The organism is Pseudomonas sp. TE6288, from assembly GCF_054062095.1.
On sequence record NZ_JBSSEW010000011.1, the window covers coordinates 170799 to 228075 of the forward strand.

Genomic DNA, 57277 nt, shown 5'->3' on the forward strand with positions numbered 1-57277 from the left:
TCGTCATTGTCTTCGCCCCTGCGCCCGAACCGCATCCCAACCTGATCGACCGTTACCTGGTCGCCGCCGAGCATGCCGGCATCCGCCCGCTGCTGCTGCTGAACAAGGCCGATCTGATCAACGACGAGAACGCCCCGACTCTCAACGCCATGCTCGAGGTCTACCGCGGCCTGGGTTACCCGCTGCTGGAGGTTTCCGCGCACCAGGGCGATGGCATGCAGCGCCTGCAGCAGACACTAGACGGCCATATCAGCGTGTTCGTCGGCCAGTCGGGCGTGGGCAAGTCCTCGCTGGTCAACAGCCTGCTGCCTGATGCAGGCACCCGTGTCGGCGACCTGTCGGAATGGTCCGGCCAGGGCACTCACACCACCACCACCGCGCGCCTCTATCACTTCCCCAATGGCGGCGACCTGATCGACTCGCCGGGCATCCGCGAATTCGGTCTGGGCCATGTCAGCCGTGATGATGTCGAAGATGGCTTCATCGAATTCCGCGAACTGATCGGCAACTGCCGCTTCCGCGACTGCAAGCATGACCGCGAACCTGGCTGTGCGCTGCTCAAGGCCCTGGAGGACGGCAGCGTTACTCAACAACGAATGAACAGCTACCGTTCGATCATCGCCAGCTTGCCGGAAGACACCTATTGAGGTGGCGGCAAACACGCCAGCATCGTAGGAAATTTTACCGGAGTAGGTAGGACCGCTCCGGTATTGCGGTCGCCTATTGTCCCTCCAGCTGCTTTCCCTGATGGTCATGGCCTTGTCATCGGTATTGATCAGGGAGGGCAGCACAGATGCCGGTATTCATCAGTTACCACCAGAACGAACGGCTCGATGCCTTCATCCTGAACGAGTGGCTGCTACTAGAAGGCATTCCCACCCAACTCGTCCCCTTCGACAGTGAAGGGCAGACCCACGACGACCTGCATGGCAGCTTTTGCCAACACATGGCCGATGCCACTCACTGGATCGGAGTGCTCTGCGAGGCCCATGCCGAAGGCTGGTGGACGGCCTGGCTACTGGGCGCTGCGGCCATGGCGCATCGGCGGGTGACTTTCTACCATGCTGGCTCGACTGACCTGCCGCAGCGCTTGGGCAAGTGGCCAGTAATGCGGGAGCGAGAGCATATCGACCTGTTCGTGCGCGCCTATCATGACGAACAGACCTTTGGCCGGGCCATGGCTTCGCCGGCCGGGGGCGGCGCAGTGTCGGACAGGGACAATGCGGATTTCTTCCATGCCGATCTCAAGGCCAAGATCAGGCGGGGGTTCTGAATGCATCGGGGCCGCAAAGCGGCCCCTGTTACTTACTGGTCTTTGGCCTCGTCCATCTTCAATACGCCATCTTCGAAGATGTTCAGCTTCTGGCGCAGCTCACGCGGCTGCATCGGCGTATCGCCCGGTGTCGCGGCCGCACCTGGCGCTGCGCTCGCAGGCGGTGTGTCAGCGGCAGGCGGCGCAGCCTCCGGCTTGCCCTGTTCACCCTCGATATCGCGCTGCGCCTTTTTGGTGAGGACGATGATGTCGATACGGCGGTTGACCGGGTTGAACGGGTTGGCACGGTCGAACAGCGACGACGAAGCATAACCGACCACGCGGGCCACCTGCTCATCCGGATAGCCCCCAGCGACCAATGCACGACGCGCCGCATTCGCGCGGTTGGCCGACAGCTCCCAGTTACCGAAATCGCCGGTACCGGAGTACGGCTTGGCATCGGTATGGCCACTGATGCTGATCTTGTTCGGCACCGCCTTGATGGTGTCGGCCATGGCCAGCAGGATGTCTTCGAAGTACGGCTGCAGGCGTGCGCTGCCCAGGTCGAACATCGGCCGGTTCTCGGCATCCATGATCTGGATGCGCAGGCCGTCCTGGGTGATCTCGAACAGGATCTGGTCCTTGAACTTCTGCAGCTGCGGGTTTTCCTCGACCTTGTTCTGCAGCTCCTGCAGCAGCAGCTCGAGGCGCTCGCGCTCGACCTGCTCGGCCATGGTCTCGACCTGATCCTTGTCCAGTTGCAGGCTGGTATCCGGCGTCGGCTCGGACTTCACTTCCGGGTTGATGGTCTTTTCCGGTGCCAGTTCTGGCGAGCCACCCAGATCGATGATGTAGGGCGTACCGCTTTCGGAGAAACCGATCGGGTCCTTGAAGTAACCGGCGATTGCGATCTTCTGCTCAGGCGTGGCGGTCGACAGCAACCACAGCACCAGGAAGAACGCCATCATCGCCGTGGCGAAGTCGGCGAAGGCGATTTTCCAGGCGCCGCCGTGATGGCCGTCGCCAAAGCGCTTGACGCGCTTGACGATGATGGGCTGATTGTTCTCCATGGCTTAGCGACCGCGTACTGCTTGTTCCAGCTCGGCGAAGCTCGGGCGGTGCGCCGGGTACAGCACCTTGCGACCGAACTCGACCGCCAGCGACGGCGGCATGCCGGAAGCCGAGGCCACCAGCGAGGCCTTGATCGCCTCGTAGACGTTCAACTCTTCCTTGGCATCATGGCGCAGGGCATTGGCCAACGGGCCGAAGAAGCCGTAGGCAGCAAGAATACCGAAGAAGGTACCGACCAACGCCGCACCGACGTGCAGGCCGATGGACTTCTGGTCACCGTCACCCAGCGAGGCCATGGTCACCACGATACCCAGTACCGCCGCGACGATACCGAAGCCGGGCATGCCGTCGGCGATCCCGGTCACTGCGTGGGACGGGTGCTCGAGCTCTTCCTTCATGCTCAGCAGCTCCATGTCGAACAGGCCTTCGAGCTCGTGGGGCGCCATGTTGCCGGTGGACATGATCCGCAGGTAATCGCAGATGAACGCGGTCATGCGCTCATCACCCAGCACCGCCGGGTACTTGGCGAAGATCGGGCTGGCCGCGGCGTCCTCGATGTCGCCTTCGATCGCCATCATGCCTTCACGACGGCTCTTGTTGAGGATCTCGTACACCAGGCCCAGCACTTCCAGGTAGAAGGTGTGGGTGAAACGGGTGCCGAACATCTTCAGCGACTTCTTGATCACATGCATGGTCATGTAACCAGGGTTGGCCTGGAGGAACGCACCAAAGGCCGCGCCGCCGATGATCAGCACTTCAAACGGCTGGATCAGTGCCGCGATCTTGCCGTGGGAAAGCACGTAGCCGCCGAGCACGCTCGCGAATACGACGATGATGCCGATAATTTTAGCCATAAGTTGGAAGCACTTGCTGTCGTGGTCAGGATAGGGAACGGAAGCTTGAAAACTCTTCTTCTACTTATCGGCAGAACTGCGCCAGACTATAGCCACTCATTGCGAAAAGCCAGTTCGGACTGATGTCAATATGCCAATTGAAACCAAGGTGCCAAGTCAGGCTCCGTCGAGTCTAGAGGCCTGGATCAAGCTGCTCGACGGGGTCCGCGTACCGGTGCCGAAAGAGAGCCATGATCGGGTGCTGCAGGCTATCAACGACAGCCGTCGCTCCCTGCGCGATATCGCCGAACTGATGCAGGATAGCCCCGCGCTGGTGCTCTGCGTGTTGCGCGAGGCCAACCACCCGGCCAACGCCAGCCAGGCCGAACCGGCCGAGAGCCTGGAAATAGCCCTGAACCGCCTTGGCCTGGCCCGCGTCAGCCAACTGCTGGCACGCCTGCCATCGCTGCCGGCCGACGAGATCCCGCCGGTCCTGCGCCAGTTCCTGCTGATCAGCCAGCATGCCACCCAGCAAGCCAACGGCCTGTTCGCCAGCCGCCTGGCGCGCCTGTGGCAGGAGATCCACTGGGGCAGCCTGCTGTTCCTCTCGCCCCTGTGGCCGCTGGCCCTGGTCTATCCCAAGCTGCTGGATACCTGGGAGCTGCGAGTTATCCACAAGGGCGAGGAAGCCGCTGAAGTCGAACAGCAACTGTTCGGCGTGCGCATCATGCTACTGTGCCAGGCCATGGCCGAGCACTGGCGCCTGCCCGAGTGGGTGACCCAGGGTTACCGCCTGCTGATGGACGAGCGCGAACAGCTGGCGCAGGTGCTAAGCATCGCCCGCGAGCAGGACCCGCTTGTCCAGCAGCAGCGCCTGGACGAAGAGCCGGCCCTGCGCCGCTGGTTCAACCAGCCCCCGAATACCGTGCTGCTGGCCAACGGCCTTGCCCTGGCCGCCCAGGTCGGCTGGGACAATCCGCATTTGCTGCGCTGGCAGCTGCTTACAGCCCTCTATCTGCAGACCACGCTGGACGATGTCCAGCAGCAGGTTCACCAGCAGGCCGCGGCCAGTGCCCGCCATCACGCCCGGCATGCCCTGTTCCACCCGGCCGAGGCGCTGATCTGGCCTTGGCACCAGCGCCGTCCACACCCGGACATGCTCACGCCGCCACCGCCCAGCACCGAGGACCTTGGTCGCTGGCGCAGGTTGTGCCAGGAGTTGCTCGCCCAGCCGAGCCCGTTCAGCAATACCGTGCACCTGGCCACCCAGGCCCGCGAAGCGCTGCTGGCGTGCGGCATGCAGCGTCTGATGCTGCTGAGCCTGGACAAGGCTACCGACTACCTGCGGGTGCAGCAGACTGCGGGCCTGCCCAAGGAAGCCGGCGTCATTGCGTTGCCGATCGCGCAGAACAAACTCCTGCAGAAACTGATGAGCAAGGCCGGGCAATTGCGCCTGACGCCCGAAAATCACGCCCAGTTCACCGCACTGCTGCCGGCGCCACTGCGCGCATTCTTCCGCAGCGAACACCTGCTGCTGCGCTCGCTGGCGGTCGGCGACCAGGTGCTGATGCTGGCGGTGGCGGACCTGGACGGCAAACCGCTGGCCGATGTCAGCGTGCAGGCATTCGGTAAAACCGTGCAATGCATCGAGCGCGCCCTGGCCCTCTTCGGCAACCGCCATTCATGATTGCCTTGCGCTACAATCGCCCCCTTTGCACCCTGGAGACCGTGGATGACTGACTTTTCCGGCTTGCCCCTGGTGATCGAAGCCGAGGACCTGCTGCCGCGCCTGGAATCGCCGCAACTGATCCTGGTCGACCTGACCAGCGCCAACCGCTATGGCAGCGGCCACATCCCCGGGGCGCGCTTCGTCGATCCCAAGCGCACCCAGCTGGGACAGCCGCCTGCACCTGGCCTGCTGCCGGCACGCGCCGACCTGGAAAAGCTGTTCGCCGAACTCGGTCATCGCGACGATGCGGTCTATGTGGTCTACGACGACGAAGGCGGCGGCTGGGCCGGCCGTTTCATCTGGCTGCTCGACGTGATTGGCCACCAGCGCTATCACTACCTGAACGGCGGCATACAGGCCTGGCCGGCGGACAAACTGTCCACCGAGGTGCCCGCCAGCATGGGCGGCGCGGTGAACCTGCGCCTGCACCCGGAGCCCACCGCCACCCGCGAGTACCTGCAAAGCCGCCTGGGCGCCGCCGACCTGGTCATCTGGGACGCGCGCGGACCACTGGAATACAGCGGCGAGAAAGTGCTGGCTGCCAAAGGCGGGCATATTCCCGGCGCGATCAACTTCGAGTGGACCGCCGGCATGGACCTCAACGACCACCTGCGCATCCGCGAGGATATCGCCGAAGTCCTGCAAAACCTGGGCATCACCCCCGACAAGGAAGTGATCACCCATTGCCAGACCCACCACCGCTCCGGCTTCACCTACCTCGTGGCCAAGGCCCTCGGCTATCCACGGGTGAAGGGCTATGCCGGTTCCTGGGGCGAATGGGGCAACCACCCCGACACGCCCGTCGAAGTTTAAGGACGCTCAATGAAATCCCGCTTGTTCATCATCAGCCAGTACCTGCTGCCGCACCACCTGCTGTCGCGGCTGGCCGGCTGCGTCGCCGAGTGCCGCGCACGCTGGTTCAAGAACGCCTTCACCGCCTGGTTCGCCAAGCGCTACCAGGTGAACATGTCCGAGGCACTGGTCGAAGACCTCAGCGCCTACGAGCACTTCAACGCCTTCTTCACCCGCGCCCTCAAGCCCGGCGCCCGCCCGCTGGACGAGACCCCCGGCGCGATCCTCTGCCCGGCCGACGGCGCGGTCAGCCAGCTCGGCCCGATCGAGCACGGCCGCATCTTCCAGGCCAAGGGCCACGGCTACAGCGCCCTGGAGCTGCTCGGCGGCGACCCGGCCCTGGCCGCGCCGTTCATGGGCGGCGAGTTCGCCACTATCTACCTTTCGCCCAAGGACTACCACCGCGTGCACATGCCGCTGGCCGGCACCCTACGCGAAATGGTCTATGTGCCGGGCCGGCTGTTCTCGGTCAACCAGACCACCGCAGAGAACGTACCGGAGCTGTTCGCACGTAACGAGCGCGTGGTCTGCCTGTTCGACACCGAGCGCGGCCCGATGGCCGTGGTACTGGTCGGCGCGATGATCGTCGCCTCGATCGAGACTGTCTGGGCCGGCCTGGTCACGCCGCCGAAGCGCGAGCTGAAGACCTTCCGCTATGACGACGCCAGCCGTGCGCCGATCCATCTGGAGAAAGGCGCCGAACTGGGCCGTTTCAAGCTGGGCTCCACCGCCATCGTGCTGTTCGGGCCAGAGCAGGTGAAGTGGGCCGAGAGCCTCGGTGCCGGCTCCGCCGTGCGCATGGGTGAGCTACTGGCGCAGCCGGCCCAGGCCTGATTGACTGCTGCAACAAGAAAGGCCCTGCTCAGCAGGGCCTTTTTCATTGGGACCGCTACGCGGTCCATCGCCGGCAAGCCGGCTCCCACAGTAACAACGCAAACCTCTGTGGGAGCCGGCTTTCCGGCGAAAGGGCTGCAGCGCAGCCCCAGGGCTCAAGATCAACCGCGTGCTTCGCGATCGCGTACGCCGAGCAGGTACAGCACACCATCCAGACCCAGGGTCGAGATCGCCTGCTTGGCCGACTGACGCACCAGCGGCTTGGCGCGGAACGCCACACCCAGGCCGGCCAGGGACAGCATCGGCAGGTCGTTGGCGCCATCGCCGACGGCAATGGTCTGCTCGAGCTGCAGACCTTCTTCACCGGCCAGTTGTTGCAGCAGATCGGCCTTGCGCTGGGCATCGACGATCGGCTCGACGGCCACGCCGGTGACCTTGCCATCCACCACTTCAAGCTCGTTGGCGAACACGTAGTCGATACCAAGGCGCGCCTGCACCTGCTTGGCGAAGTAGGAGAAGCCGCCGGAAAGGATCGCAGTCTTGTAGCCCAGGCGCTTGAGCTCGGCGAACAGGTGCTCGGCGCCCTCGGTCAGGCGCAGCGAGGCGCCAATCTGGTCCAGTACGCCCACGTCCAGGCCCTTGAGCAGCGCCATGCGCTCTTTGAAGCTGGCCCGGAAATCCAGCTCGCCACGCATCGCGCGCTCGGTGATCGCCGCCACCTGCTCACCGACACCGGCAGCCTTGGCCAGCTCGTCGATGACTTCGGCCTCGATCAGCGTCGAATCCATGTCGAACACCGCCAGACGGCGGTTGCGGCGGAACAGGTCGTCGCGCTGGAAGGCGATGTCGATGTTCAGCTCTTCGGACAGGGCGAAGAAGTCGGCGCGCAAGGCCTGGGCATCGCTGGCTTCGCCACGCACGGAGATTTCCAGCGCGGATTTGCCCTTCTCGGTCTGGACATCCAGCGCCACGCGGGCCGACAGGCGCTCGATGCGCTCGATGGTCAGGCCGTACTGGCTGATGATGGCGCTGACCCGCTGCAACTGCTGGGGAGTGACCCGGCGGCTGAGCAGGGTGACGATGTGGCGGGGCTCGCCCTGGCTGTCAGCCCAGTGCTGGTAGTCGGCCTCGGAGATCGGCGTGTAGCGCGCCTGCAGGTTCAGCTCATGGGCCTTGGCCTGTACGCTCTGCAGCAGCGCGGTGGCCACCTCATTGTCGGGAATGTCGACCAGGATGCCGAACGACAGCGTGCCGTGCATGACCGCAAGACCGATGTCGAGAATGTTCACACCGCCCTGGAGCAGGACGCCGGTGATGGCCGCGGTAAGACCTGGACGGTCTTCACCAGTGATGTTGATCAGGACGATTTCGCGCAAGACCGGGCTCCAACTCGATGAAAAATGCGCATTCTACCGATTTTCCATGACCATCGGGCGCCAACGCTACTTTGCCGACAAAACACGTATCGCTATACTGCCCAGCAACTTTCTCGCCATGAAGAGCCGCGCTCTGTGAACCGGCCCACGCCCGTAAAACCCGATAACTTCTTCCTGATGATCTACCGAGCCCTCAGCCAGCGCCGAATCCCCCTGGCCCTGCGCATTGCCAGCCATAACATCTTCCTGGTGGCCCTGGCCCTGGTGATCTATGCCTGCGTGATGGGTTTGCAGTTCAAGCAGGCCATGCACGAGCAGGCCGATGCCGTTGGCCAGAGCCTGACCACGCAAACGGCCACATCGGCCACCGAGCTGCTGGTGTCCAACGACATCCTCAGCCTCAACGTGCTGCTCGGCAACCTGGTGAAGAACCCGCTGGTGGCCCATGCCGCCATCTACAGCGTGGACAACCGCATCCTCGCCGAGGCCGGCCAGCGCCCACGCAATAGTTTGCTGGGCGAAACCGAAGGGGTCTACCAGACCAAGATCACCTTCCAGGACGTGACCGCCGGCCAGTTGCGCATCAGCCTGGACATGAGCCAGTTCCAGCAACCGATGCTGATCAGCCTGCAGAGCATGGGCATCCTTGCCGCGATCCTGTTGGCCCTGGCACTGACCCTCAGCCTGCGTCTGGGCCGTTTCATCTCCACCCCGCTGCTGCAACTGCGCGTCTGGTTGCGTGATCCGCACCCCTACACGCCGGGCATCGACCGCCAGGACGAGATCGGCGACCTGGCCCGCCAGCTGCACGCCCGCCTTGCCCCGCCGCCGCCAGCGGAGCCGGAAGCAGAGGACGAGGAAGACGATTTCGATGACACGCCCGCTGCCAAGGTCGCCCCATGGGCGAACGTGGCGGCGCAGTCAGTCGATCACGAGGATGACGACGACGCCTTCGCCGACCTGATGGATGAACAAAGCACTCCGGCCAAGCCTGCCATCGTCGAGTCCGACGAACCGCAGTCCAGCGCCGTGCTGGCCGTGCAACTGGGCTCCCAGGAGCAACTGCGCCGCCTGCCACGCACTCGCCTGACCGAACTGCTGGAGCGCTACCGCGACTGCCTGGACCAGGCCGCCTCGCTGTACGAAGGTGAGGTCCATACCCTGAACGACGGCAGTACCCTGCTGCTGTTCCACAGCCGCGACAGCGGCGAGGACTACCTCACCAACGCAATCTGCTGTGGCGAGCTGCTGCGCGCCCTGGGCCACGCCCTGCAGATCGAGGTAGCCGACAGCGGCATCACCCTGCAACTGCAGCTGGGCCTAGTGCTGGCCGACGACCTGCAAGGCATGGATCAAGTCGACTTGCTGATGACCGAACAAGCCCAGGACGCGCTGGCCCTGTCGCAGCACAGCCGCAACCTGCTGCTGGTGGAACGCCGCATCAGCGATGACTCCTTGGTGCGCCAGCGGGCGCGTATTCGGCCGATTGCCAGTCCTGAGGGCGCGTGCTGCGTCGAGCGCCTGATGGAGCCTTACCCGTCCATGCTGGAGCGCCAACTGGCGCGGATGCACGAGCGCCGCGCCTGACCTGAGACACGCCTGGGGCTGCGGCGCAGCCCTTTCGCCGGCAAGCCGGCTCCCACAGGTACATGGTCTGCTCTTTTTGGGAGGTGGCTTGTCATAGCGACGAACCGCGGCGAAAGGGGCGCAAAGCGCCCCCAGCATTCTCGAAAGGCCACAAAAAAGCCCGCATCGCTGCGGGCTTTTTCATGTCTGCCAATATCAGAAGCGGAACACTTCCATATCGGTACGAATCGGCGATGCCATCGGAATCTTCGGCTTCTCCGGCTCTTTCTTCACCTGCACCGGCGCGGCCGGCTTGCGAGGCGCTTCCTCGGCGATGGCCGGCTGGTTGGCCAGCGGCTTGACCGTGGTGCTCAGCTGTTCGACCAGCTTCTGCAGCAATTGCCCCTGGGCTTGAACCTGCGCCGACTCGCTGCCCGCATGGGGCTGTTCGAGGTGGACGATACGGTTGTCACGCACCTGGCCACGGCGATCCAGCACGCGCCACTGCGCATCGAGGATCGCCGGCTGGTTCTTGCCCGAGTCCAGGCGGGTGATTGATAGCAACACCTGCACGTCCGGCGTGAAGCCGGCACTTGCCGGCGCCAGCACCACGCGTTGGCTGTCCAGGCGCCAGGCCAGCTGGCGTACCAGCAACTGGTCGATATCCGACGAAAGGCTGCCAGCCCAGCGACCGTCGGTCGCGGCGGTCAGGCTGCCATCGGTCTGACGCTGCAAAAAGGTTTCGCGTTGCAGGTAGTCGGCCACCGATACCGGGCCAAGCACCACCGCCATGCCCGCAGCCTGGGTCGGCTGGCCGGGATCACCGCTGTCGAGCTGATACAGGGCAACCGGCTGGTGCATGCTGCACCCGCTCAGGCCCAACAGGCCAGTCATCAGCAGCGCAAATGGAAGGCGCAGAAATTTCATTCATCCCATCCAGGCGGTCGTCACCAGACTGACCGCAGTGATACTCATGTAGATTCATCCGGGCACTCGGCCACGCCGGCGCCAACGAGGGCACTATCATCCGCGAAATAGCCGCCCGACTCCAGCATTTCCGCCCGAAGCGGCGTTGAAAACGCCGCAACAGACAGCCCATCCATTCACGCGGGGGTTTCTACCAGCAGCCCGTCGACGCGCTGGAAACCACGTGGCAATTTGCTACCACGGCGCCCCCGCTCGCCTTTGTAGTGCTCGAGATCATCGGGCTTGAGCGAAAGGGTACGCTTGCCAGCTTGCAATACAAGGGTGGAGCCCTCGCTGATCACCGCAAGATCGGTCACGTATTCCTCGCGGCTGGCCACCCGGTCACCCGGCACGCCGATGATCTTGTTGCCCTTGCCTTTACCCAGCTGCGGCAGGTCGGCCACCTTGAACACCAGCAGACGGCCCTCGGTGGTCACCGCGGCGAGCCAGTCCTGCTCACGATCGGTCACCGGGCGCGGGGTCATCACCTTGGCGCCGTTGGGCAGGCTGAGCAGGCCCTTGCCGGCCTTGTTCTTGGCCTGCAGGTCCTCGCCCTTGACCACGAAGCCGTAGCCGGCGTCGGAAGCCACGACGTACAAGGCATCGTCTTCCGGCAGCAGCACGCATTCGAAGGTGGCGCCCGGTGGCGGGGTCAGGCGGCCGGTCAACGGCTCGCCCTGGCCACGGGCCGACGGCAGACTATGGGCGGCCAACGAGTAGCTGCGACCGGTGGAGTCGATGAGCACGGCAAACTGATTGGAACGTCCGGCGGCGGCGGCCTTGAAGCCGTCGCCAGCCTTGTACGAAAGCCCCGTGGCATCGATATCGTGGCCCTTGGCGCAGCGCACCCAGCCCTTCTCCGACAGCACCACGGTAACCGGCTCGGTCGGCATCAGTTCGTTTTCCGACAGGGCCTTGGCCTCGGCGCGCTCGACGATCGGCGAGCGGCGGTCGTCGCCGTAGGTCTCGGCGTCCTTGATCAGCTCGCTGCGCACCAGCTTGCGCAGCTTGGTGTCGCTGCCCAGCAGCGCTTGCAGTTGCTTCTGTTCCTTGAGCAGCTCGTCCTGCTCGCCGCGGATCTTCATCTCTTCCAGACGCGCCAGTTGACGCAGGCGGGTCTCGAGGATGTAGTCGGCCTGGATCTCGGTCAGGTCGAAGCGGGCGATCAGGGCCTGCTTGGGATGCTCCTCGGTGCGGATGATGTGGATCACTTCATCCAGGTTGAGGAACGCGGTGAGCAAGCCTTCCAACAGGTGCAAGCGCTTCTCGACCTTGTCCAGGCGATGCTGTAGGCGACGCCGCACGGTACCGATGCGGTACTCCAGCCACTCCAGCAGCAACGCCCGCAGGTTCTTCAGCTGCGGGCGGCCGTCGAGGCCAATGATATTGACGTTGACCCGGTAGGTGCTTTCCAGATCGGTGGTGGCGAACAGGTGCTGCATGAGTTCGGCGGCATCCACGCGGTTCGAGCGCGGGATGATCACGATGCGGCACGGGTTCTCGTGATCCGACTCGTCGCGCAGGTCGGCGACCATCGGCAGCTTCTTGGCCTGCATCTGCGCGGCGATCTGCTCGAGCACCTTGGCCCCGGAAACCTGGTGCGGCAGCGCGGTGACGACGATGTCGCCATCCTCGATGCGGTACACCGCGCGCATGCGGATCGAGCCTTTGCCGCTCTCGTAGATCTTCTGGATGTCGGCGCGCGGGGTGACGATCTCGGCTTCAGTCGGGTAGTCCGGGCCCTGGATATGCTCGCAAAGCTGCTCGATAGTGGCCTTGGGCTCGTCGAGCAGTCGCACGCAGGCGCTGGCCACTTCGCGCAGGTTGTGCGGCGGCACGTCGGTGGCCATGCCCACGGCGATGCCGGTGGTGCCGTTGAGCAGGATGTTCGGCAGACGCGCGGGCAGCACGGCCGGCTCCTGCAAGGTGCCGTCGAAGTTCGGTACCCAGTCGACGGTGCCCTGGCCCAATTCGGTGAGCAGCACCTCGGAGTAGCGCGACAGGCGCGCCTCGGTGTAACGCATGGCGGCGAACGACTTCGGATCGTCCGGCGCACCCCAGTTGCCCTGGCCGTCGACCAGGGTGTAGCGGTAGCTGAACGGCTGGGCCATCAGCACCATGGCCTCGTAGCACGCCGAGTCGCCGTGGGGGTGGAACTTGCCGAGCACGTCACCGACGGTACGCGCCGATTTCTTGTGCTTGGAGTCGGCATCGAGCCCCAACTCGCTCATGGCATAGACGATGCGTCGCTGGACCGGCTTGAGGCCGTCGCCGATGTGCGGCAGGGCGCGGTCCATGATCACGTACATGGAGTAGTTGAGGTAGGCCTGTTCGGTGAAGTCAGCCAGGGAACGGCGTTCGACGCCGTCGAGACTGAGTTCGAGTGAGTCGCTCATGCGGGCCTCGTCATTTCAGGTTCTGGCGCAGCAGCATGGTGCCGCCGCGCTGGGTAAATTCAAGTTGTTTCAGGGCACTCATGCCCAGCAGCACACCCTGGCCATCCAGGCCGGGCACCACCAGCGCGCGTACGTCGCGCAGGTGGATATCGCCCAGTTGCAGGCTGTCGAGCCGCGTGCGGTAGCCTTGGGTACGGCCATTGGCGGTGCTCAACTGCACCGCGGCGCCACGCGCCAGGTCCAGATCGCGGGCCAGTGCCTCGGGGATCGCCACGTCAGTGGCGCCGGTGTCGAGCATGAAATGCACCGGTCGCCCATTGATCGCGCCATCGGCGACGAAATGGCCCTGGCCGTTGCTCAGCAGGCGCACCTCGACGAAGCCATCGCCCTGCTCGCTCTGCACCACGCTGTTGGGATTCTGCTGACGTTCTTCCCACTGGCCGAAAAAACGCGTGGCGAGGAACATCGCCGCCGCCCAGGCGACAATCATCAACACCCTGCCCGCGCGCTTGCCCGGTGGCTGGCTCATGGCTTGGCGCTCCAGCCGCCCTGCGGCGCGTCAAAGCGCCAGACGATCGGCCGTGTTTCACCATCCACCCGCGGGCGGTCATTGTTGTCCACGCCGATCCAGGCACCGCCCTTGTCGATCACCAGCGCCTCAGCCAGGCCGTAAGGCTGCGAGTAGCGCCGCGACTCCATCAGGGCCTCGGCGGCGAACGACCAGCAGCGCTCCACGGCGCCCGTGTCGGCATCCCGTCGGCAAATGCGGTAGGCATTGCGCTCGAGGGTGAACAGCTTGCCTTCGAACCAGGCCAGGTCGGCAAAGTCACGTGATACCGGGCGTGCCTCGGGGAATTGCGGCGGCTGCATCTCGACACCCGCCTCGCTGAGCAGTACGCAGCCGCGCCCGCAGGTCCACACCGATTGCTGGCGCTGCACCGCGAGCAGGCCACGGCGCTCGCGCTCGGCGGCCAGCCACAGGCGATCGCCCGCCGGGTTGATCGCCAGCCCCTCGAACAGTGCGTTGAAATGCAGCAACATGCCGCTGGCCCGCGCTTGGCGCACCATGGCCTGGTCGATTTTCAGCCAGTCCGGCTCACCGTCCACGGGCAACTGCAGCACGGCGGCGTGGGCCTCGCTGACGATGTAGAGGTTGCCGGCCTGATCGCAGGTGATGCCCTCGAAATCCAGCTCGCCGCCGCGGATGTAGGACGCCGCCCAGTTGCGCGACTTGAGCCCCCAGGGCAGGCCGGTATCGGGCGCGGGGGGCGGGGTGAAAGTCTGCGGCAGGGCCTGCCAGGTCGCCTCATCCTGGTCCAGGCGGTAGATACGGTCGTCATCGCGGTCGGACACCGCCCACAGCGCCCCACGGCACCAAGCCAGGCCCGACAGGTTGCCGCCGCGCATGCCATCGACCACATGCTCGACGCTGAGCTTGAGCTGCGGCCAGTCGCCGGCCTGGGCCTGCAGGGCGAATAACGCCAGGCAGGCCAGGAGCAACGGACGAATCAAACCAGGACCTCGGCCAGGTTGCCTTTGGTCTCCAGCCAGCTCTTGCGATCGCCCGCACGCTTCTTGGCCAGCAGCATGTCCATGATCTCGGTGGTGCCCTGCACATCGTCCAGGGTCAACTGGACCAGGCGCCGGGTGTTCGGGTCCATGGTAGTTTCGCGCAGTTGCGGCGGGTTCATCTCGCCCAGGCCCTTGAATCGGGTGACCTGCGGCTTGCCGCGCTTTTTCTCGGCGACCAGGCGGTCGAGAATGCCGTCGCGCTCGGCTTCGTCCAGGGCGTAGTAGATCTCCTTGCCCAGGTCGATGCGGTACAGCGGCGGCATGGCCACGTAGACGTGCCCGGCCTCGACCAGCGGGCGGAAATGCTGGACGAACAGCGCGCACAGCAGTGTGGCGATGTGCAGGCCGTCGGAGTCGGCGTCGGCGAGGATGCAGACCTTGCCGTAGCGCAGCTGCGAAAGGTCGGCTGCGCCCGGGTCTACGCCGATGGCCACGGCGATGTTGTGCACTTCCTGGCTGGCCAGGACTTCACCGCCATCGACCTCCCAGGTGTTGAGGATCTTGCCGCGCAGCGGCAGGATGGCCTGGAACTCCTTGTCCCGCGCCTGCTTGGCCGAGCCCCCTGCCGAGTCACCCTCGACCAGGAACAACTCGGCGCGCATCGGGTCCTGGCCGGCACAATCAGCCAGCTTGCCGGGCAACGCCGGCCCCTGGGTAATGCGCTTGCGCTCGACCTTCTTGCTCGCCTTCAGGCGCCGGCCAGCATTGCTGATGGCCAGTTCCGCCAGTTGCATGCCCAGTTCGGGATGGGCATTGAGCCACAGGCTGAAGGCGTCCTTGACCACGCCAGAGACGAAAGCGGCCGCCTCGCGGGACGACAGGCGCTCCTTGGTCTGGCCGGAGAACTGCGGTTCCTGCATCTTCATCGACAACACGAAGCTGATGCGCTCCCAGACGTCCTCGGGGGCAAGCTTGACTCCGCGCGGCAGCAGGTTGCGGAACTCGCAGAACTCGCGCATGGCGTCCAGCAGGCCCTGGCGCAGGCCGTTGACGTGGGTGCCGCCCTGGGCGGTGGGGATCAGGTTGACGTAGCTTTCCTGGATGCTGTCGCCACCTTCCGGCAGCCACAACAGGGCCCAGTCCACGGCCTCCTTGTTACCCGCCAGGCTGCCGCAGAACGGCTCGTCGGGCAGGCGCTGGAACTCGCTGACCGAATCGACCAGGTAGGAGCGCAGACCGTCCTCGTAGTGCCACTCGACCTTCTCGCCGGTGCCCTTGTCCTCGAAGCTGATGGACAGCCCCGGGCACAATACGGCCTTGGCCTTGAGCACGTGCTTGAGGCGGCTGATGGAGAACTTCGGCGAATCGAAATACTTCGGGTCGGGGCTGAAGTACACGCTGGTGCCGGTGTTGCGCTTGCCGACGGTGCCGACCACCTCCAGCTCGCTGGCCTTGAAGCCGTCGGCGAAGGTCATCTGGTACTCGTTGCCGTCGCGCTTGACGCGTACGCGTACCTGGCTCGACAGGGCGTTGACCACCGAGATGCCGACGCCGTGCAGGCCGCCGGAGAACTGGTAGTTCTTGTTGGAGAACTTGCCGCCGGCGTGCAGCTTGGTAAGGATCAGCTCGACACCGGAAACGCCCTCTTCGGGGTGGATGTCCACCGGCATGCCGCGGCCATCGTCGCTGACTTCCAGCGAGTGATCGGCGTGCAGAACGACCTGCACCGACCGGGCGTGGCCAGCCAGGGCTTCGTCGACGCTGTTGTCGATGACTTCCTGGGCCAGGTGGTTGGGCCGGCTGGTGTCGGTGTACATGCCCGGCCGCTTGCGGACCGGGTCAAGGCCCGAGAGGACTTCGATGGCGTCTGCGTTATAGGCGCTAGCGCTGGGATTGGCCATGGGTTCTCGTCGTCAGTCTGGTGAATGCAAAAGTCAAAATACAGAAAAGTCCAGCGCCGCGTACTGCCCGCGGGCAATGCCGGCGAACGCCAGCAGGGCCGGCAGCTGTTCGGCGAAGCCCTGGTAACTGTGGTCGCCACCGGCCTGGACACGCAGGGCACAGGCGCGGTAGTAGCGCTCGGCCTGGCGATAGTCCAGGGTTTCATCGGCGGTCTGCAACCACACTTGATAGCGGCTGGCGTCCTGTGGGGGCGGCACTTCCAGTTCCGCCAGCGCTTCCACATGATCGTGGGTCAGCTCCCAGGCTTCGTCGGTATAGAGGTTGCGCTGGGTGCCGAGGTAGCCGTCGAACAGGCGATGCGGCGCGACCGCCGGGTTGACCAGCAAGGCCTTGAGCCCGTGGCGCTCGGCCAGATGGGTGGCATAGTAGCCGCCGAGGGAGCTGCCGACCAGCAGCGGCGCACCCAGCTCATCGATGGCTGCCTCCAGCTGGGCGATAGCCTGGCGCGGGTGGTGGTGCAAGGCCGGGACGCGCAGTTGGTCGGACAGTCCGAGCTGCTGCATCACCGCCTCGAGCTGACGGGCTTTCTTCGACAGCGGCGAGCTGTTGAAGCCATGGATATAGAGGATGGAACCCGACATGCTGCCCCCGGACGCAAAGATGCGCAGTGTAGCGCGTTCGAAGGGCATTGGCGCAGCGCCTGGATTTTCGCAACAAATACTTCAACCAAGGCGATGCAGGCAGTGCCCGCTCCCACGCCTCTCACCACTGACCCGATCAGTAACCGGGGCTGTCGAAGTCCAGCTTCACCTCGAAATCGAACGCCCGCTCCACCCCGGTCTCCAGCCGCCCGTCGTCATGCAGCCGCAGCCAGCGATAGCCCGGCTGCTCCTCGCTCACCTTGAAGTCCTCGCTGCGCGGCGCGAACTGGATACAGGTCGACGGTGTGGCGAGGTAACGGACGCCATCATGCAGTTCATCCCATTCCTGATGGATATGCCCCCAGAGCAAGGCTTTCACCTGTGGATAACGCTTGATACACAGCAACAGTGCATCGGCATTGCGCAAACCGATCGGCTTGATCCAGGCGCAACCGATATCCACCGGCTGGTGGTGGCAGCACACCAGGCAATGGCGTTCGCCGGCATCGTCCAGTGCCTTGTCCAGCATGGCCAGCTGATCGTCCGCCAACAACCCGAACGTGGCGCCGACCACCGCCGAATCGAGCATGACGATGCGCCATTGACCAATGTCGGTCACGGCCTGCACCAGCTCCGGCGCCACGGCTAGCATCACCTGGGCTTCGTCATGGTTGCCTGGCAACCAGCGCGAGGGGGCGCCGAACACCGCCGTCATTTCACGGAAAGCAGCGTAGGAGGCTTTGCTGGCGTCCTGGGAGAGATCGCCCGTGCACAGCAGCAGGTCTATGCGCGGTTGTTCGCGGCGAACCTGGCCGACCACGTGCCCAAGGCTTGCGCGGGTATTGAGGCCCAGCAAGGTGCCCGCCGGGTCGGCGAACAGATGGGCATCGGTCAGTTGCACCACATGGACAGGTGACGGGGATGATAGTGGTTGCGGCAACGGCCGTCTCCTCGAACGGATTCAGCACGGATTATGGCGGCGGATCGCTTTCGAGCAAATACTCGAAACCGACGCGCATCACATTTCAGCGCACCGCTTCCAGTTCGTGGCCGCAGGCCAGGCAGTGGCTCAGCCATTCACCGAGGAACAGATTGAGCTGGGCCTTCTCGTCCGGCTGGTGCATAGCCGTGTTGGGATAGGGGTAGATGCTGCGCAGGCGACGCGCATGCTCGGCACTGACCACCTCGGCCATGCGCGCGTCATGGTAGACCTGCACTTCCAGCTCTGGCACCGGCAGCCAGGGCAGGCTGTGCTCCTGGCGCACCTTGAGCGTGGTGGTGTAAGGGCAGGCCAGCAGCACTTCAAGCACCAGCACGCCGAGCATCTGGTCGCCCTGGGTCATGCCGATGCGCCGCGAGCTCTGCGTGGTGCGCATGTCGGGCAACAGGCGCATCAGGCGGGCATAGTTGGCCTCGCAGGCCGACTGCAGCCCGACCAGGTCGACTCGATAGCGCTCGCGCAGCAGGTTCACTTCCACATACCTCGTACTTCGTCACGGTTCAGCGCCAGCCATTGCAACCCGATGATCGTGGCGGCGTTGCAGATGCGCCCGTCGCGCACCGCCTGCAGGGCGTCCTCGAACGCCCAGACGCGCACGCGGATGTCCTCGCTTTCCTCTTCCAGGCCATGCAGGCCTCCGGCACCCTCGCTGACGCAACGGCCCAGGAACAGGTGGACGTACTCGTCGCTGCCGCCCGGCGAGGGGAAGTACTTGGTCATCGGCCACAGCGCCGAGAAAGTCAGGCCTGCTTCTTCCTCCGCTTCGCGATGGGCGACCTGCTCGGGTTGCTCGTCCTTGTCGATCAGCCCGGCCACCATTTCGATCAGCCAGGGATTGGCGACCTTGCCCATGGCGCCAACGCGAAACTGCTCGATCAGCACCACTTCGTCGCGCTGCGGATCGTAGGGCAGCACGCAGACCGCGTCATGGCGTACGAACAGTTCACGGGTGAACTCGCGGCTCATGCCCCCGGCGAACAGTTCGTGGCGCAGGTAAAGCTTGTCGAGCTTGTAAAAGCCCTTGAACAGCGGCTCCCGCCGAGCGATCTCGACCTGGGTAGGCACTGTATTGTGCGTGTCCGTCATGCAAACTCCTCATGCCTCGTTTACCGCATCGCGCAATCCTACTCTGCGCACGGCCCGGTTTCATCCCTTTCCGCTGACCGTTCGGGCAGCCGGGACAGGCGTGTCACTCTCTGTTAGCTTAGTGGCGAACTGAAGGCCGCGCAGGCGGTCCAAGGCCGATCATCACCGTTGTGAAAGAGGCAACATGACGCTTGTCAAACTGACTTCCGTGGCCGTCCTGGCACTGGCGCTCGGCGCCTGCCAGAGCCTGTTCACGCCCAATTACCGGGCCCCGCTCGAGGTCAAGCGCGAGGCCTGGGAGCACGTAAAACCCGGCTGCAGCGAAAGCGACTGCCCGCTGGTCAACATCGACGTCGTGCACTTCCCGGCCCTGCCCAAGCTCGACGGCATTGTCGAGAAGCGCCTGCTGATGTTGACCGAGGACAACCAGCGCGGCACCCCGCCGGCCTCGCTGCAAGCCTACGAGCAGCAGTACCTGGCCCGCGCCGACAAGCGCAACAGCAGCTACCTGCAAGCCAAGGTACGCGAGCAGCATGACGGGCTGGTGATCGTCGAGCTGTCCAGCTACCTGGACAGCGGCGGCGCCCACGGCATGCCGGGACGCGGCTTCATCAACTATTCGCGCAAGCTGGACAAGGTGCTGACCTTGGACGACATGCTTGTGCCGGGTCAGGAGGCGACTTTCTGGAAAACCGCCGAGGAGTCCCACCGCGCCTGGCTGATCAGCACCGGCATGGACAAGGACCCCGAGTTCGTCAAGACCTGGCCGTTCAAGCAATCCCCGCACATCGCCCTGACCTACGGCGCGGTGGTGATCAAGTACGAGGTCTACTCCATCGCCCCCTACTCCATGGGCCACGTCGAGCTGAAGATCCCCTACCCGCGCCTCAATGGCGTGATCAAGCCCGAGCTGTTTCCCGGCCGCGGCTGAGCGATAGCAACAGGTGCAGTACCCCTGCCAGCAACAGTGCCGGCAGGGTCGCCCCCAGCTCAGGCGCCTGGCTGGCCATCAGGTGATAGGCCGCCACCCCCACGCCCCAGGCCAGTAGCGCCTGCCAGTGCAAGCCCTCGACCAACGCCGGCAAGCGGCGGCGGCGAATCACGAAGTGATCCACCAGCACCACGCCGAACAGCGGCGCGAACACCGAGCCGATCAGCAACAGGAAGTTCTGGTACTGGGCCAGCGGCGCCAGCAAGGCGATCAGCGTGCACAGCACGCCGATCGCCAAGGCCAGGTGCTCGACCTTCATTTTCAGCAGCAGGCCGGTGGACACCGCCGCCGAGTGGATATCGGCAAAGGCGTTTTCCGTCTCGTCCAGCAGGATCAGCAGCAACGGAATTCCCAGCCCAGCGCCGGCGAGTGCCAACAGCAGGGCATTCACCTCACCGCTGGGCGCGAACGCCAAGGTGTAAGCCACGCCCAGGCTCATCAGCCAGGCATTGCCAATGAAGAAGCCCAGCGCGGTACCGCCGAACACCCGGCTGGCGCGCTGGCCAAAGCGTGAATAGTCGGCGATCAGCGGCAGCCACGACAGCGGCATGGCGATCACGATGTCGAAACCCAGGGCCAGGGACAGCGAACCATCACCGGGCTGACGCCACAGCTGGGCCAGGTCGGCCCTGGCGAACAGGTTCCAGGTCAACCAGGCGCAGGCGCCCAGCAGCAGCCAGATCCCCCATTTGCGCAAGACCTTGCGCACGAACGCCAGCGGCCCGCTGACCGCCAGCAGAGTAGCCAGTGCGCCAAAGCACAAGGTCCACAGCAGCGGGCTGCTCCAGCCGCTGCCCTCGCCGAACGCACGTGCGCCAAGTAGGCTGGCGGCATCACGCATGACGATGATCTCGAACGAACCCCAGCCCACCAGTTGCAGCAGGTTGAGCAAGGCCGGCAGGCGCGCGCCATGGCTACCAAGCGTGAGGCGCAGGGTCGCCATGGCCGACAGGCCGGTATCACTGCCGATCACCCCCACCGCGGCCAGCAGCAATACCCCCACCGCCGTGCCCAGCGTGATCGCCAGGATCGAGCCCGCCAGCCCCAGGCCCGGCGCCAACAGGCTGCCGACCTGCAGGACCATCAGGCCGATGCCGAGGGAAAACCACAGCGAAAACAGGTCGCGGGCGCCGAACTGGCGATGGTGGGAGGGGACCGGGTGGTCGGGGGAGAAGTGGCTGGGAGTGGTCATGCTCGGGCGCTCGACGGAAGAGTTGGGGTGAACCCATCGCTGGCAAGCCAGCGCCCACAGGGGCCGCATCGCAGTCTGTGGGAGCTGGCTTGCCAGCGATGCGGTGCGCATCGCGCACCGCCTGGGTCTGCTACTCAGACTTTCTGGTACAACTGGCTGCCTTCCTGGCGGAACCGCTCGGCCTGCTCGCGCATGCCCTGTTCGACTGTCACGTCGACGGTCTCGATCTTGGCCGCGTACTCACGCACTTCCTGGGTGATCTTCATCGAGCAGAACTTCGGCCCGCACATCGAGCAGAAGTGGGCGACCTTGGCCGACTCCTTGGGCAGCGTCTCGTCGTGGAATGCACGGGCGGTGTCCGGGTCCAGGCCCAGGTTGAACTGGTCTTCCCAACGGAACTCGAAACGCGCCTTGGACAGCGCGTTGTCACGGATCTGCGCGCCCGGGTGGCCCTTGGCAAGGTCGGCGGCATGCGCGGCGATCTTGTAGGTGATGATGCCGGTCTTGACGTCGTCCTTGTTCGGCAGGCCCAGGTGCTCCTTGGGCGTGACGTAGCAGAGCATGGCGCAGCCGAACCAGCCGATCATCGCCGCACCGATACCGGAGGTGATGTGGTCGTAGCCCGGAGCGATATCGGTGGTCAGTGGGCCGAGGGTGTAGAACGGCGCCTCGTCGCAGCACTCGAGCTGCTTGTCCATGTTCTCCTTGATCAGCTGCATCGGCACGTGGCCGGGGCCCTCGATCATGCACTGCACGTCGTGCTTCCAGGCGATCTTGGTCAGCTCGCCAAGGGTTTCCAGCTCACCGAACTGCGCGGCGTCGTTGGCGTCGGCGATCGAGCCCGGGCGCAGGCCATCGCCCAGCGAGAAGCTGACGTCGTAGGCCTTCATGATTTCGCAGATCTCGTCGAAGTGCGTGTACAGGAAGTTTTCCTTGTGGTGCGCCAGGCACCACTTGGCCATGATCGAGCCGCCACGGCTGACGATGCCGGTGACGCGCTTGGCGGTCAGCGGCACATAACGCAGCAAGACGCCAGCGTGGATGGTGAAGTAGTCCACGCCCTGCTCGGCCTGTTCGATCAGGGTGTCGCGGAACAACTCCCAGGTCAGGTCCTCGGCAACGCCATTGACCTTTTCCAGGGCCTGGTAGATCGGCACGGTACCGATCGGCACCGGCGAGTTGCGGATGATCCACTCGCGGGTTTCATGGATGTGCTTGCCGGTTGACAGGTCCATGACCGTGTCCGAACCCCAGCGGATGCCCCAGGTCAGCTTGGCCACTTCTTCCTCGATGGAGGAACCCAGGGCGCTGTTGCCGATATTGCCGTTGATCTTCACCAGGAAGTTGCGGCCGATGATCATCGGCTCCAGCTCGGTGTGGTTGATGTTGGCCGGGATGATCGCACGACCGCGGGCGATCTCTTCGCGCACGAACTCGGGGGTGATCTCTTTCGGGATACTGGCACCGAAGCTGTGGCCGGCGTGCTGCTGGCTCAACAGGCCGGCGGCGCGGGCTTCCTGCAGCTTCATGTTCTCGCGGATGGCAACGTATTCCATCTCGGCGGTGATGATGCCCTGGCGCGCGTAGTGCATCTGCGTGACGTTGGCGCCGGCCTTGGCCCGGCGCGGGTTACGCACGTGGGCGAAGCGCAGCTTGGCCAGCTCGGCGTCGTTCAGGCGCTGCTGGCCGAAGTTCGAGCTCAGGCCACCCAGGCGCTCGGTGTCGCCACGGGCGTCGATCCACGCCGAGCGCACATCGCCCAGGCCCTTGCGCACGTCGATGATGACATTGGGGTCGGTGTACGGGCCGGAGGTGTCATACACCAGCACCGGGGCGTTCTTTTCGCCGCCGAAGTCGGTGGGGGTGTCGTGCAGGCTGATCTCGCGCATGGGCACGCGGATGTCGGGGCGCGAACCTTCGACATAGACCTTGCGCGAGTTGGGCAGCGGTTGCACGGACTGTTGGTCGACTTGGGCCGACTCGCTCAGACTGATCGTTTTTTCTTGTTTGCTCATCACAGGCTCTCCAGACAGCTTCCTAGCGGGCGGAATGTCGGGGTGAACCTGAAAGGCGCGGACGCACCCGTGTCGACGAGTGCAGTGCCGGACAAGGGGTGCCGTGGGCTGCAAGCAGCTGTGGCGATCCCGGACCTGGCACAAGAGGCTCCCGGGACATGAGAGCAATCTTGTTCCCTACGCAGGCGCTAACCTGATCAGGTTCAACGGGATCCGCAACTTTGCGATCTCAGCCTTTGCATCAAGGCACCCCGACAAGAACCTGCGCAGTCTAGACTGGAGTGGTCGGCAAAGCCAAGCGGGTAAATCCCTGGCGTGATAAATGGCACACCTGGCGGATTGTTGATGGCGACGCACGGCACTACACTGGCGTGCTCGATACCAGACAGTACAGTAAATACATCTTGATCAAGGATTGCCCTATGCTGCGCAAACTCTCACTGGCGATTGCCGTGTCTTGTGCGTCCAACGGAGTGGCCTGGGCAGTGGATACGCCCACGACGGTGAAGACCGACCTGGTCAGCGTCTACCAGGAAGCGGTGGACAATAACGCCGACCTGGCAGCCGCCCGCGCCGACTACGGCGCCCGCCGCGAAGTGGTGCCCCAGGCCCGCGCCGGTTTGCTGCCCAACCTTTCGGCCGGCGCCGAGATGATGAATACCCGCACCAAGCTCGACGAGCCGTCGATCACCTCCAACCGCAGCGGCAATGCCTGGAGCGCCACCCTGGCGCAGCCGATCTTCCGCGCCGACCGCTGGTTCCAGCTGCAGGCTGCCGAAGCGGTCAACGAGCAGGCCGCGCTGGAACTGTCGGCCACCGAGCAGAACCTGATCCTGCAAAGCGCCGAGAACTACTTCGCGGTGCTCCGCGCTCAGGACAACCTGGCCTCGACCAAGGCTGAAGAGGCGGCCTTCAAGCGCCAGCTCGACCAGTCCAACGAACGCTTCGATGTCGGCCTTTCGGACAAGACCGATGTGCTGCAGTCACAGGCCAGCTATGACACGGCGCGGGCCAACCGGATCATCGCCGAGCGCCAGGTGCAGGATGCCTTCGAGGCCCTGATCACCTTGACCAACCGCCAATACAGCGCGATCCAGGGCGTGGTCCACACCCTGCCGGTGCAAGTGCCGACGCCCAACGACGCCAAGGCCTGGGTCGAGACCGCCGGGCGGCAGAACCTCAACCTGCAGGCCACCAACCATGCCGTGGCGGCCGCCGAAGAGACCGTGCGCCAACGCAAAGCGGGCCATGCACCAACCCTGGATGCCGTGGCCAAGTACCAGAAGGGCGACAACGACAACCTGGGGTTCACCAACCCTTCGCAGAACGGCGTGCGCTACGGCGGTGACGTGGAGCAGACCAGCGTCGGCCTGCAACTGAACATTCCGATCTACAGCGGCGGGTTGACCAGCTCCCAGGTACGCGAGGCCTATGCGCGCCTGACCCAGAGCGAGCAGCAGCGCGAAAGCCTGCGCCGCCAGGTAGTGGAGAACACGCGTAATCTGCACCGTGCGGTGAACACCGACGTGGAACAGGTACAGGCGCGCAAGCAGTCGATCATCTCCAACCAGAGCGCACTGGAGGCCACCGAGATCGGCTACCAGGTCGGCACCCGCAACATCGTCGACGTGCTCGATGCGCAACGCCAGCTGTACACCTCGGTACGCGACTACAACAACAGCCGCTACGACTACATCCTCGACAACCTGCGCCTCAAGCAGGCGGCCGGCACCTTGAGCCCGCAGGACCTGCAGGACCTGGGGCGGTACCTGAAGGCAGACTACAACCCGGACAAGGATTTCCTGCCACCGGATCTGGCAGCGGCGGCGGCGAAGAACTTCGAACGCCGGCCGTGAAGGCAACACACTACCTGTAGGGCGGGCTTCGTGGGAGCGGGCTTGCCCCGCTCCCACCACAACCGCGCCTACAGGCTCATCATCAGCTCAGCAGGCGCGCCAGCCCATCGAGCAAACGCTGCAGCGCCCCCTGATTGGCCCGCATCACCGCCCTGCCCGCCTCGCCCATGCGCCGCGCGTCCTGCGGCAGCTCGACCAAGCGGCGCACCGCCGCGGCCAGCCCCTCGGCATCGTCCACCTGCTGCAACGCCCCCGCCTCGCGCAGCATCGCGCTGATCTCGAGGAAGTTGAACACATGCGGTCCCATGAGCACCGGCAGTGCCAGCGCCGCCGGTTCCAACGGGTTGTGACCGCCCGTGGGGACCAGGCTGCCGCCTACGAAGGCGATATCGGCCAGTGCATACAGAAACAGCAGTTCGCCCATGGTGTCGCCCAGCAGCACCTGGGTCTGCGCCGTGACCGCGTCACCGGCCGAGCGGCGCACCGTGGAGAACTGTCCGGCGCACAGCTCATGCACCGCCGCGAAGCGCTCGGGATGGCGCGGTACCAGGATCAGCAGCGCATCGCTGTGTACCTTCAGCAGCTCACGATGAGCCTCGAGAATCAACGCGTCTTCGCCATCGTGGGTACTGGCGGCGATCCACACCGGACGCTGCCGGGCAGCCCACTGCTCGCGCAATGCGCAGGCCCGTGGCAGCAGTTGATTGTCGATCGTGAGGTCAAACTTGATCGAACCGGTCACCTGCACGGATTCGTGGCGCGCACCGAGCGCGCGGAAACGCTCCGCCTCGGTTTCGGTCTGCACGGCGATCAGGTTCATCTCCTCGAGCATCGGCCGGGTCAGGCCGGCAAAACGGGCATAACCACGCGCCGAGCGCTCGGACAGCCTCGCATTGGCCAGCGCCACCGGAATGCCGCGCCTGGCGCACTGGTGGATGTGGTTCGGCCACAGCTCGGTTTCCATGATGATGCCCAGGCGCGGGCGCACATGGTCGAGGAACCGCCCGGCCGCCCACGGCAGGTCGTAAGGCAGGTAGCAGTGCTGCACCCGTGGCTCGCCCTCGAACATCGCGCGGATGCGCTCTGAGCCGGTCGGGGTCATGCAGGTGAGCGTGACCGGCAGGTCCGGGTACTGCTTGAGCAGGGCCCGCACCATCGGCGCGGCAGCGATGCTCTCACCCACCGAGACCGCATGCACCCAGATGCCACCCTGACGCATGGGTGGCAAGCCACAAGCGAAGCGCTCGGCAATACGCGCACGGTAGGCCGGCGCCTTGCGCCCGCGCAGGAACAGGCGCAGCGCGACCAGCGGCAGGCCCAGATGGAAAAGCAGGGTATAGAGGGTTCTGTTCATGACGGCGGAGTTTACTAGGAACTGGATGAAAAGGCCTGTCAGCCAATGGCCCGCAGGTGCACGGCGAAGCGCTCGGCCAGCCACTGCGCCGCAGGGCCCAAGGGCTCGTCACGGCGCCAGGCCAGTTCCGCCACCAGCGCCGGCGGGCGCCATTCGCTGTCCAGCTCGACCATCTGCGCCTGGTAGGTGGGGTACTGCACCACATGACGCGGCAGCCAGGCCCAGCCCAGGCCGCGCATCAGCAATTCGGCCATGGCATAGAAGCTGTCGGCACGCCAGATCTGCGGGCTGATCGCCTCGCCGCCGGGGTAGCCGCTCTGCTGCGGGGTGATCAGCAACTGGCGATGGCGGGCCAGTTGTTGGCGGCTGACCTTGGCCAAGTGTGCCAGCGGGTGGTCGATGGCACACACCGTGACCATCTCGACGCTGCCCAGGGCGCGTCGCTCCAACGAGGCGGGAATGCTTTCATGGTGAAAGAACAACCCCAGGTCGGCGCGCCGCTCCACCAGCTTGCGCGCCACATCGCCCTGGGCGCCGCTGGCCAGTTGCACCTCCAGGAAGGGGTAGCGCACCGCCAGCTCGTCGAGGCTGTCGATCACCGGCTGGTAGGGCATGGCCTCGTCCTGGGCCACCCGCAGCAACGCCTCCTGTCCGCGCATCAAGGCCAACGCCCGGCCATCCAGACGCTCGCATTGGCGCAACAGCTCGCGGGCGTCCTCCAGCAGCGCGGCGCCGCTTTCGGTCAGGCGCGGCTGCCGGCCGCTGCTGCGCTCGAAAAGGGTCACGCCCAGGTCCGCCTCGAGCAAGGCGATGGCGCTGCTGATCGCCGACTGGGCCTTGTGCTGCTCTCGGGCCACGGCGGAAAACGAACGTAGTTCGGCGGTCCGCACGAACAAGCGAAGTTGTTCAAGGCTCCAGTGTTCAGTCATCCCTATCCTATCTCCAAAGCAGATAGGTAATGACTTTACCGCATCCAGGAATTCCCTAGAATGCCCATCCAGCAACGGAGAACCCGCACCATGAACGCCTACACCTATCTCGCCATCGCCATCTGCGCCGAAGTCATCGCCACCGCCTCCATGAAAGCGGTCAAGGGGCTGAACACGCCGCTGCCGCTGCTGCTGATGGTCTGCGGCTATGGCGTGGCGTTCTGGATGCTGACCCTGGTGGTGCGCAGCATTCCGGTGGGCATCGCCTATGCGATCTGGTCGGGACTGGGCATCGTGCTGATCAGCATCGCGGCGCTGGTGATCTACGGGCAGAAACTGGATGTGCCGGCGATGCTGGGCATGGCCATGATCGTCGGCGGGGTGGTGGTGATCCAGGTGTTTTCCAATACCGCAGGGCACTGAGCCTGAGCCCATGGGGCCGCTGCGCGGCCCTATCGCCGGCAAGCCGGCTCCCACAGGGGTCAGCACGACGCCACAGCCTGTATACTGCGCACCTGTCCCAGTTTTCGAGGTGCCCGCATGCCATCCGCCATTACCACTGACGTGCTGATCGTCGGCGCCGGGGTCGCAGGCCTCTGGCTCAATGCCCGGCTGCGCCGCCTGGGCTACTCGACGGTGCTGGTGGAGCGCGCCAGCCTGGGTGGCGAGCAGACCATCAAGTCGCAAGGCATCATCCACGGCGGCACCAAATATGCCTTGCACGGCGCCCTCACCGGCGCCTCCGAGGCCATCGCCGACATGCCGCGACGCTGGCGCGAAGCGCTGGCCGGCAACGGCGAGTTGGACCTGAGCGGCACCCGCTTGCTGTCCGATGCCCACTACTTGTGGTCCCCCGGCACCCTGGCGGGCAACCTCACCAGTTTCTTCGCCAGCAAGGCCGTGCGCGGCCGGGTCGACCAGGTCAAGGGCGAGCAACTGCCGCCGGCCCTGCAGGACCGCGCCTTCAAGGGTAAGGTCTACCGCCTGGCCGAACTGGTCATCGACGTGCCCAGCCTGCTGGCCAACCTCGCGCAACTGGCGGGTGACAGCCTGCTGGCCGGCGAGCGAATCGAACCGCTGCGCGACGGCGAAGAGCTCGCCGGCCTGGTGGTCGATGACCGCGAGATCCGCGCCCAGCGCATAGTCCTGAGCGCCGGCGGTGGCACCGAAGGCCTGCTGCACGCCCTGGGGCTGAACCAACCGGCCATGCAACGCCGCCCGCTGCACATGGTCCTGGCCAAGGGGCCCAACCTCAAGCCCCTGTATGCCCACTGCCTGGGCGGCGGCCCCAAGCCGCGCATCACCGTGACCACCCACCCGGCCGCCGATGGCCAATGGGTGTGGTACCTGGGTGGCGATATCGCCGAGGCTGACGGCGTTGCCCGTGAGCCCGCCGCGCAGATCGCCGCGGCGCAGAAGGAAGTTGCCAGCCTGTTGCCTTGGGTCGATCAAAGCCTGGTGCGCTGGGCCACCCTGCGCGTCGATCGCGCCGAGCCCGCGCAATCGGGCCTGGTACGCCCGGACAACGCCTTCCTTGCCGACCAGCAACGCCTGCTGGTCGGCTGGCCGACCAAGCTGGCCCTGGCGCCAGATTTCGCCGATCGTGTGCTGGCCAGCTTCGAGCGTGACGGCGTGCGCCCGGCGAGCCAGCCGGACCTTGCCGACCTGCCGCGTCCACCGCTGGCGCTGCCAGCCTGGGAGCAACTGCTGCCATGAGCCTGCCGACCCTGCACGATCACCACCGCCCCTTGGGCAGCACCGGCCTGCGGGTATCGCCACTGGGCCTGGGCACGGTCAAGCTGGGCCGCGACCAAGGCGTCAAATACCCCAATGGTTTCACCATCCCCGATGACCAGGCCGCCCGCCTGCTGCTCGCCCAGGCCCGCGAGCTGGGCATCAACCTGATCGACACCGCCCCGGCCTATGGCCGCAGCGAGGAGCGCCTCGGCCCATTGCTGCGCGGCCAACGCGAGCAATGGGTAATCGTCAGCAAGGTCGGGGAAGAGTTCGAGGATGGCCAGTCGCATTTCGATTTCAGCGCCGCCCATACCCGTCGCTCGGTCGAACGCAGCCTCGAGCGCCTGGAAACCGACCGTATCGAACTGGTGCTGGTGCACTCCGATGGCAACGACCTGGCGATCCTCGAGCAGGAGGGGGTGTATGAAACACTCGCCGCGCTCAAGCGCGAAGGCAAGATCCTCGGCTACGGCTTCTCCGGCAAGACCGCCGCGGGTGGCCTGAAGGCCTTGGAACAAGGTGATTGCGCCATGGTCACTTACAATCTCAACGAGCAGGCGGAGCGGCCCGTGCTCGACTACGCTGCCGAACACGGCAAGGCCATCCTGGTAAAGAAGGCCCTGGCCAGCGGCCATATCTGCCTGGCGCCGGGGGTCGACCCGGTGCAGGCCAGTTTCGAGTTGCTGTTCGCCCACCCCGGCGTGTGCAGTGCCATCGTCGGCACCATCAACCCGGTACACCTGGCCCACAACGTGGCCACCGTCGCCCGCATCCTGGGCCGGCCCTGAGCCGCCCGGGCGGGGGCCCAACGCAAGGAGGAGCCTCGTGCCGCGTACGCTGATCCGCAAGAATCCGAGCAACTTCAAGACCCTGCCGCTGCACGTCGAAGCCACGCCCGACGGCCTGACTTACCAGAGCATCGGCATGCCGCTGAATTTCGCCCAGACCCTGCAGCGGCGCAAGGCCATCCAGGTCGCCGACCCCGAACGCTTCGTGGCGGAGCTGGCCAACCTCGGCGTGTCGGTGCGCCTCACCCTGAACTGGCAAGGCCGCGACTACTGGGTGCTGGTGCGCCAACGCCGACAGGACCGTGGCGATGTGGTGCTCAAGCTGATTTCAGGCTATGTCCCGGCCCACGAGCTGAACCTGCCGCTGCACACGGCGATCCAGGAAGTGGCCGAGGAGTGCCTGCTGGAAACCCCTGAAGGCTGGCTTGGCGGGCGCTTCAACGATACCTGGCTGCCGGCGCCCTATGCCGCCGCCCTGCACTATCGCGAGGCGCTGCCGTTCGTGCTCTCGCCTGAGTCCGGTGCCGCCCGCCCGGTGCATTGCGCCCGGCTGACCCTGCTGGAGCGGCCACGGGCCTACGTGCACCTGCCCACCGCGTCGTTGCAGCTGATCTACGACCTGCGTCTGCAAGTGCCCAAGGAGGCCAAGTCACTGAGCCTGTTCCATGTCGATGAACGGCTCGAGGGCGACCAACTGGTGGCACGGCTCGACCGCAAAAGACCAGACCTTTACCTGATGCCGTTGAAGGACGGCCAACCGATGGCAGAGCTCTATACCCTGAAGAAGGATCAACTGCTGCCGGCGAGCACACGCGGCCTATGGCTGGCTGAAAGCTTTGCACCACAGGTAGGCTGGGTGGTTCGGGAGGAGCGGGTACGCTGGAAGGACTGGTTGAAGCAACAAGGCCTGGCCGAACACAAGCGCGAACCGGCTTCGCACCTGGAGCGCTTCAGTGACAAGGCCCGGGCGTTGCTGGAGCGAGCGCGGGACACGCTGCACAAATGAACGCGGGGCAAGTCGCATCGGCGCACCGCCGCCCCCACAAACATCGTGGGAGCGGCGGTGCGCCGATGCGACTTGCCCCGCGATTGCAACTGACTCAGTGCTTACGGATCTTCTCGACGATCGCCGTGGTCGAGCTGTTTTCCACCAGCCCCAAGACCTTCACCGTGCCGCCGTAGGCCTTGACGATATCGGCGCCGACCACCTGGTCGATACCGTAGTCGCCGCCCTTGACCAGCACATCCGGCTTGACTTGGCGCAGCAGGTTCTCGGGGGTGTCCTCAGGGAAGCTGATGACCCAGTCCACCGCACCGAGCCCGGCCAGCACGGCCATGCGCCGATCGACGCTGTTGATCGGACGGCCCGGCCCTTTCAGGCGGCTGACCGAAGCATCGTCGTTGATGGCGACGATCAGACGGTCCCCCTGGGCACGGGCTTGCTCCAGGTAAGTCACATGGCCTGCGTGCAGGATATCGAAGCAGCCATTGGTGAAGACGATGCTCTCGTTGTGCGCACGGGCATCATCGATCGCCAGCAGCAACTGCTCCAACCCCAGCACACCGCGCTCGGAGCCTTCCTCACGCTGGATCGCCCGGCGCAGTTCGGGTGCGCTGATAGCGGCGGTACCCAGCTTGCCGACGACGATGCCGGCAGCCAGGTTAGCCAAGGCGACCGCATGAGGCAGGTCTTCGCCGGCGGCAATGGCGGCGGCAAGCGTCGAAATCACCGTATCGCCGGCACCGGTGACATCGAACACCTCACGAGCTCGGGCCGGCAGGTGCAGCGCCGGGTGGCCGATGCGCAGCAAGGTCATGCCGTGCTCGCCACGGGTCACCAGCAGCGCGCCCAGGTCCAGCTCCTCGAGCAGCTTCAGGCCCTTGGCCACCAGCTCGGCTTCGTCGGCGCAACGGCCGACGATGGTCTCGAACTCGCTGAGGTTCGGGGTGATCAGGCTGGCGCCGCGGTAGATCGAGAAATCCTTGCCCTTGGGGTCGGCCAGCACCGGGATGCCCTTGCTGCGGGCAGCCTGGATCAACGATTGGTGATTCTTCAGCGCGCCCTTGCCGTAGTCGGACAGCACCAGCACCTTGACCCCTTCGAGCAAGGCATCCACTTCCGCCCCCAGCGACAGCGGATCGGTGGCGAAGGGTTCTTCGAAATCGATGCGCAGCAACTGCTGGTGGCGGCTCATGACCCGCAGCTTGACGATGGTCGGCTGATGGGCGATGCGCTGGAAGATCGAGCGCACGCCCGCCGCCTGCAGGCTGTTGGCCAGGCTGTCGGCGGCTTCGTCCTGGCCGGTGACACCAACCAGCGCGGCTGGAGCACCGAGGGCAGCGATGTTCAAGGCCACGTTGGCGGCGCCGCCGGGACGGTCCTCGATCTGATCGACCTTGACCACCGGCACCGGCGCCTCAGGCGAGATACGCGAAGTACCGCCATGCCAGTAGCGGTCGAGCATGACATCGCCGACCACCAATACCGGGGCTTGATCGAAACGCGGCATGGACAACTTCATGGGCAACCCATCATTGGAAAAGTGAACAGGGGCAGGATATTAGCACAGGGTTGCGCAGGGCTTTACGGCCAACCGCGGCAATGCTGTATCGATTGACTGGCGGGGCCGCGAAGGCCCCACCATACGGCCGATCAGGTGATGTCGGCCTTTTCCGCTTCATCCAGGCCCATGGCGTGCAGGCGGGCATAATGGCCATTAGCCTGGAGCAGATCGGCGTGGGTGCCACGCTCCACCAGACGGCCCTGGTCCATCACCAGGATCAGGTCGGCCTTCTCGATGGTCGACAGGCGGTGGGCGATCACCAGGGTGGTGCGACCTTCCATCACGTGATCCAGCGCCGCCTGGATGTGGCGCTCGGACTCGGTATCCAGGGCCGAGGTCGCCTCGTCGAGGATCAGCAGTGGCGCGTTCTTCAGCAGCGCCCTCGCGATCGCCAGGCGCTGGCGCTGGCCACCGGAGAGCAGCACACCGTTCTCGCCGACTTCGGTATCGAAGCCCTTGGGCAACTGGTCGACGAACTCCTTGGCGTAGGCATCGGCGGCGGCGGCCTCGATATCCGCCCGAGGGGCGCCGGCCAGGTCACCGTAGGCGATGTTGTTGGCCACCGTGTCGTTGAACAGGGTGACGTGCTGTGTCACCTGGGACACATGGCGACGCAGGTTGCGCAGGCGGTACTGTTCGATTTCCACGCCGTCGAGCAGGATCTGCCCTTCTGTGTGGTGGTAGAACCGCGGGATCAGCGCCGCCAGCGTCGACTTGCCGCTGCCGGACCGCCCGACCAAGGCGATCATCTGCCCAGGCTCGGCGGTGAAGCTGATGTCGCTGAGCACCTGACGCTCGGTGCCGGGGTAGGTGAAGCTGAGGTTGCGCACTTCGAGGCGCCCGTCGACCCGTTCCTTCTCGACAGTGCCGGCATCGACCTCCGGCTTCTCGTCCAACTGCTCGAAGATGCTTTCGGCACCGGCAAGGCCCTTCTGGATGGTAGAGCTGACTTCCGAGAGCTGGCGAATCGGCTTGGGCAGTAACCCAGCCGCCGTGATATAGGCCACCAGATCACCGGCCGACGCCTCGCCGCGAAGGAACAGCACCAGGAACATCAGTGTGGCCATGGCGGTGTAGATCACCAGTTGCAGCAACGGCGTGTAAAGCGCACCGGTCTTGGTCATGCGCAGCTGCTTGTCGGTGTTGCTCTGGCTGGCAGCGTTGAAGCGACGCTCTTCGTAGCTTTCGCCACCGAAGCTGCGCACCACGCGATAACCCTGGATGGTCTCGGAGGCCACATGGGTGACATCACCCATGGCCACCTGGATCTTCTTGCTCTGCTTGCGGAATTTCTTGCTGGCGGTACTCACCATCACTGCGATCAGCGGCAGGATCGCCACCATCACCAAGGTCAGTTTCCAGTTCATCCACAGCAGGTAGGCGAACAGGAACACCACTGTCAGGCCTTCACGGATGACCACCTTGATGGCATCCGTGGCCGCGCCGGTAACCATGGTCACGTTGAAGGTGATGCGCGAAATCAGGTGCCCGGAGTTGTGGTTGTCAAAATAGCGGTTGGGCAGCACCAGCAGCTTGTTGAACAACTCGACGCGCAGGTCGTGAACCAGGCACAACGACACCTTGGACAGGTAGTAGTTGCCCAGGAACGAGCCCAGGCCCTGCCAGGCGGCGATCAGGATGATCAGCAGCGGCACCGCCTGCAGCAACTGCAGGTCGCGCAGGTAAGGCACGCTGGGGAACAACACCGCCTGGGGGTTGCTCAGGCCGTCGACAAAATACTTGAGGATCCCGGCCAGCATCGGTTGGGTCGAGGCGAAGATCACGAAACCGACGATGCTCAGCAGGAAGATGCCGATATAGGGTTTGACGTAGCCCAGCAGGCGCAGGTAGATCTTCAGGCTCGCAGGCGAAGACGATTCGGGAACTGTCATGAGAATCCGTCGGGTCAAAAAGAGTCGGGATTATAACACACGCGGTGTCTCGCACCGCCCGCTGCAGGTAAGATAGGCGGCTGTCCCGAACCCATGGCCCTGGAGGCTAGATGCACGCACTTGACCACGCCCGCTACCTTGCCCTGCGCGAGGGCGCTCATGTCCTCGAAGCCGACGGCACTGGCGACAAGGTCCTGCGCCTGCGCGACGGCACGATGCTCAAGCTGTTCCGGCGCAAGCGCCTGATCAGCTCGGCGGCCTGGTATCCCTATGCCCGACGCTTCGCCGACAACTGCAAGGCCCTGGCCGCGCGCGGCATCCCCTGCCCACAGGTCAAGGCGGTGTACCGGATTGCCGAGATCGCCCGCGATGCCGTGCATTACGACCCGCTCCCAGGGCATACGCTGCGCCAACTACTGGACCAACCCGGCGAGCATCCCGAACTGCGCGACCAGCTCGGGCAGTTCATCGCGACCTTGCACGAGGCAGGCGTGTACTTCCGCTCCGCGCATCTGGGCAACGTGGTACTGACGCCCGAAGGGAAACTGGGCTTGATCGATGTCGCCGACCTGCGCATATATCGCAAGCCACTTCGCCGATCACAACGCCAACGCAATTTCCGCCATATGCTGCGGTATCGGCAAGATCGGGAATGGTTGCTGGGTGACCGCGACAACGTGTTCATCGAGGCCTACCTGGCCAGCCAGCAGGTCTGCCGTCGCCAGGACCTGGCCAGCGCACTGGCCTGAACGAAGATGGCCGCCCGGAGGCGGCCATCGTCATCAGCGTAAACGTCGCTGCTGCAACCCGCGGCCAAGCACCATGGCTGCCGGCAACAGGACCAGTGGCCATAGCTCGTCGGGGTTGCCGATCAGCTTGCTGCCATCGAAGTTGAGCATGACCAGGGCACAGGCCAGGTACATGCCCCACGGGTCGCGCAGGCGCAAGGCCTGTACCAGGGTCATCGCCACAATGACCAGGAACAGTACCAGCGAGACACCACCGGTATAGAGGCCCAGCGCAACAAAGATATTGTGAGGATGCTGGATCGGCATGAAGCCGCTCAGCAGCTTGTCGGTATGGAACTCGACACCGCAGCCAATCATCCAGCCACAGTTCTGCCACTCGCCGACCATCACGTGGAACAACTCGCCGCGATAGGAGTCACCGCGCTCGAAAAGCGAATGGAACCAGGCCATGTCCTTCACCAACCAGAGGGCGATGCCTCCAAGTACCGCGAACACCAACAGCCAGCTCCCGGCCACGCGCGGGAAGCGCCACAACGCCCAGCACGCCCAGGCGGCGAACAGGAAGGCTGCGCCGACCATCGCGGTACGCGTCTGCAGGACAAAGGTGATCGCCACCACCGACAGCGCCACGGCGGCAAACGCTTCGATCCAGCGGCGACGGTGCAACCATCCCGGCATTGCCAGTGCCAGCGCACAGAGCAGCCATATACTGGTGTAGATCACGTTCTGCATGCGTGCGGGCATCAGACTCACCCGCTCACCCAAGGCATATATGCCGGTCAGGTAAGCGAAAGCCGAATAGCCGAAGATGTACAGGCAGATGATCCAGAACAGCGTACGAGCAAACACCTCGGAGCGGAAGAAGCCCTGATTCGTCAGCCCTGCCACAGCGAAGACAAAGAGCGCAACATAAGCGATGTGCTTGTAGAACTGCCCATCGCCAGCAATCGCTGCGGGCACCAGGAACCAAAGCAGGAACAGCAGCCACGCCAATCCAAGCTTGTCGTTGAACAACCCCGCACCGCGCTCCTTGACCAGAAACACCAAGCCAGGCAACGCGATGAAGGCGTAGAAAATGTTGTTGGTCCATTTCGATGAGGCCATCAGCACGAAGCTGGCCAGGAATACGATCAACGCCGCGCTGAAATAGCGCCGGCTCGTGCGGTTATCGCTGCCAATCCCTTCAAACATCCTTCAACACCCATCCAAGCAATAGTCCAATAAACAACACGCCCAGCAGGCGGATACGATCCATGCGCTTGCGTCGAGCCTTCTTGATCTTCTCTTCCGGCATTTCCACATGCTCGCCGAACCCGGTGTGCAGCACCGCGTCGTTCTCGAGGATCAGCGCGTAGCGGTCACGCTCGGCGTAGAGCCGCGACAGGCTCTTCTCGCCCGAATGCGCGGCGTACGGCGCATGCGCCTGGTAGTCGGCAAGCCTGCGCAGGCCCGGGTTGAACGAGAAGCCCTGCCATTCCGCCTTGTGCGAACCCAGCTTGTGGAAGGCAATACCCTGCAGCACCTGACGCGCCTCCAGGAACACGTAGGGGCTGTGCACCTGCAAGTCATGGTTGAAGCTGCGCAGCCAGACCTGCAAGGCTTGCGGGTCGGCTTCGAGCAAGGCCTGGGACTCCTCGACGAAACCCGGGCGATAGAACGCCCAGTCATCCTCACAGTGGAACACCCAGAACGTCTTGACCTGCGAGTAGGCGGCATCCACCGAACGCAACTGTCCGAGCTTGGGATTGTTGACGATGAAGGTGGTGTGCTCGCGCCAGTGCTCAGGAATGCAACTGCGCACCGCCTCGTCACCGGAATCCTCGGTGATGAACACTTCGCGGATGGGCGCCGTGTTGTAGAGATCGAAACTCTCCAGCGTGCGCTTGAGCAGTTCAAAACGACCACAGCTGGTCACCACCAGTGTGATCTCGCTGTTTTCACTGAAGATCATGGCTTCCTCGATGTGTTTAGGGCTTAACGCGCCAAACCGATGGCACGCAACAGGCGCTCCACCAGGCCGGGTTTGCTGGCCGGGCGTAACGGCGCGCGCATGGCCTCGGTGATCGCCTGCCCAAGCGCGTGAAAGGTATAACGCTGCTCGGCCAGTTGCTGGCCGTTGCGCGAGATACGCTCGGCCAGGTCCAGGTCGCCCCGCAGTTGGGCGAGCTTCTCGCGCAGTTGTTCAAGGTCGCGGTAGAGCACGATATTGTGCATGTCGACGAAGCCCAGCGCGTGGTTCTCCTCCTCGCCCTGATCGTAGGCGAACAGCACGCAACCACAGGCCATGGCTTCGAAGTTCTTGATCATGTACTCGCCCATGCCAACGTCGGCACTGACGAAAAAGCGGATACGGCTGAGGGTCTGGCTGTATTCCTCGCCCGACTTGGTGCGGGTGATCAGCAGGTTCTCTACCGCCGCAATCGACTCGAGCATCTGCTTGCGGCCCGAGTAGGCCACACTGCGCAGGCTGCCGACGAACGCCAGCTCGATGTCGCGCTCGCGGTTCTCGTTGCGCAGCAGCGCCTGGTCGTAGCCCTTGGGCACGAATACCGCATCGAAACCTTCATCACGCAGCCGACGGGTAACCACCGCACCTGAAGTGATGACCCGCGCCCACGGCAACTGGCGGTAGTACTCGCTGAACTTGCCGGTGTACTTGCACGGAATATAGTTCTGATAGGCGTCGTGCTCGAGGATCACCAGGTTCGGGAGCGTGCGGATGAAACGCGCCTGGCGGATTTCTTTCTTGAACCGCAGGAAGAACAGGATGCGGTTGTACTGATCGACTTGCACATGCTGATGGAAGTAGCTGCGCAGATCGGCCTGCTCGTCGCCAGTGAGCCAACGGATGTCGCACTCGCAGTCGGCCGCGATGCCTTCGTAAAGACGGTCCAGGATGGCGCGTTGCTCTTTCTGGACCAGGAACAGGACTTTCACCGTGGCTCTCTCTTGTCGATCACTGTACCGACCCACAGCAGTTCGTGGCGCCGTACGGCCTTGCGGAAGAATTCATTGTCACCGAATGCAGGCCAGCGCCGGGCGGCCAGGCAGCGCTGCAGGAAGCGACGAACCCTGCGTTTGAATGGAGCCGCAGGCTGCAGGTCGTGCATCATACCCAAAGCGATGGCCTTTTGCCTCTGCTGCTGCTCGCCAACCCCCAGCACCCAGGGACGCATGGGCAGGCCCGCATCGAAGAACGGTGGCAAAGGCACCCCGGTACCGGCATCGCCCATCGGCCAGCGGTCATTGTCGTGCAGGTGATTGGCGTACAACAGCAAGGTTTGCGGCTGCCAACTCGCCCCTTGCAACGCTTGCTGCAGGGCGTCATGGGCGCACACGTGATCCGGGTGTGGATCGAGCGTCGGGTGAGGCATCACGATGGTTGCCGGGCGCGCATGCTCGATGAGCTCGCGCAGGTCCTGGACCAGGTTGTTCCAGGTCGGCCGGCCATCGGCATCGCTGCGCAGCGCGACTTCATTGAAACGGCGGAATGGCCGGGTGTCGATCAGGTCGGCCTCGCGAGATGCGACAGGTGTCTCGGGCTCGGCCTGCATGGCGGGCAACTGCATGCAGAAGTAACCCAACTGCACAGATTGGCAGGAAGGCACACCAGCCCAGCGCGGAACGGCAATGCTGTCCCAACTGCGCAACTCGCCCTTGAGCCGGGCCGCCTCGGCCAGGTCGAGGCCGAAGGTGTCGCGGTAGTACTCGTTCTCGATCTCGCCGGCGGTGAGGGTCACGATCCAGCTGCTCTTCGCCCGGGAATAGGCAGTGAACGCCGCCAGCTCGGCATCGTCGGCATGGGGTGCGATGACCATCAGCGAGCCGGCCAGGTAGTCGGCGTGACGTAAAACCAGCAATTCCATCTCCGGCGCCACGCGGCAGTGCCGGCCGCTCAGGCGCAGCCGCCCGGCGCCCAGCGCCTCAGCCTGGCCTCCCAGGTTCAGGTAGCGCACACCGCGGACACCACGCTCGAAGGCCTGGCAATCGGTGACGCCACCTTCGATGCGTACCGCCGGGTCGAGCAGGCGCCCCAACCAACCGGCGCGCAGATTCACTTGCAGCAACAGGGTCTCGCTGCCGTCCAGCTGGCAGTCTTCCGGCAACGCAAGCACCCCGCCATGGCTGTGCAGCGCATGACGCTCGCTGGCCTGCAAGTCGTACTGGTAGTCGCTGCCGGGCACGTAGAACAAGTGGTCGGAGAACCAGGCCTCATGGGCCACCCACAACAACACCGCGAGGACAGGCGGCAACCACCATGTCCACAGCGCCGTCAGCAACAGCGCGACAAGCAACACCAGCAGGATCACCCGCTTGCGCTTGCGATGGCGTTTGAGCAGTTGCTGCTTGTTGACGCTCATGTTCAGACCTGGAAGACGTTGACGGGTTTGCACCAACGATCCTTGTACTCTCGATCGGCCCGGCCGAAGGAGAACCGCAGCGCCTTGCCGCGGGCATTGGCATCCTCCCAGGCAGCCTGGGTATTGAGGAAACTCAGTACGCTACCTGGGCTGAAAGCCTTGGTGTCTGGGTCGACACCGCCGTTTACATATTCAACGCTGATCCACTGTGGCGCCTCGACGCGATACACCAACTGGATCGCGATCGGCGCCCCCTCCAGGAACAACACGGAGCCAATCAACAGTTCGCGCAGGCGCTCGATCACTTCGGCCATGCGGGCGGCACCGGTGGCCGGGAAACCCCAGCGACGCTGGAACAATTCACAGTACATCGCCGCGATCTCGGCTGCAGTGAAATCGCCAATCGGTCGCACCTGGCCGCCAGCCTCTTCCAGCAGGCGCAGCTCACGGCGCTGGTTATAGCGGAACTTCTTCGACAGGTCCTCATGCGCACGTGCCATGGCCAACTGCTCGGGCTGCGCCTTCAAGCCGGTGAAACGCCCCTGGTTCAGCTCCGACAGGTAGCGCCCGGCGTGGCGCAACGGCGCCCCGACATCCATGGCCGCCGGCAGGATGATCTCGGCATTGCCCAGGTCGAACAGGCCCTTCTTGCCTTCGCGCTTGAGTACATCCTTGGCCAGCGCCAGGTGGCGCCCCCAGGTTGGTAGTGCGGCCCTGAGCTCGCCGCCCTGGAACCAACCGAGGTAACGCACCGGGATCTGTGCCAGGTCCGCCAGTTGCTCGACCACCAGCGGGTGCGTGGCGACACTGCCGCCGAAACGCTGCCAGGCAGCGTTGTATTCGGCCGCGTCGATCACTTGCCAGCCGCGTTCGCGCCAGGCCTTGAGGTGATTGAGCATCAGGCCTCCGCCACCAGCGCACGCACCTGCGGCAACTGCCAGAAGGCATCGCGCACCGCCTGATCGCTGAAACGCTGCCGCAGGCGCTGCAGCATGTGCAAAGCACAGGCCTCGCGCTGCCCGGCGTCCAGCCCGGCCAGATGCTTCAGGCCCTGGGCCAGCTGCGCGGCATCGCCCAGCGGGAACAGCACGCCCACACCCTCGACCACTTCCCGGGCGCCGCCACAGGCGGTGGCCAGCAGCGGCACACCCGCCACCATGGCCTCGAGCAGGACCATGCCGAACGGCTCATGGTCGGAGCTCAGCGCAAATACATCGAAGGCGCGGAAATAACGGCGAGCATCCGGCACCTGGCCGAGGAAGTTCACCTGCCCAGCGATGCCCAGCTCACTGGCCAGCGCCTTGAGCTTGGCCTCGAGGCGACCCTTGCCCAGGATCACCAGCCGCGCGCCAGCCGGCAGGCCAGGCAAGGCTTCGGCAAAGCCACGCAACAGCGTGGCCTGGTCCTTGTCCGGGTGCAGGCGGCCGACATTGCCGACCACCCAGGCCTGTTCATCCAGTCCCAAGGCACGACGCGCCTCGTCACGCGGCACCAGGCTGGCCTGCAATGCCTCGATATCGATGCGGTTGTACAAGGTCTGGATATGCTCGGCCGGCCACCGCCCCAGGCAGCGGCGCATGTCGTCGCGCACCGCATCCGAGACACCGAGCAGGCTCAGGCGCTTGCGGAACAGGTTGGCAAACAGTCGGCGCCCCTTGCGCTGGTAGTCGCCAAACGCGTGGTGTACGCCGATCACCGGCAGACCGGTGGCCAGCAGCGCGACATAGATCGGTTTGAAGCGGTGGGCGATGCAGAACGCGAAATTGCGCTGCGCGGCGATCTTGCGCAGCGCGGCGATGGCGCCCAGCTTCAGGCCGCGCACGGCCTTGGAGCTGAACTCCAGGAACAACACCTCGTCCGAGGCGCAGCCAGCCGCGACCTGCGCGTCAGCCGCCCCGGTGAGGAACACGGTGGTGACCTTGTAGCCGCTGCCCTGGAACAGGCTGGCATATTGACGGGCGCAGTCGAGGAACGGCCCGTCATAGCCATGGCAGAACTGCAGGATCCGCGGTTCAGAGCGGCTGGTCATACGGCGCGGCGCCTTCCTTGACCACCAGGATGTCTTCCATGATCAGGTACTGCAGGTCCGAACCGAAGAACATATTCAGGGCATCGGTCGGCGAGCAGATCATCGGTTCGCCACGGCGGTTGAGCGAGGTGTTCAGCGACACGCCGTTGCCGGTCAGGTTTTCCAGCGCCTTCATCATGTCGTAGTAGCGCGGGTTGTACTCGCGCTTGAGCACCTGGGCGCGCGAGGTACCGTCCTCGTGGACCACTTCCGGCACACGGGTCTTCCACTCTTCAGCCACTTCGAAGGTGAAGGTCATGAACGGCGCCGGATGATCGATCTTGATCATCTGCGGCGCGACAGTGTCGAGCATCGACGGGCAGAAAGGCCTCCAGCGCTCGCGGAACTTGATCTGGTGGTTGATGCGGTCGGCCACGCCCGGCACGCTCGGGCAACCGATGATCGAGCGACCACCCAGTGCGCGAGGGCCGAACTCCATGCGCCCCTGGAACCAGGCAACCGGGTTGCCGTCGACCATGATCTTGGCGATCTGCTCAGGCATGTTCTCGAGCTTGCGCCATACCGGTTTGCTCGGGTGACGGGCGCAGGCGGCGATCACGTCTTCGTTGGAGTACGCAGGGCCGAGGTAGACGTGCTCCATCTTCTCGACCGGCACGCCACGGGCGTGGGACACATAGGCAGCTGCACCGACCGCAGTACCGGCGTCGCCGGACGCTGGCTGGACGAACAGCTCTTTCACATCATCGCGGGCGATGATCTTCTGGTTCAGCTTGACGTTCAGCGCACAGCCGCCGGCGAAGGCCAGCTTGCCGGTCTCTTTCAGGGTATCGCCCAGGTAGTGGTCGATCATCTGCAGGGCGAGCTTCTCGAACAATGCCTGCATGCTCGCCGCATAGTGGATATACGGCTCGTCGGCGATGTCGCCTTCGCGCTTCGGACCCAGCCACTCGATCAGCTTGGGCGAGAAGTAGAAGCCCTTGCCCTTCTCTTTATAGCGGCGCAGACCGATGACGTTGGCGTACTCGGTGTTGATCACCAGTTCGCCGTTTTCGAAGCTGGCCAGGCGCGAGAAGTCATACTTGCTGGCGTCGCCGTACGGCGCCATGCCCATGACCTTGAACTCGCCATCGAGCATCTCAAAGCCGAGGAACTCGGTGATCGCGCCATACAGGCCACCCAGGGAATCCGGGTCGAAGAATTCCTTGATCTTGTGGATCTTGCCGTTTTCGCCATAGCCGAAGAAGGTAGTGGCGTACTCGCCCTTGCCGTCGATGCCGAGGATCGCGGTCTTCTCTTTGAAGCCCGAGCAGTGATAGGCGCTGGACGCGTGGGCCAGGTGGTGCTCGACCGGTTCGATCTTGATCTTCTTCGGATCGAAGCCCAGCTGCTCCAGGCACCAGACGATCTTCTTGCGGTAGCGCTTGTAGCGCCGGTTGCCCATCAGCAGCGCGTCGAGGGCGCGATCCGGGGCGTACCAGTAGCGCTTGGCGTAGTGCCAGCGGGCCTTGCCGAACAGGCTGATCGGGGCGAAAGGAATGGCCACCACGTCGACGTCCGACGGCTTGATGCCGGCCTGCTCCAGGCAGAACTTCGCCGACTCGTAGGGCATGCGGTTCTTCGCATGCTTGTCACGCACGAAGCGCTCTTCTTCGGCGGCGGCAATCAGCTTGCCGTCGATGTACAGGGCCGCGGAAGGGTCATGGCTAAGGGCGCCGGACAGGCCAAGAATCGTCAGTGCCAAGGGGTTAGCCTCTCAAATCGGTATGAAGTGCGCCACCGGCCATTCAGGCGGATGGCGGCTAAAGGGCGGGATTATAACGCAAAGATCGCCTGACGCGATGCATGGACGTGGCAGCGGGCTTGCCCCGCGATGGCGCTGGATTTGCTGACGCCATCGCCGGGCAAGTCGGGCCGCCGCATCGCGGCTCCCACGCTGCCTGCGACGCCTGCTTATTCGGCGATCAGCCAGTCCATGCGGAAGCTGCCGGCGGTCTGCGCCAGCTCCTTGGCCAGCCACGGCAGCAGCGTCTTGAGCTCATCTTCCAGGCCCCACGGTGGGTTGGCGATGGCCAGGCCCGAGCCGTTCAGGCCCTGCGGGCTGTCCTGGTGATGCACATACAGCTCCACGCGCAGCAGCTTGGGCGCGCCGGTGCTGGTGAGGTCCTGGTAGAAGCGGGTCAGCGAACGCTGGTCCTTGATCGGGTACCAGATGGCCGCGACGGTCTGGCGCATGCGACCGATCGCCTCCTTCATCGCCACGGTGCAGCGTTTGAGCTCGTCAGCCTGCTCGAACGGCGGGTCGATCAGCATGATCGCGCGTTTTTCCTGCACCGGCAGCAGCGCCCGCGGGATGTGCCAGCCTTCGCCCAGGTGCACGGTGACTCGCGGGTCCTTCTTCATGTTCTCTTTGAGCAGCACGCCGTCTTCAGGGTGCTTTTCGTTGAGTTGTGCACGGTCCTGTTCACGCATCAAACGCCGGGCCAGCTCGGGGGAGCCCGGGTAGTAGCGCAGCTCGCCGTTCTTGTTCAGGCGCTTGATGACACCCAGATAGTCAGCGGTAACGGCGGGCAGGTCATCGCGATTCCACAGGCGGGCGACGCCTTCGAGGTACTCACCGGTACGGCTCGCCTGATCGCCCTGCAGGTCGTACAGGCCAAGCCCTGCGTGGGTATCGATATAGGCGAACGGCTGCTCCTTGCGCGACATCAGGGCGATGAGGCGGGTGAGCACGATGTGCTTGAGGACGTCGGCGTGGTTGCCGGCGTGGAAGGCGTGACGATAGTTCATGAGGACTCCTGCGGGGGCGGCAAGTTTACCTTGTCGCGAAGGAGACGTCAGGTACGGCGGTCGGGCTTGAATCGCATCGCCGGCAAGCCGGCTCCCACAGGTTGGATGAGATCCCTGTGGGAGCCGGCTTGCCGGCGATGCCGATTCAGCAGGTATTACTTGTCGGCGTGATACGCCGCATCAGCGGTTTCAAAACGCGAAACCATGCTGTTCGTCGGACTGCCCAGCTTGCTCACCACGAAGATGGCGATGCTGGCGAACAGGAAGCCCGGGATGATCTCGTACAGCCCCAGGCCGACGTAGCTCTTCCACAGGATCACGGTCAGTGCACCGACCACGATACCGGCCAGCGCGCCGTTGCGGGTCATGCCTTTCCACAGTACCGAGATCAGTACCACCGGACCGAAGGCGGCACCGAAGCCAGCCCAGGCGTAGGCCACCAGGCCAAGCACGCGGTTCTCGGGGTTGGCGGCCATGGCGATGGCGATCAGCGCGACAGCCAGCACCATCAGGCGGCCGACCCAGACCAGCTCGGTCTGCGAGGCGTTCTTGCGCAGGAAGGCCTTGTAGAAGTCTTCGGTCAGGGCGCTGGAGCACACCAGCAGCTGGCAGCTCAGGGTGCTCATCACCGCCGCCAGGATGGCCGACAGCAGCACACCGGCGACCCATGGGTTGAACAGGATCTTGGCCAGCTCGATGAACACGCGCTCGTGGTTCTCGGTGACCGGACCGGCCAGGTCAGGATGCGCCGAGAAGTAGGCGATACCGAAGAAGCCCACGGCGCAGGTACCGGCCAGGCAGAGGATCATCCAGGTCATGGAGATGCGACGGGCATTGGCAATCGACTTCACCGAGTCGGCAGCCATGAACCGCGCCAGGATGTGCGGCTGGCCGAAGTAGCCCAGGCCCCAGCCCATCAGCGAGATGATGCCGATGAAGGTTGCGCCCTTGAACATGTCGAAGTGCGCTGGGTTCACCGCGTCGATGGCGGCGAAGGTCTGGTCGAAGCCGCCGGTGGAGATCAGCACGATCACTGGGGTCAGGATCAGCGCGAAGATCATCAGCGATGCCTGCACGGTGTCGGTCCAGCTCACCGCCAGGAAGCCACCGACGAAGGTGTAGGCGATTGTGGCCGCGGCACCGGCCCACAGGGCGGTTTCGTAGGACATGCCGAAGGTGCTTTCGAACAGGCGGGCGCCGGCGACGATGCCGGAGGCGCAGTAGATGGTGAAGAACACCAGGATGACGATGGCCGAGATGATCCGCAGCAGGCCGGTCTTGTCCTCGAAGCGGCTGGCGAAGTAGTCCGGCAGGGTCAGGGCGTCACCGTTGTGCTCGGTCTGCACGCGCAGACGGCCGGCGACGAACAGCCAGTTCAGGTACGCGCCGACGGTCAGGCCGATGGCGATCCAGGCCTCGGAAAGGCCGGCGAAGTAGATGGCGCCCGGCAGGCCCATCAGCAGCCAGCCGCTCATGTCCGATGCGCCGGCGGAAAGCGCGGTGACCACGCTGCCGAGGCTACGGCCGCCGAGAATATAGTCGGAAAGGTTCTTGGTGGAGCGATAGGCCGCGAAGCCGATCAGCACCATTGCCGCGATGTAGATCACGAAGGTGATCGTGATTGGATTGCCCATGAGTTGTGCCCTGGCGTTGTTTTTATCTCTGCGACTCGCCGTGCACGACGACGGTTGCACCCAGGCGGCGCATCCTATGCAACAACATGAATCAGGTGCAACCATTTTTCATTTGCAAGTTGCACCCAAGCCTGCATTTTCAGATAAAACCGCTTTCTTGCTTCTTTTCGGAGCAAAAACGACGTTTCTCATACTTAAATGCAGCAAAAACAGCCATTTCGGTGGTTCAGAAATACCCTTCAGACGAGTTGCACCTGGGGCACGAAAAAATCGGGTTGCACCCGGTTGCACCCCAATTGTCCTACAGGCTAATCTTGCCGCCAGCTTAGGTCACATCCGTGGCCAATAACGAGGATAAGAAATGGCGACGACCACCCTTGGGGTCAAACTCGACGACCCGACCCGTGAGCGACTCAAAGCAGCTGCGCAGTCCATCGACCGCACGCCGCACTGGTTGATCAAGCAAGCGATCTTCAACTATCTCGAGAAGCTCGAGGGTGGCGCCACCCTGAACGACCTCAACGGCCATGCCGCCGCTGGCGACGACGCCGGCGAAGTCGCCGCCGACCACGCCCACCAGTGCTTCCTGGAGTTTGCCGAAAGCATCCTGCCGCAGTCGGTACTGCGCTCGGCGATCACCGCCGCCTACCGCCGCCCCGAGCAGGAAGTGGTGCCGATGCTGCTGGAGCAGGCACGCCTGCCGGCCGCCCAGGCCGAAGCCACCAACAAGCTGGCCGCAAGCCTGGCCGACAAGCTGCGTAACCAGAAGAGCGCCGGTGGCCGCGCCGGTATCGTCCAGGGCCTGCTGCAGGAGTTCTCGCTGTCGTCCCAGGAAGGCGTGGCGCTGATGTGCCTGGCCGAAGCCTTGCTGCGCATCCCCGACAAAGGCACCCGTGACGCACTGATCCGCGACAAGATCAGCACCGGCAACTGGCAGCCGCACCTGGGCAACAGCCCGTCGCTGTTCGTCAACGCCGCCACCTGGGGCCTGCTGCTGACCGGCAAGCTGGTCAGCACCCACAACGAATCCGGCCTGACCTCCTCGCTCACCCGCATCATCGGCAAGAGCGGCGAGCCGATGATCCGCAAGGGCGTCGACATGGCCATGCGCCTTATGGGCGAACAGTTCGTCACCGGCGAGACCATCGCCGAGGCCCTGGCCAACGCCAGCAAGTTCGAATCCAAGGGCTTCCGCTACAGCTACGACATGCTCGGCGAAGCCGCGCTGACCGAGCACGACGCGCAGAAATACCTGGCCTCCTACGAGCAGGCGATCCACTCGATCGGCAAGGCCTCGCACGGCCGTGGCATCTATGAAGGCCCGGGCATCTCGATCAAGCTCTCGGCCCTGCACCCGCGCTACAGCCGCGCCCAGTACGAACGCGTGATGAGCGAGCTGTACCCGCGCCTGCTGTCGCTGACCCTGCTGGCCAAGCAGTACGACATCGGCCTGAACATCGACGCTGAGGAAGCCGACCGCCTGGAGCTGTCGCTGGACCTGCTCGAGCGCCTGTGCTTCGAGCCGTCGCTGGCCGGTTGGAACGGCATCGGCTTCGTTATCCAGGCCTACCAGAAGCGCTGCCCGTACGTGATCGACTACGTCATCGACCTGGCCAAGCGCAGCCGCCACCGCCTGATGATCCGCCTGGTGAAGGGCGCGTACTGGGACAGCGAGATCAAGCGCGCCCAGGTCGAGGGCCTGGAAGGCTATCCGGTCTACACCCGCAAGGTGTACACCGACGTTTCCTATATTGCCTGCGCGCGCAAGCTGCTGTCGGTGCCGGAAGCCATCTACCCGCAGTTCGCCACCCACAACGCCCACACCCTGTCGGCCATCTACACCATCGCCGGGCAGAACTACTACCCGGGCCAGTACGAGTTCCAGTGCCTGCACGGCATGGGCGAACCTCTGTACGAGCAAGTCGTGGGCAAGATCTCCGAGGGCAAGCTGAACCGTCCGTGCCGTGTGTACGCACCGGTCGGCACCCACGAGACCCTGCTGGCCTACCTGGTCCGCCGCCTGCTGGAAAACGGCGCCAACACCTCGTTCGTCAACCGCATTGCCGACCATTCGATCTCGATCCAGGAACTGGTCGCCGACCCGGTCGCCAGCATCGAGCGCATGGGCACCCAGGAAGGCAGCATCGGCCTGCCGCACCCGCGCATCCCGATGCCGCGTGAGCTGTACGGCAGCGAGCGGGCCAACTCGGCCGGCATCGACATGGCCAACGAACACCGCCTGGCGTCGCTGTCCTGCGCCCTGCTGTCCACCGCCCACAACGACTGGAAGGCCACGCCACTACTGGCCTGCGCCACTAGCGAGCAACCGGCCAGCGCAGTGCTAAACCCGTCCGATCATCGCGATGTGGTCGGCCATGTGCAGGAAGCCACCGTCGCCGACGTCGACAATGCCATTCAGTGCGCGCTGAACGCCGCGCCGATCTGGCAGGCCACCCCGCCGGCCGAGCGTGCCGCGATCCTCGAGCGCGCCGCCGACCTGATGGAAGCCGATATCCAGCCGCTGATGGGGCTGCTGGTGCGCGAAGCCGGCAAGACCTTCGCCAACGCCATCGCCGAAGTGCGCGAGGCGGTGGACTTCCTGCGCTACTACGCGGTGCAGGCACGCAACGACCTGCGCAACGATAGCTGCCGCCCACTGGGCCCAGTGGTGTGCATCAGCCCGTGGAACTTCCCGCTGGCGATCTTCTCCGGCCAGGTGGCCGCAGCCCTGGCCGCCGGCAACCCGGTACTGGCCAAGCCAGCCGAACAGACCCCGCTGGTCGCCGCCCAGGCCGTGCGCCTGTTGCTGGAAGCCGGCATCCCGGAAGGCGTGCTGCAACTGCTGCCTGGCCAGGGCGAAACCGTCGGTGCCGGCCTGGTCGGTGACGAGCGTGTCAAAGGTGTGATGTTCACCGGTTCCACCGAAGTCGCCCGCCTGCTGCAACGCAACATCGCCGGGCGCCTGGACAACCAGGGCCGGCCGATCCCGCTGATCGCCGAGACCGGCGGCCAGAACGCCATGATCGTCGACTCCTCGGCGCTGACCGAGCAGGTGGTGATCGACGTGGTGTCCTCGGCCTTCGACAGCGCCGGCCAGCGTTGCTCGGCCCTGCGCGTGCTGTGCCTGCAGGAAGACTCCGCCGACCGCGTGATCGAGATGCTCAAGGGCGCCATGGCCGAAAGCCGCCTGGGTAACCCCGAGCGCCTGTCGGTAGACATCGGCCCGGTGATCGACGCCGAAGCCAAGGCGGGCATCGAGAAGCACATCCAGGCCATGCGCGACAAAGGCCGCACCGTCTACCAGGTGGCTATCGCCGAAGGCGAGGAGATCAAGCGCGGCACCTTCGTGATGCCGACCCTGATCGAATTGGAAAGCTTCGACGAGCTCAAGCGCGAAATCTTCGGCCCGGTGCTGCACGTGGTGCGATACAACCGCAAGGACCTGGACCAGCTGATCGAGCAGATCAACGCTTCCGGCTACGGTCTGACCCTGGGCGTGCACACCCGCATCGACGAGACCATCGCCAAGGTGGTGGACAACGTCAACGCCGGCAACATGTACGTCAACCGCAACATCGTCGGCGCCGTGGTCGGTGTGCAGCCGTTCGGCGGTGAAGGCTTGTCGGGCACCGGCCCGAAAGCCGGTGGCCCGCTGTACCTGTACCGTCTGCTGTCGACCCGCCCGGCCGACGCCATCGCCCGCCACTTCCAGGCCGACGACGCACGCAGCAAGGCCGACACCACCCTGCGCGACCAGCAGCTCAAGCCGTTGACCACCCTCAAGACCTGGGCGGCCAGCAGCCAGATGAGCGATTTGGTCGCGCTGTGCGAGCAGTTCGCCGAGCAGTCGCAGAGCGGCATCACCCGCGTGCTGCCAGGCCCGACCGGCGAGCGCAACACCTACAGCGTGCTGCCACGCGAACACGTGCTGTGCCTGGCCGACAACGAGGCCGACCTGCTGGCCCAGCTGGCAGCGGTACTGGCCGTGGGTAGCTCGGCGGTGTTCCAGGACGGCGAACCGGCCAAGACCGTGCGTGGCCGTTTGCCGAAGGAGCTGCAAGCGAAGATCAAGCTGGTGGCTGACTGGAGCAAGGACGAGGTCGCCTTCGACGCGGTCATCCACCACGGTCACTCCGACCAGTTGCGCGGCGTCTGCGAGCATGTGGCCAAGCGTGCCGGCGCGATCGTCGGCGTGCATGGGCTGTCGAGCGGCGATCACCAGATCGCCCTGGAGCGCCTGGTGATCGAGCGGGCGGTGAGCGTGAACACCGCGGCAGCAGGTGGTAACGCCAGCCTGATGACCATCGGCTGACACCGATCTAACAAAAAAGGAGAGCTTCGGCTCTCCTTTTTTGTGGGCGCTTGGCCTAATCGTCATAGTGGTAACGGCACTGCAGGATGGTCAGGGTTCCCGCCTCGTAGAAGTAGACCAATCGGTGTTCGCGAGTGATACGGCGAGACCAGAAACCTGACAAGTCGCCTTTGAGCGGTTCTGGCTTGCCGGTGCCTTTGAAAGGGCTGCGCAGGCACTCACAGATCATCGTGTTGATGCGCTGGAAGATAGCGACATCACTGTTTCGCCAATAACCGTAGTCTTCCCACCCCTCAGCAGTGAAGGCCACGCTTGTGGTGCTTCGCGCCTCAGTCTTGTTTCGTTGCTTGGCTTTCACATTCATCGAGTGCCAGTTCCTGGGTAACGGCCTTACCAGCCCGGAGCTGAGCAATGGAAGCGCGAAGACGCTTGGCGTTCGCGGACGACTCCAGCAGGTACATGGTCTCGCGCATGCCGTTGTAGTCCTCGAGCGAAATCATCACGACCGGCTCGCCACGCTGACGAGTGATGACTGCCGGCTCATGGTCCCGGCATACGTCGTCCATTGTCTGCTTCAGGTCGGCGCGTGCCTGGCTGAACGTCAGTACATGCATTTTTCCTTCCTTTCCAGGTACAGCCTGGATCAGTTCTCGAGAGTCAACAGGCCTTGATGACAGGTCGGCGCTGTGCGACCTGCCTGCCAAACATTGTACAAACTTGCGTACAACTCGCAAGGTCGAGCCCTGAAACTATTTGGAGAACTGATTGCCGCTGGGAAAGGTGGATATGGAACCGGAATTCCCGCAGCGGCAAAACAGCGTTAAGTCCTGCTGCAGCGTTAAGTCCTGCTGCCATGTAGGAGCTGTCCCAAACCGGCGCTTGACGCGATATCAAGACAGCCCCACTCCTGCGGCAGTACTCAAATTCGTGGGAGCGGCGGTGCGCCGATGCGACTTGCCCCGCGATGCCCTTTTGGGTCGTCAACACCCCATGCCCAGTTCGGCATCGTCCATCAGCGTCTTGGCCAGGGCGCTCAGGTAATACGAGGCCCAGAGCAGTTGGAGCTTTTCCTCCATGATCCCGGTGATGGTCAGGTTGCCCAAGGTGACCTGGGCGATGGCCACTTCTGCCCCCATATCACCCACACCAATTAACCTGTCCCCTGCCCCACCACCCCGCCTAGACTCGCTGCACCCCGAATCAGGAATGCCGCCATGTCCGAGCAACTCCTCAGCAGCCGCAACCTCGCCTTCGAACTCTACGAAGTCCTCGACGCCGAGGCCCTGACCCAGCGCCCGCGCTTCGCCGAGCACAGCCGCGAGACCTTCGACGCAGCCCTGACCACCGCCCGCACCATTGCCGAGAAATACTTCGCCCCGCACAACCGCAAAGGCGATGAAAACGAGCCCCGCTACGTGGACGGCCGCGCTGAGCTGATCCCGGAAGTGAAACCGGCCGTGGACGCCTTCCTCGAAGCGGGCTTCCTCAACGCCAACCGCGACTTCGGAGTCGGCGGCATGCAGTTGCCAAGCCTGGTATCACAGGCCTGCTTTGCCCACTTCCAGGCCGCCAACGCTGGCACCACGGCCTACCCGTTCCTGACCATGGGCGCGGCCAACCTGATCGAGAGTTTCGGCACTGAAGAGCAAAAGCGCCTGTTCCTGCAGCCGATGATCGGGGGCCGCTACTTCGGTACCATGGCCCTGACCGAGCCCCATGCCGGCTCGTCGCTGGCCGATATCCGCACCCGCGCCGAACCCGCAGGCGACGGCAGCTACCGGCTCAAGGGCAACAAGATCTTCATCTCCGGCGGCGATCACGAGTTGTCCGAGAACATCGTGCACATGGTCCTGGCCAAGCTGCCGGACGCGCCGGGCGGGGTGAAGGGCATCTCGCTGTTCATCGTGCCCAAGTACCTGGTCAACCCCGACGGCAGCCTGGGTCCGCGCAACGATGTGCTGCTGGCCGGGCTGTTCCACAAGATGGGCTGGCGCGGCACCACTTCTACCGCGCTCAATTTCGGCGACAACGGCCAGTGCGTCGGCTACCTGGTCGGCCAGCCGCACCAGGGCCTGGCCTGCATGTTCCAGATGATGAACGAGGCGCGCATCGGCGTCGGCATGGGCGCGGTGATGCTCGGCTACGCCGGTTACCTGTATTCACTGGAGTACGCCCGCCAACGCCCACAGGGCCGCCTGCCGGACAACAAGGACCCGCACAGCCCCGCCGTGCCGATCATCGAGCACAGCGACGTCAAGCGCATGCTGCTGGCACAGAAGGCCTACGTGGAAGGTGCCTTCGACCTTGGTTTGTACGCAGCCCGGCTGTTCGATGACACCCACACTGCGCCGGATGAAAACGCCCGCCAGCAAGCCCAGGAATTGCTCGACCTGCTCACCCCGATCGTCAAGTCCTGGCCCTCGACGTTCTGCCTCAAGGCCAATGAACTGGCGATCCAGATCCTCGGCGGCCACGGCTACACCCGCGAGTACCCGGTCGAGCAGTACTACCGCGACAATCGCCTCAACCCGATCCACGAAGGTACCGAAGGCATCCAGTCCCTCGACCTGCTCGGGCGCAAGCTGGCGCAGAACAACGGCGCCGGGCTCAAGCAACTGATCCGCCTGATCGCCGGCACCTGCGAGCGCGCCAGCCATCACCCGAACCTCGACACACTGCGCCAGCCGCTGGAGCAACTGGTCAATCGCCTGCAAAGCGTGACCCTCACCCTGCTCGGCGATCTAGCCCAGGGCAAGGTCGCCGGCGCACTGGCCAACTCGTCTCTGTACCTCAAGGCCTTCGGCCACTGCGCGATCGGCTGGCGCTGGCTGGAGCAGGCGATCCATGCCGAGGTCGGCCTGCTCAAGGGCAGCGACCGCGACTTCTACCTGGGCAAGCTCCAGGCCGCGCGTTATTTCCTCACCTGGGAAGTGCCGGGCTGCCATAATGACCTCGCTTTGCTCGAGGCCCGCGACGATACGTGCCTGGGCATGCAAGAGGGGTGGTTCTAGGGGGAGCCACCGCGCACACGGAGGTTTCCCATGTTCGACTCCAGCACCCTGCTGCGCCAGCGCTTCGCCGCGCTGCGCAGCACGGCCGAACTGTTCTCGCTTCGCCATGTGAAGCAATCGCACCAGTCACTGTCAGTACGGCGTAACGTCGCCGAGCCGCCCTTCTTCAGCCAGGACGAAGGCGCCATGCTCACTGTGCGGGTCAATGGCGTCGAGGCCTACGCGGCCACCGCCGACCTGTCCCAGGCAGGCCTGCAACGCGCGCTGGAACAGGCCGAGGCACTCGCCCGGCGGATCAAGGCCAGCAGCCTGCTCGACCTGAGCGGCCAAGCCGCCCCGAGCGGGCGTCACGATCATGTCTCGCCCAATTTCGAACAGTCCCTGCCCAACCTCGCCGACTGCCTGGAGCTGCTCGCCGCCGAATCGGCCAGCGTACCCAGGGACGAGCGCCTGGTGGACTGGCAGGCAAGCCTGGGCTTCAGCGTGGTCGAGCAGACCTACCTGAACTCCGCCGGCGCCGAGCTGCGCCATGCCCAGCGCTTCATCTACCCAGGCCTGGGCGTCACCGCCAGCGACGGCCAGGACAGCCAGAGCCGCAGCCTGGGCCGGGAGAACTTCGGCCAGCAAGGCGGCTTTGAAGTGGTCGAGCGCTGCGGCCTGCTCGGCGCGGCCCGCCGGGTGGCCGACGAGGCGCTGCAATTGCTGCTGGCGCCGAACACCCCGGCCGGTCAGCGTGATCTGTTGCTGATGCCCGACCAGATGATGCTGCAGATCCACGAATCCATCGGCCACCCGCTGGAGCTGGACCGCATTCTCGGCGATGAGCGCAACTACGCCGGCACCAGCTTCGTCAAAGCCGGCGACTTCGGCCACCTGCAATACGGCTCGAAACTGCTCAACGTGACCTTCGACCCGACAATCCACGAGGAGCTGGCCAGCTACAGCTTCGATGACGACGGAACTCCGGCCAGCAAGCAGTTCCTGATCCGTGATGGCCTGCTGGTGCGCCCCCTGGGTGGCGCCCTGTCGCAACTGCGCTCGGGCCTGGACGGCGTGGCCAACAGCCGCGCCTGCGGCTGGAACCGCGCGCCGATCGACCGCATGGCCAACCTCAACATCGAGCCGGGCGAGCAGACGCTGGCGCAACTGATCGCCGGCATCGAGCACGGCATCCTGATGCGCACCAACCGCTCCTGGTCCATCGATGATGCGCGCAACAAGTTCCAGTTCGGTTGTGAGTGGGGCCAACTGATCGAGAATGGCGAACTCAAGGGCGTGGTGAAGAACCCGAACTATCGCGGCATCTCCGCCGATTTCTGGCGCAACCTCTCGGCGGTGGGTGATCGCAGCACCTTCCAGGTACTCGGCACGCCCAACTGCGGCAAAGGCGAGCCCAACCAGGTGGTGCGGGTCGGCCATGCCTCGCCGGCCTGCGTGTTCCGCCAGATCGACGTATTCGGAGGGGACGCCTGATGAGCACCGTCTACCAGCAACGTTTCGAAAGCTTGCTCGATAGCCTGAACGCCGCCGTTCAGCCCGGCGAGCAGTTCACCCTGGGCTACAGCGCCGAGCACTCGCAGTTCGTGCGTTTCAACCACGCCAAGGTGCGCCAGGCCGGGCTGGTCAGCCAGGCCAGCGTGCAGTTGCGGCTGGTCCGCGACGGGCGCCAGGCCGAGCAACAGATCACCCTGGGCGACGATTCAGAGCTGGACCGCCAGCGCCTGCACGATGCCCTGGCGCAACTGCGCCAGACCCTGCCGCTGCTGGCTGTGGATCCCTACCTGAACCTCGACGACAGCGCCTGGCACAGCCATAGCCTGCAGGAGCAGCCACTGCCAGAGCTGGACAAGGTGCTGGCCTTGGTCGAGCGTGGAGCCGGCGACCTGGACCTGGTCGGCATCTATGCCGCCGGCCCCATCTGCCGCGGCTTCGCCAGCTCGTTCGGCGCCTTTGGCTGGCACCAGGCCAACAGTTTCAACTTTGACTGGAGCCTGTTCCACGCCAACGGCCAAGCCGTCAAAGCCAACTACGCAGGGCAGGCCTGGAGCGGCGAAACCTTTGCCGCACGCCTGTGTCAGGCTCGCGAACAGTTGGCGCACCTGGGGCGCCCGGCCGTCACCCTCAAGCCGGGCAGCTACCGCGCCTACCTGGCGCCGGCGGCGATGGACGAGATCGCCGGCATGCTGTGCTGGGGAGGCTTCGCGGCACAAGCCCTGGCCACTGGCAACAGCCCGTTGCAGCGCCTGTACAACGGCGACGCGCAGTTGAGCCCACTGGTGAGCTTCAGCGAACAGGTCAGCGGCTCGCTGAGTCCGGCCTTCTCCGACGAGGGCTCGCCGCGCCGAGACCTGCTGCTGATCGGCGAAGGGCGGGCGCTGGAGCGACTGGTGAGTGCGCGCAGCGCCGTCGAATTCGGCCAGCGGGCCAATGGCGCCGACAGCTACGAGTCGCCCTGCGCGCTGAGCCTGGCGCCGGGCAACCTGCCCGGCGAGCAGATTCTCGAACGTCTGGGCACTGGCCTTTACATCAGCAACCTCTGGTACCTGAACTACTCGGACCTGCCGGCGGCGCGCATGACCGGGCTGACCCGCTTCGCCACTTTCTGGGTGGAGAACGGGCAGATCCAGGGCCCGGTGAGCACCATGCGCTTCGACGACAGCCTCTACAACCTGCTGGGCAACCAGCTGGAGGACCTGACCCAGGAGCGCGAGATGATCCTGTCGACCAGCACCTACGGGCAGCGCAGCACCGGGTCGAGTCATCTGCCCGGGGCGTTGGTCAAAGGCCTGACCCTGACATTGTGATCGACAGGACTGGCCTCATCGCTGGCAAGCCAGTTCCCACAGTGGCCGGCATGCACTGCCCCTGTGGGAGCCGGCTTGCCGGCGATGAGGCCAGCACCGGCAACACAGGACATTGAGGTAACCCATGCCCGACCGTGCCCCGCTGGACCCCGTCACCGCCCGCTGGATCCCCTGGGTGGTGGCCATCGCCTTCTTCATGCAATCGCTCGACGGCACCATCCTCAACACCGCGTTGCCGGCCATGGCCCGGTCGCTTGCCGAGGACCCGCTGCGCATGCAGGGGGTGATCATCGCCTATATGCTCACCGTGGCCTTGCTGATCCCGGCCTCGGGCTGGATCGCCGACCGCTTCGGCACCAAGCGCATCTTCTTCAGCGCCATCCTGCTGTTCAGCTTCGGCTCGCTGTTGTGCGCCATGGCCAACAGCCTCGGCTTCCTGATCTTCGCCCGGGTGGTGCAAGGCCTGGGCGGCGCACTGATGCTGCCCGTGGGAAGGCTGGTGGTGTTGCGGGCCTACCCGCGCAGCGAACTGGTGCGGATCATGAGCTTCATCACCATCCCCGGCCTGCTCGGGCCACTGCTCGGCCCGACCGTGGGCGGCTGGCTGGTGGAAATCCTCAGCTGGCACTGGATCTTCCTGCTCAACCTGCCGGTGGGCGCCGTGGGTTGCTATGCGGTGTGGAGGTTCATCCCCGACCTGCGCGGCGCCGAGCGCACCACCTTCGACGGGCCGGGTTTCCTGTTGTTTGGCGCGGCGATGGTACTGATCACCATCGCCATGGAAGGCCTGGGCGAACTGCACCTGCCGCACCTGCGGGTAATGTTGTTGCTGTTCGCCGGCATGGCCTGCCTGGCCGCCTACTGGCTGCGCGCCGGGCGCGACCCGGAGCCGCTGTTCTCGCCGTCACTATTCCGCGTACGCACTTTCGCCATCGGCATCCTCGGCAACCTGTTCGCCCGCCTGGGCAGCGGCGCCCTGCCCTTCCTGGTGCCGTTGCTGCTGCAAGTGGCGCTGGGTTATTCACCGGCCCAGGCCGGCATGAGCATGATTCCACTGGCGGCGGCGGCGATGCTCGCCAAGTCGGTCGCCCGGCCGCTGATCGAGCGCCTCGGCTACCGCATCGTGCTCACCGGCAACACCCTGCTGCTGGGCCTGCTGCTGGCCAGCCTGGGGCTGGTCGACGAACAGACGCCGTATGCGGTGCTGCTGGCGCAGCTGGCGATGCTGGGGGCGGTGAACTCCATGCAGTTCACGG

General features: G+C 64.7%; 48 protein-coding genes, 1 pseudogene and 1 riboswitch (2 of these 50 only partly in view). Of the genes and pseudogenes, 19 read left to right on the plus strand and 30 right to left on the minus strand.

From position 1 onward, the window contains the following. Positions 1-647: the 3' portion of a small ribosomal subunit biogenesis GTPase RsgA gene (gene rsgA / locus ACVWY1_RS13585; protein ID WP_102682170.1), read on the plus strand. Its footprint begins 385 nt before the window's first position; only the last 647 of its 1032 coding nucleotides appear in the window; its start codon lies off the left edge, out of view; it ends in the stop codon at positions 645-647. Between the two features lie 146 nt (positions 648-793). Further along, positions 794-1273: a molecular chaperone Tir gene (locus ACVWY1_RS13590; protein ID WP_102682171.1), complete on the plus strand. Its 480-nt coding sequence runs from the start codon at positions 794-796 to the stop codon at positions 1271-1273. 32 nt (positions 1274-1305) lie between these two features. Here the strand turns inward: ACVWY1_RS13590 and motB are convergent, their stop codons facing one another. Together motB and motA are read right to left on the minus strand one after the other, a co-directional pair. Continuing rightward, positions 1306-2322, minus strand: coding sequence for a flagellar motor protein MotB (motB, locus tag ACVWY1_RS13595; RefSeq protein WP_102682172.1), 1017 nt, complete (start codon positions 2320-2322; stop codon positions 1306-1308). A 3-nt stretch (positions 2323-2325) separates the two neighbouring features. Next, a complete protein-coding gene (gene motA, locus ACVWY1_RS13600) occupies positions 2326-3177 on the minus strand; it encodes a flagellar motor stator protein MotA (protein WP_023630652.1) in 852 nt (283 codons plus the stop codon). A 130-nt stretch (positions 3178-3307) separates the two neighbouring features. Between motA and ACVWY1_RS13605 the strand changes: the two genes are divergently transcribed. From ACVWY1_RS13605 to asd, 3 genes are read left to right on the plus strand one after another with little or no spacing between them, the layout of a single operon-like run. After that, positions 3308-4843, plus strand: a complete 1536-nt coding sequence (locus tag ACVWY1_RS13605) for an HDOD domain-containing protein (protein ID WP_457378396.1) — start codon at positions 3308-3310, stop codon at positions 4841-4843. Positions 4844-4888: 45 nt separating this feature from the next. After that, positions 4889-5698 carry a thiosulfate sulfurtransferase gene (gene rhdA, locus ACVWY1_RS13610; protein ID WP_139673852.1) on the plus strand — a complete coding sequence of 270 codons (810 nt, stop codon included), beginning with the start codon at positions 4889-4891 and terminating at the stop codon, positions 5696-5698. A 9-nt stretch (positions 5699-5707) separates the two neighbouring features. Continuing rightward, positions 5708-6571, plus strand: a complete 864-nt coding sequence (asd, locus tag ACVWY1_RS13615; RefSeq protein ID WP_038706897.1) for an archaetidylserine decarboxylase — start codon at positions 5708-5710, stop codon at positions 6569-6571. A 161-nt stretch (positions 6572-6732) separates the two neighbouring features. Here asd and serB read toward each other — a convergent pair whose 3' ends face one another. Continuing rightward, positions 6733-7947, minus strand: coding sequence for a phosphoserine phosphatase SerB (gene serB / locus ACVWY1_RS13620; RefSeq protein WP_457378397.1), 1215 nt, complete (start codon positions 7945-7947; stop codon positions 6733-6735). A 135-nt stretch (positions 7948-8082) separates the two neighbouring features. On the opposite strand from serB, the gene ACVWY1_RS13625 reads away from it, so the two are divergent. Further along, on the plus strand, positions 8083-9534 hold the full coding sequence (locus ACVWY1_RS13625) for a histidine kinase (protein ID WP_457378398.1): 1452 nt from the start codon (positions 8083-8085) through the stop codon (positions 9532-9534). A gap of 195 nt (positions 9535-9729) precedes the next feature. Here ACVWY1_RS13625 and ACVWY1_RS13630 read toward each other — a convergent pair whose 3' ends face one another. The 9 genes from ACVWY1_RS13630 to ACVWY1_RS13670 all read right to left on the minus strand — a co-directional run bounded on the left by ACVWY1_RS13630 (position 9730) and on the right by ACVWY1_RS13670 (position 19016). Beyond that, complete coding sequence (locus ACVWY1_RS13630) at positions 9730-10440, minus strand: PqiC family protein (protein WP_038706898.1); 711 nt, start codon at positions 10438-10440, stop codon at positions 9730-9732. 176 nt (positions 10441-10616) lie between these two features. Then, positions 10617-12875, minus strand: coding sequence for a DNA topoisomerase IV subunit A (parC, locus tag ACVWY1_RS13635; protein ID WP_139673861.1), 2259 nt, complete (start codon positions 12873-12875; stop codon positions 10617-10619). 10 nt (positions 12876-12885) lie between these two features. Next, entirely contained in the window at positions 12886-13404 is a 519-nt protein-coding gene (locus tag ACVWY1_RS13640; RefSeq protein WP_277502180.1) for a retropepsin-like aspartic protease family protein, read from the minus strand. Further along, complete coding sequence (locus ACVWY1_RS13645) at positions 13401-14387, minus strand: esterase-like activity of phytase family protein (protein ID WP_277502181.1); 987 nt, start codon at positions 14385-14387, stop codon at positions 13401-13403. The genes ACVWY1_RS13640 and ACVWY1_RS13645 overlap by 4 nt, the downstream gene beginning before the upstream one ends. After that, entirely contained in the window at positions 14384-16288 is a 1905-nt protein-coding gene (gene parE / locus ACVWY1_RS13650; protein ID WP_023630810.1) for a DNA topoisomerase IV subunit B, read from the minus strand. Before parE ends, ACVWY1_RS13645 begins: the two co-directional genes overlap by 4 nt. A gap of 33 nt (positions 16289-16321) precedes the next feature. Continuing rightward, the gene (locus ACVWY1_RS13655) at positions 16322-16930 is read right to left on the minus strand and encodes a YqiA/YcfP family alpha/beta fold hydrolase (RefSeq protein ID WP_102682254.1); all 609 of its coding nucleotides are present in this window, start codon (positions 16928-16930) and stop codon (positions 16322-16324) included. Between the two features lie 136 nt (positions 16931-17066). After that, positions 17067-17870, minus strand: a complete 804-nt coding sequence (cpdA, locus tag ACVWY1_RS13660; RefSeq protein ID WP_258599756.1) for a 3',5'-cyclic-AMP phosphodiesterase — start codon at positions 17868-17870, stop codon at positions 17067-17069. A gap of 85 nt (positions 17871-17955) precedes the next feature. Next, on the minus strand, positions 17956-18408 hold the full coding sequence (locus ACVWY1_RS13665) for a DUF1249 domain-containing protein (protein ID WP_023630808.1): 453 nt from the start codon (positions 18406-18408) through the stop codon (positions 17956-17958). After that, a complete protein-coding gene (locus ACVWY1_RS13670) occupies positions 18399-19016 on the minus strand; it encodes an NUDIX domain-containing protein (RefSeq protein ID WP_139673876.1) in 618 nt (205 codons plus the stop codon). Before ACVWY1_RS13670 ends, ACVWY1_RS13665 begins: the two co-directional genes overlap by 10 nt. Before the next feature lie 184 nt (positions 19017-19200). Here ACVWY1_RS13670 and ACVWY1_RS13675 point away from each other — a divergent pair, with 184 nt between their 5' ends. Continuing rightward, on the plus strand, positions 19201-19947 hold the full coding sequence (locus ACVWY1_RS13675) for an RsiV family protein (protein ID WP_102682182.1): 747 nt from the start codon (positions 19201-19203) through the stop codon (positions 19945-19947). On the opposite strand, the gene cytX is transcribed toward ACVWY1_RS13675, so the two are convergent. Both cytX and thiC read right to left on the minus strand, forming a co-directional pair. After that, complete coding sequence (cytX, locus tag ACVWY1_RS13680) at positions 19916-21199, minus strand: putative hydroxymethylpyrimidine transporter CytX (RefSeq protein ID WP_139673882.1); 1284 nt, start codon at positions 21197-21199, stop codon at positions 19916-19918. The genes ACVWY1_RS13675 and cytX overlap by 32 nt on opposite strands. A gap of 134 nt (positions 21200-21333) precedes the next feature. Then, on the minus strand, positions 21334-23214 hold the full coding sequence (gene thiC, locus ACVWY1_RS13685; RefSeq protein WP_102682184.1) for a phosphomethylpyrimidine synthase ThiC: 1881 nt from the start codon (positions 23212-23214) through the stop codon (positions 21334-21336). Positions 23215-23371: 157 nt separating this feature from the next. Further along, positions 23372-23478, minus strand: a riboswitch (TPP riboswitch). Between the two features lie 158 nt (positions 23479-23636). Between thiC and ACVWY1_RS13690 the strand changes: the two genes are divergently transcribed. Beyond that, positions 23637-25070: a TolC family outer membrane protein gene (locus ACVWY1_RS13690; RefSeq protein WP_023632667.1), complete on the plus strand. Its 1434-nt coding sequence runs from the start codon at positions 23637-23639 to the stop codon at positions 25068-25070. Positions 25071-25152: 82 nt separating this feature from the next. Here the strand turns inward: ACVWY1_RS13690 and waaA are convergent, their stop codons facing one another. Further along, positions 25153-26424: a lipid IV(A) 3-deoxy-D-manno-octulosonic acid transferase gene (waaA, locus tag ACVWY1_RS13695; RefSeq protein ID WP_457378399.1), complete on the minus strand. Its 1272-nt coding sequence runs from the start codon at positions 26422-26424 to the stop codon at positions 25153-25155. Positions 26425-26462: 38 nt separating this feature from the next. Continuing rightward, on the minus strand, positions 26463-27353 hold the full coding sequence (locus tag ACVWY1_RS13700; RefSeq protein ID WP_102682186.1) for a LysR family transcriptional regulator: 891 nt from the start codon (positions 27351-27353) through the stop codon (positions 26463-26465). A 90-nt stretch (positions 27354-27443) separates the two neighbouring features. Between ACVWY1_RS13700 and ACVWY1_RS13705 the strand changes: the two genes are divergently transcribed. The 4 genes from ACVWY1_RS13705 to ACVWY1_RS13720 all read left to right on the plus strand — a co-directional run bounded on the left by ACVWY1_RS13705 (position 27444) and on the right by ACVWY1_RS13720 (position 30884). Beyond that, positions 27444-27776, plus strand: a complete 333-nt coding sequence (locus ACVWY1_RS13705) for a DMT family transporter (RefSeq protein ID WP_050707183.1) — start codon at positions 27444-27446, stop codon at positions 27774-27776. 117 nt (positions 27777-27893) lie between these two features. Further along, positions 27894-29069, plus strand: coding sequence for an NAD(P)/FAD-dependent oxidoreductase (locus tag ACVWY1_RS13710; protein ID WP_102682187.1), 1176 nt, complete (start codon positions 27894-27896; stop codon positions 29067-29069). Further along, the gene (locus ACVWY1_RS13715) at positions 29066-29878 is read left to right on the plus strand and encodes an aldo/keto reductase (protein WP_139673894.1); all 813 of its coding nucleotides are present in this window, start codon (positions 29066-29068) and stop codon (positions 29876-29878) included. The genes ACVWY1_RS13710 and ACVWY1_RS13715 overlap by 4 nt, the downstream gene beginning before the upstream one ends. A gap of 37 nt (positions 29879-29915) precedes the next feature. After that, positions 29916-30884, plus strand: coding sequence for a metal ABC transporter ATPase (locus ACVWY1_RS13720; protein ID WP_110702037.1), 969 nt, complete (start codon positions 29916-29918; stop codon positions 30882-30884). Positions 30885-30978: 94 nt separating this feature from the next. Here the strand turns inward: ACVWY1_RS13720 and hldE are convergent, their stop codons facing one another. Further along, positions 30979-32400, minus strand: coding sequence for a bifunctional D-glycero-beta-D-manno-heptose-7-phosphate kinase/D-glycero-beta-D-manno-heptose 1-phosphate adenylyltransferase HldE (gene hldE, locus ACVWY1_RS13725; RefSeq protein ID WP_102682190.1), 1422 nt, complete (start codon positions 32398-32400; stop codon positions 30979-30981). A 131-nt stretch (positions 32401-32531) separates the two neighbouring features. After that, entirely contained in the window at positions 32532-34334 is a 1803-nt protein-coding gene (msbA, locus tag ACVWY1_RS13730) for a lipid A export permease/ATP-binding protein MsbA (RefSeq protein WP_139673900.1), read from the minus strand. A 110-nt stretch (positions 34335-34444) separates the two neighbouring features. Between msbA and ACVWY1_RS13735 the strand changes: the two genes are divergently transcribed. Continuing rightward, positions 34445-35083, plus strand: coding sequence for a phosphotransferase (locus tag ACVWY1_RS13735; RefSeq protein ID WP_457378400.1), 639 nt, complete (start codon positions 34445-34447; stop codon positions 35081-35083). A gap of 33 nt (positions 35084-35116) precedes the next feature. Here the strand turns inward: ACVWY1_RS13735 and ACVWY1_RS13740 are convergent, their stop codons facing one another. The 9 genes from ACVWY1_RS13740 to putP all read right to left on the minus strand — a co-directional run bounded on the left by ACVWY1_RS13740 (position 35117) and on the right by putP (position 45894). Further along, a complete protein-coding gene (locus tag ACVWY1_RS13740) occupies positions 35117-36274 on the minus strand; it encodes an O-antigen ligase domain-containing protein (protein WP_277502187.1) in 1158 nt (385 codons plus the stop codon). Next, complete coding sequence (locus tag ACVWY1_RS13745) at positions 36267-37034, minus strand: glycosyltransferase family 2 protein (RefSeq protein WP_102682194.1); 768 nt, start codon at positions 37032-37034, stop codon at positions 36267-36269. The genes ACVWY1_RS13740 and ACVWY1_RS13745 overlap by 8 nt, the downstream gene beginning before the upstream one ends. 23 nt (positions 37035-37057) lie before the next feature. Continuing rightward, complete coding sequence (locus ACVWY1_RS13750) at positions 37058-38020, minus strand: glycosyltransferase family protein (RefSeq protein WP_457378401.1); 963 nt, start codon at positions 38018-38020, stop codon at positions 37058-37060. Further along, positions 38017-39444, minus strand: a complete 1428-nt coding sequence (locus tag ACVWY1_RS13755; protein WP_457378402.1) for a PIG-L deacetylase family protein — start codon at positions 39442-39444, stop codon at positions 38017-38019. The genes ACVWY1_RS13750 and ACVWY1_RS13755 overlap by 4 nt, the downstream gene beginning before the upstream one ends. 2 nt (positions 39445-39446) lie before the next feature. After that, positions 39447-40343, minus strand: a complete 897-nt coding sequence (locus tag ACVWY1_RS13760) for an antimicrobial resistance protein Mig-14 (protein ID WP_277502189.1) — start codon at positions 40341-40343, stop codon at positions 39447-39449. Then, positions 40343-41473 carry a glycosyltransferase gene (locus tag ACVWY1_RS13765; RefSeq protein ID WP_457378403.1) on the minus strand — a complete coding sequence of 377 codons (1131 nt, stop codon included), beginning with the start codon at positions 41471-41473 and terminating at the stop codon, positions 40343-40345. Before ACVWY1_RS13765 ends, ACVWY1_RS13760 begins: the two co-directional genes overlap by 1 nt. After that, positions 41457-43214, minus strand: coding sequence for a carbamoyltransferase family protein (locus tag ACVWY1_RS13770; protein ID WP_102682199.1), 1758 nt, complete (start codon positions 43212-43214; stop codon positions 41457-41459). The genes ACVWY1_RS13765 and ACVWY1_RS13770 overlap by 17 nt, the downstream gene beginning before the upstream one ends. A gap of 209 nt (positions 43215-43423) precedes the next feature. Continuing rightward, a complete protein-coding gene (locus tag ACVWY1_RS13775) occupies positions 43424-44260 on the minus strand; it encodes a 23S rRNA (adenine(2030)-N(6))-methyltransferase RlmJ (RefSeq protein ID WP_102682200.1) in 837 nt (278 codons plus the stop codon). 155 nt (positions 44261-44415) lie between these two features. Then, positions 44416-45894, minus strand: coding sequence for a sodium/proline symporter PutP (putP, locus tag ACVWY1_RS13780; RefSeq protein WP_046853960.1), 1479 nt, complete (start codon positions 45892-45894; stop codon positions 44416-44418). Between putP and ACVWY1_RS13785 the strand changes: the two genes are divergently transcribed. Continuing rightward, positions 45893-46243, plus strand: a complete 351-nt coding sequence (locus tag ACVWY1_RS13785) for a hypothetical protein (protein WP_156177501.1) — start codon at positions 45893-45895, stop codon at positions 46241-46243. The genes putP and ACVWY1_RS13785 overlap by 2 nt on opposite strands. 12 nt (positions 46244-46255) lie before the next feature. Further along, entirely contained in the window at positions 46256-50206 is a 3951-nt protein-coding gene (gene putA / locus ACVWY1_RS13790; RefSeq protein WP_457378404.1) for a trifunctional transcriptional regulator/proline dehydrogenase/L-glutamate gamma-semialdehyde dehydrogenase, read from the plus strand. A gap of 55 nt (positions 50207-50261) precedes the next feature. On the opposite strand, the gene ACVWY1_RS13795 is transcribed toward putA, so the two are convergent. The 3 genes and pseudogenes from ACVWY1_RS13795 to ACVWY1_RS13805 all read right to left on the minus strand — a co-directional run. Next, positions 50262-50570: a Txe/YoeB family addiction module toxin gene (locus ACVWY1_RS13795; protein WP_031315114.1), complete on the minus strand. Its 309-nt coding sequence runs from the start codon at positions 50568-50570 to the stop codon at positions 50262-50264. After that, complete coding sequence (locus ACVWY1_RS13800) at positions 50536-50820, minus strand: type II toxin-antitoxin system Phd/YefM family antitoxin (RefSeq protein WP_023630627.1); 285 nt, start codon at positions 50818-50820, stop codon at positions 50536-50538. The genes ACVWY1_RS13795 and ACVWY1_RS13800 overlap by 35 nt, the downstream gene beginning before the upstream one ends. A gap of 366 nt (positions 50821-51186) precedes the next feature. Beyond that, a pseudogene (locus tag ACVWY1_RS13805) lies at positions 51187-51303 on the minus strand (DUF3077 domain-containing protein); the annotation flags it as partial. A 117-nt stretch (positions 51304-51420) separates the two neighbouring features. Here ACVWY1_RS13805 and ACVWY1_RS13810 point away from each other — a divergent pair. The 4 genes from ACVWY1_RS13810 to mdtD all read left to right on the plus strand — a co-directional run. After that, positions 51421-53217, plus strand: a complete 1797-nt coding sequence (locus ACVWY1_RS13810) for an acyl-CoA dehydrogenase (protein WP_457378405.1) — start codon at positions 51421-51423, stop codon at positions 53215-53217. 30 nt (positions 53218-53247) lie between these two features. Continuing rightward, positions 53248-54690, plus strand: coding sequence for a TldD/PmbA family protein (locus ACVWY1_RS13815; protein ID WP_457378406.1), 1443 nt, complete (start codon positions 53248-53250; stop codon positions 54688-54690). Continuing rightward, entirely contained in the window at positions 54690-56021 is a 1332-nt protein-coding gene (locus tag ACVWY1_RS13820) for a TldD/PmbA family protein (RefSeq protein ID WP_457378407.1), read from the plus strand. Before ACVWY1_RS13815 ends, ACVWY1_RS13820 begins: the two co-directional genes overlap by 1 nt. A gap of 124 nt (positions 56022-56145) precedes the next feature. Beyond that, a protein-coding gene (mdtD, locus tag ACVWY1_RS13825) for a multidrug transporter subunit MdtD (RefSeq protein ID WP_277502196.1) crosses the window boundary here: on the plus strand, positions 56146-57277 show its 5' portion. It continues 296 nt past the right edge of the window; only the first 1132 of its 1428 coding nucleotides appear in the window; the start codon lies at positions 56146-56148; its stop codon lies off the right edge, out of view.

What these genes read in the sequence shown, in the direction of transcription:
- ACVWY1_RS13715 (WP_139673894.1), top strand. Translation starts at nt 29,066, where the DNA reads ATGAGCCTGCCGACCCTGCACGATCACCACCGCCCCTTGGGCAGCACC.
- ACVWY1_RS13755 (WP_457378402.1), bottom strand. Translation starts at nt 39,444, where the DNA reads ATGAGCGTCAACAAGCAGCAACTGCTCAAACGCCATCGCAAGCGCAAG.
- hldE (WP_102682190.1), bottom strand. Translation starts at nt 32,400, where the DNA reads ATGAAGTTGTCCATGCCGCGTTTCGATCAAGCCCCGGTATTGGTGGTC.
- cytX (WP_139673882.1), bottom strand. Translation starts at nt 21,199, where the DNA reads ATGACCACTCCCAGCCACTTCTCCCCCGACCACCCGGTCCCCTCCCAC.
- motB (WP_102682172.1), bottom strand. Translation starts at nt 2,322, where the DNA reads ATGGAGAACAATCAGCCCATCATCGTCAAGCGCGTCAAGCGCTTTGGC.
- ACVWY1_RS13775 (WP_102682200.1), bottom strand. Translation starts at nt 44,260, where the DNA reads ATGAACTATCGTCACGCCTTCCACGCCGGCAACCACGCCGACGTCCTC.
- ACVWY1_RS13590 (WP_102682171.1), top strand. Translation starts at nt 794, where the DNA reads ATGCCGGTATTCATCAGTTACCACCAGAACGAACGGCTCGATGCCTTC.
- ACVWY1_RS13700 (WP_102682186.1), bottom strand. Translation starts at nt 27,353, where the DNA reads ATGACTGAACACTGGAGCCTTGAACAACTTCGCTTGTTCGTGCGGACC.
- ACVWY1_RS13820 (WP_457378407.1), top strand. Translation starts at nt 54,690, where the DNA reads ATGAGCACCGTCTACCAGCAACGTTTCGAAAGCTTGCTCGATAGCCTG.
- ACVWY1_RS13675 (WP_102682182.1), top strand. Translation starts at nt 19,201, where the DNA reads ATGACGCTTGTCAAACTGACTTCCGTGGCCGTCCTGGCACTGGCGCTC.
- ACVWY1_RS13735 (WP_457378400.1), top strand. Translation starts at nt 34,445, where the DNA reads ATGCACGCACTTGACCACGCCCGCTACCTTGCCCTGCGCGAGGGCGCT.
- ACVWY1_RS13795 (WP_031315114.1), bottom strand. Translation starts at nt 50,570, where the DNA reads ATGAATGTGAAAGCCAAGCAACGAAACAAGACTGAGGCGCGAAGCACC.
- ACVWY1_RS13745 (WP_102682194.1), bottom strand. Translation starts at nt 37,034, where the DNA reads ATGATCTTCAGTGAAAACAGCGAGATCACACTGGTGGTGACCAGCTGT.
- ACVWY1_RS13810 (WP_457378405.1), top strand. Translation starts at nt 51,421, where the DNA reads ATGTCCGAGCAACTCCTCAGCAGCCGCAACCTCGCCTTCGAACTCTAC.
- ACVWY1_RS13760 (WP_277502189.1), bottom strand. Translation starts at nt 40,343, where the DNA reads ATGCTCAATCACCTCAAGGCCTGGCGCGAACGCGGCTGGCAAGTGATC.
- parC (WP_139673861.1), bottom strand. Translation starts at nt 12,875, where the DNA reads ATGAGCGACTCACTCGAACTCAGTCTCGACGGCGTCGAACGCCGTTCC.
- ACVWY1_RS13710 (WP_102682187.1), top strand. Translation starts at nt 27,894, where the DNA reads ATGCCATCCGCCATTACCACTGACGTGCTGATCGTCGGCGCCGGGGTC.
- ACVWY1_RS13740 (WP_277502187.1), bottom strand. Translation starts at nt 36,274, where the DNA reads ATGTTTGAAGGGATTGGCAGCGATAACCGCACGAGCCGGCGCTATTTC.
- ACVWY1_RS13800 (WP_023630627.1), bottom strand. Translation starts at nt 50,820, where the DNA reads ATGCATGTACTGACGTTCAGCCAGGCACGCGCCGACCTGAAGCAGACA.
- putP (WP_046853960.1), bottom strand. Translation starts at nt 45,894, where the DNA reads ATGGGCAATCCAATCACGATCACCTTCGTGATCTACATCGCGGCAATG.
- ACVWY1_RS13670 (WP_139673876.1), bottom strand. Translation starts at nt 19,016, where the DNA reads ATGACGGACACGCACAATACAGTGCCTACCCAGGTCGAGATCGCTCGG.
- ACVWY1_RS13785 (WP_156177501.1), top strand. Translation starts at nt 45,893, where the DNA reads ATGAGTTGTGCCCTGGCGTTGTTTTTATCTCTGCGACTCGCCGTGCAC.
- ACVWY1_RS13630 (WP_038706898.1), bottom strand. Translation starts at nt 10,440, where the DNA reads ATGAAATTTCTGCGCCTTCCATTTGCGCTGCTGATGACTGGCCTGTTG.
- ACVWY1_RS13655 (WP_102682254.1), bottom strand. Translation starts at nt 16,930, where the DNA reads ATGTCGGGTTCCATCCTCTATATCCATGGCTTCAACAGCTCGCCGCTG.
- ACVWY1_RS13605 (WP_457378396.1), top strand. Translation starts at nt 3,308, where the DNA reads ATGCCAATTGAAACCAAGGTGCCAAGTCAGGCTCCGTCGAGTCTAGAG.
- ACVWY1_RS13765 (WP_457378403.1), bottom strand. Translation starts at nt 41,473, where the DNA reads ATGACCAGCCGCTCTGAACCGCGGATCCTGCAGTTCTGCCATGGCTAT.
- ACVWY1_RS13705 (WP_050707183.1), top strand. Translation starts at nt 27,444, where the DNA reads ATGAACGCCTACACCTATCTCGCCATCGCCATCTGCGCCGAAGTCATC.
- ACVWY1_RS13640 (WP_277502180.1), bottom strand. Translation starts at nt 13,404, where the DNA reads ATGAGCCAGCCACCGGGCAAGCGCGCGGGCAGGGTGTTGATGATTGTC.
- asd (WP_038706897.1), top strand. Translation starts at nt 5,708, where the DNA reads ATGAAATCCCGCTTGTTCATCATCAGCCAGTACCTGCTGCCGCACCAC.
- ACVWY1_RS13815 (WP_457378406.1), top strand. Translation starts at nt 53,248, where the DNA reads ATGTTCGACTCCAGCACCCTGCTGCGCCAGCGCTTCGCCGCGCTGCGC.
- waaA (WP_457378399.1), bottom strand. Translation starts at nt 26,424, where the DNA reads ATGAACAGAACCCTCTATACCCTGCTTTTCCATCTGGGCCTGCCGCTG.
- thiC (WP_102682184.1), bottom strand. Translation starts at nt 23,214, where the DNA reads ATGAGCAAACAAGAAAAAACGATCAGTCTGAGCGAGTCGGCCCAAGTC.
- motA (WP_023630652.1), bottom strand. Translation starts at nt 3,177, where the DNA reads ATGGCTAAAATTATCGGCATCATCGTCGTATTCGCGAGCGTGCTCGGC.
- parE (WP_023630810.1), bottom strand. Translation starts at nt 16,288, where the DNA reads ATGGCCAATCCCAGCGCTAGCGCCTATAACGCAGACGCCATCGAAGTC.
- putA (WP_457378404.1), top strand. Translation starts at nt 46,256, where the DNA reads ATGGCGACGACCACCCTTGGGGTCAAACTCGACGACCCGACCCGTGAG.
- rhdA (WP_139673852.1), top strand. Translation starts at nt 4,889, where the DNA reads ATGACTGACTTTTCCGGCTTGCCCCTGGTGATCGAAGCCGAGGACCTG.
- msbA (WP_139673900.1), bottom strand. Translation starts at nt 34,334, where the DNA reads ATGACAGTTCCCGAATCGTCTTCGCCTGCGAGCCTGAAGATCTACCTG.
- ACVWY1_RS13690 (WP_023632667.1), top strand. Translation starts at nt 23,637, where the DNA reads ATGCTGCGCAAACTCTCACTGGCGATTGCCGTGTCTTGTGCGTCCAAC.